Here is a 56973-nt window from a genome sequence, read left to right as displayed (position 1 = left end):
CGGCCGGCCGGCTCGATCAGCGACCCGAAGCAGCCGGCGGTGGCCTGTGAGAGCGGCGCCAAGTACCTCCTCGACATCGCCAAGGTGCAGGGCACCGACGTCGAGGACGCCGACCCGGCTCTCGACCAGACCGGCCAGTGGGTGGTCAGCCTCAACTTCTCTGGCGACGGCCAGGGGAAGTGGACCGCGCTGACCCGGGAGGCCTTCAACAACGAGGGCCAGGCCTGCGACGCCACCGCGCTCGGCCAGGACGGCAAGTGCCGGGTGGCCGTGGTGCTCGACAACAAGGTGATCTCCTCCCCGGAGATCCAGGGCGTGCTCACCGGTGACTCGCAGATCACCGGCAGCTTCAACAACCGCACCGCCAGCGACCTGGCCAGCCAGCTCCGCTACGGCGCCCTGCCGGTGACCTTCGAGCCGCAGGAGCAGCAGAACGTCTCCGCCACCCTGGGCGAGAGCCACCTGCGGGCCGGTCTGCTCGCCGCCGGCATCGGCATGCTGCTGGTCATCGTCTACGCGTTCTTCTACTACCGCCTGCTCGGCTCGGTGATCTTCCTGAGCCTGGTGCTGTCGGCGCTGCTGGTCTTCGGCGCGCTGGTCTTCCTCGGCCGGCAGATCGGCTTCACGCTGACCCTCGCCGGCATCGCCGGCATGATCGTCTCGCTCGGTGTGGCGGCGGACTCCTTCGTCATCTACTTCGAGCGGCTCAAGGACGAGATCCGCGAGGGGCGCAGCCCACGCAGCGCGGTGCCCCGCGCCTGGACCAGGGCCCGCCGGACGATCATCTCGGCGAACGCGATCACCATCCTGTCCGCCGTGGTGCTCTACATCGTCTCGGTCGGCGCGGTGAAGGGCTTCGCCTTCGCCCTGGGTCTGGCCACCGTCCTCGACCTGGTGGTGGTCTTCCTCTTCCGGCACCCGATCATGGCGATGTTCGCCCGCACCCGGGCCTTCCTGTCGCCCCGGGTGAGCGGCCTCGGCCGGGTGCTCCCGGCCAAGGGTGACGAGCAGCCGACCACCCGCAACCCGCGCGTCAAGGAGGCCTGAGATGGCTCGTAGTGGTCTGGCGACCCGGCTGTACCGGGGCGAGGCCGGTCTCGACGTCGTCGGTCGCCGCAAGCTCTGGTTCGGCGTGGCCGGGGCGCTCGTCCTGCTCGCGATCCTCAGCTTCCTGGTGAGCGGCTTCAAGCTCGGCATCGAGTTCAGCGGCGGCAACTCGTTCCAGGTGCCGGCGAGCGTCGGCACCCTGGAGCGGACCGAGACGGTCACCGAGGAGGCGCTCGCCAGCGCCGGCGGCGGCGCCGAGCTGGTCACCGCGCAGGAGGTCGGGGGCCCGAGCGGCAACTTCTACGAGATGCGCACCTCGGAGCTGGACGCCCAGGAGGCCGAGGCGGTCAAGGTCGCGTTGGCCGAGGAGTTCGGCCTCAACGCCGACCAGATCAGCGCCAACCGGGTCAGCTCGGCCTGGGGCAGCCAGGTCACCTCGCGGGCCGTCCTCGGTCTGGTCATCTTCGTCGCGCTGGTGACGGTCTACCTGGTCCTGCGCTTCGAGTGGCGGATGGCCGCCGCCGCGGTCGGCTCGCTCTTCCTCAACCTGGTGCTCACCTCCGGTATCTACTCGGCGATCGGCTTCGAGGTGACCCCCTCGACGGTGATCGGCTTCCTCACCATCCTCGGCTTCGCGCTGTACGACGTCGTGGTCGTCTTCGACAAGGTGCAGGAGAACGTCCGGGGGATCACCGCCAACAACAACCAGACGTACGGCGAGGCCGCCAACCTGGCGGTCAACCAGAGCCTGATGCGGTCGCTGAACACCTCGGTGGTCGCGCTGCTGCCCGTCGGCGGTCTGCTCTTCATCGGTGCCGGCCTGCTCGGCGCGGGCACCCTGAAGGACCTCGGCCTGGTGCTCTTCGTCGGTATGGCGGTGGCCTTCCTGACCTCGATCCTGGTGGCCACCCCGCTGCTGGTGGTGCTGAAGAACCAGGAGCCCCGCATCCAGGCGCACAACAAGCGGATCCTGGCCCGGCGCGGTGCGATCGCCCGGGGCGAGGTCACCCCGAAGGGGACCCCGAAGTCCACCGAGGGCGGCGACGAGCCGATCGACCCGGAGGCCGCGGCGCTGGCCGGCGCGGCGCCGAAGGTCGGCGCCCGTCCGACCGGCAAGCGGCCCACCGGCGCGCGGGGCGGCCGTCCCGCGGGCGGCGGGGGCAACCGACCCGGCGGCAAGCGCCGCTGATCCACCGGGTGGGGCGTGACGCGCCCCACCCGCCGACTGGCGACGTTACGGCGTCCTTCATGCTGTGCGGGCAGCATTGAAGGACGCCGTGTCGTTGAAGGGGGCAAACGTGACGCAGACCCACACCGGGGTACGCGGGGACAGCGGTCCCGCCGTCGCCGAACTGGTGGCCGGCCGGGTACTCGACGTACCGGACTTCCCGAAGCCCGGGATCGTGTTCAAGGACCTGATGCCGCTCTTCGCCGACGGTGCGGTGTTCCGGGAGGTCGTCGACGGGATCGTGGCCCACCACGGGCGGGACTCCTTCGACGTGGTGGCCGGCATCGAGGCACGCGGGTTCGTGGTCGCCGCCGCCATCGCGTACGCCACCGGCGTCGGGGTCGTGCCGGTACGCAAGGCCGGGAAGCTGCCCCGGGCCACCCATTCGGCCTCGTACGCGCTGGAGTACGGCGAGGCGACCCTGGAGGTGCACCAGGACGCGTTCACCGCCGGACACCGCGTCCTGGTGGTCGACGACGTCCTCGCCACCGGGGGCACCGCCGGGGCCACCCTCGACCTGGTGGAGCGGGCCGGTGGCACGGTGTCCGGGTTCACCGTCCTGATGGAACTGGCCTTCCTCGGCGGCCGGCAACGATTGGCGCCGCGTCCGGTCCATGCCCTGCTGACTGTTTGATCCGACGGCCGTCGGACGGACCCGGCGCGGGCCGTCCGGCGGAGCGGCACACCAGGTCCCCGGCGGGTAGCATTGCCCTTTGCTGACCGGAGGGTTACCCGCCGGGCGGCGTACTCGGGCGACCGGCTACGGTCGGCTCTTTCCGGCGAAGGGTGAGGAGGCCGGTGTCCTACGATGTCGTTCCTCCGGTGGAGGGCACGGTGCATCCGACAGGCGACGCGGACAGCTCGGCGACCGACCAGACCGGGATTGGCCTGACGCGGCTTCCCGACGGCAGTCCCCCGGCCGGCACCGGCGGGGCCGGGCTGCCGGTGCCGCTGGGCGGCGACGGAACGGCCCCCGTGGCCGGTTCGCTCGTGGCCGACGACCCGTCCGACCTCACGTCGGGCGGCGGGTTCGCCCTGGCCAACGCGCCCACCGGCCGGCGGGTCCGGGCCCGGCTGGCCCGGTTCAACGCGCCCTGGCAGACCTCCCAGGTCAGCGAGGTGCTGGAGCCGCTGATCTCCACCCACCGGGAGAACCACCCCAAGGCCGACGCCCGGCTGCTCCAGCGCGCCTTCGACATGGCCGCCCGCTGGCACTCCGGGCAGTACCGCAAGTCCGGCGACCCGTACATCACCCACCCGCTCGCGGTCGCCACCATCCTGGCCAACCTCGGCATGGACACCACCACCCTGGTGGCGGCGCTGCTGCATGACACCATCGAGGACACCGAGTACACCCTCGACCAGATGCGGGCCGACTTCGGCGGCGAGGTCGCGCTCCTGGTCGACGGGGTGACGAAGCTCGACAAGGTCAAGCTGGGCGACGCCGCCAAGGCGGAGACCATCCGCAAGATGGTGGTCGCCATGGCGAAGGACCCGCGGGTGCTGGTCATCAAGCTCGCCGACCGGCTGCACAACATGCGTACCCTCACCTTCCTGCCCCGCCCCAAGCAGGAGCAGAAGGCCAAGGAGACGCTGGAGATCCTGGCCCCGCTGGCCCACCGGCTGGGTATGAACACCATCAAGTGGGAGCTGGAGGACCTGGCCTTCGGCACGCTCTTCCCGAAGCGGTTCGAGGAGATCAACCGCCTGATCGGGGAGCACCAGCCGCAGCGCGAGGCGCTGCTGCGCCAGGTGACCCAGAAGGTGCAGACCGACCTGAAGGTCGCGAAGATCAAGGCCGAGGTCACCGGCCGGCCGAAGCACCTCTACTCGATCTACCAGAAGATGATCGTGCGGGGTCGGGACTTCAACGACATCTACGACCTGGTCGGGGTGCGGATCCTGGTCGACACGGTGCGGGACTGCTACGCCGCGCTGGGCGTGATCCACGCGAACTGGCAGCCGGTGCCGGGCCGGTTCAAGGACTACATCGCGATGCCCAAGTTCAACATGTACCAGTCGTTGCACACGACGGTCATCGGGCCGACCGGCAAGCCGGTCGAGATGCAGATCCGCACGTACGCCATGCACCGCACCGCCGAGTTCGGTATCGCGGCGCACTGGAAGTACAAGGAGCACAAGGGCACCCAGATCGTCGGCCCACCGGCGCACATCGACGAGATGACCTGGCTGCGGCAGCTGCTGGACTGGCAGCGGGAGGCGGCGGACCCGAGCGAGTTCCTGGACGCGCTGCGGTTCGACCTGTCCAGCCAGGAGGTGTACGTCTTCACCCCGAAGGGCGACGTCATCCCGCTGCCGACCGGCTCGACGCCGGTGGACTTCGCGTACGCGGTGCACACCGTGGTGGGGCACAAGTGCATCGGGGCACGGGTCAACGGCAAGCTGGTGCCGCTGGAGTCGACGCTCTCCAACGGCGACGTCATCGAGATCTTCACGTCGAAGTCCGACACGGCCGGCCCGACGCAGGACTGGCTCGGCTTCGTCAAGAGCCCCCGGGCGCGGACGAAGATCCGGCAGTACTTCAACAAGGAGCGGCGCGAGGAGGCGATCGAGGCCGGCAAGGACGCGATCGTCAAGGCGATGCGCAAGCAGGGCATGCCGTTGCAGCGGATGCTCACCTCGGACGCGCTGATGACCATCGCCCGGGACCTGCACCTGGCCGACGTGGCCTCGCTCTACGCCGCAGTGGGGGACAGCCAGGTCTCCGCGCAGTCCGTGGTGCAGAAGCTGATGGCCACGTACGGCGGCGAGGAGGGCGCGGTCGAGGACATCGCCGAGACGGCGGTGGCGACCCGTCCGCCCCGCAGCCGCGCGTCCAGCCACGACCCGGGTGTGGTGGTCCGGGGCGTCAGCGACGTCTGGATCAAGCTGGCCCGCTGCTGCACGCCGGTCCCGCCGGACGCGGTCTTCGGTTTCGTCACCCGCTCCGGCGGCGTGAGCGTCCACCGGGACGACTGCGCCAACGCCGAGGACCTCAAGGAGCAGGTGGAACGCGTGGTGGAGGTGAGCTGGAAGCTCACCTCGGCCTCCACGTTCCTGGTCGCCATCCAGGTGGAGGCCCTCGACCGGCACAAGCTCCTCGCCGACGTGACCCGGGTGCTCTCCGAGGAGCGGGTCAACATCCTCTCCGCCACCGTCACCACCACCCGCGACCGGGTGGCGGTGAGCCGGTTCAGCTTCGAGATGGCCGACCCGAAGCACCTCGGTCACCTGCTGGCCGCCGTCCGTAAGGTCGACGGCGTCTTCGACGCGTACCGGGTGACCTCGGGCGCCTGACCCACGTCCCTTCCTCCCTTCCCGGTCCCAGGGCACCGCGCCCGGAGGGTCCACGCGCTGACGCGGCGTCACCCTGCGCAATGGCTGAGGACGGGTCACGCAGGGTGACGTGCCGTGACGACCCCCGCGTCCCGTCTTGGCCCTTTGCTCTGCACCCCTTGACGCACCATCACGCTGAGCTGGCGCTATACCCGGCAAGCCGACACCCGTGGTTACGGAAGGTGGCTGGCGCGGTTTCGGATGCAGAACAAGGGGCGGGAGGACGGTGGGTGCCGGGTCAGGCGTGGATCACGGTGAGTGAAGGGCCGGTCCGACGGGTTCGGCTGTCGCCCCGTGCCGCGCGCACGGGCAGGTGCCCGGATGCGAAACGCCCGCCGGACGGGCCGGCGGGCGTTCGGTGGAGCGGGTGCGTCAGCTCTGGATCTCGCTCATGGTCAGCTTGTTGATGACGACCTCCTTCTTGGGGTGGCCGCCACCGGCCTGCTGGCCGAAGGCGTTGTCGTGCCCGGCCGCGCCGACCTGCTTGACGATGTCCATTCCCTGCGTGATCGTGCCGAGGACGGTGTAGTCCGGGCTGAGCTGCGAGTCGCCGTACACGATGAAGAACTGGCTGCCCGTGCTTCCCGGCTCGGCGGACTTGGCCATCGCGATGACGCCCTCCGGGTACGGCGGACGCTCGTCGGTGGGCAGGTTCTCCTCGGCGAACCGGTACTGCGGGCCGCCGGTGCCGTCGGTCTCCCGCCAGCCCTTGCCGGTGGCGCTCGGGTCACCGCACTGGAGCACCTTCAGCCCCTCGGTCACCAGCCGGTGGCACTTGCTGTTGTCGAAGAAGTTCTTGCTGGCCAGGTGGGTGAAGCTGGCCGCCGTGCAGGGCGTGTCGGCAAGGTTGACCTTGGCGGTGATCGGCCCCAGGTTGGTGTCGATCGTCATGGTCTGGGTGCCGACGTTCGGCTGCTGCGTGCCGGGCAGGCCGACGTCCTTGGTCTGCGGCGTGCGCTGGTCGGCCGGCGCCTCGTTCCAGACGCAGAGAGCGGTGCCGGCGGGCGTGGCCGTCGTGTCCGTCTCGTCGTCGCCCAGGCTCGCCACGAGCCACACCGTGCCGGCGACCACGAGCAGCAGGGCCGCCCCCGCCCCGACGATCGCCTGCATCTGCCGGCGCTTACGGGCCTTGGCCGCACGCTCGGCCATCTCCCGCTCGAGTCGGGCCCGCGCCGCCGCGCGCTGCCGCTCTCTGGTGGACGTCACGGTCACTCCTCGTCGTGTCTCGGCGGTCAGTTGCCGCGGATGTGGTGTGGGCTGGCGGTCAGCCGGCGCTCGGAGTCGCCGACGGCGCTGCCGCCGGGCTGCTCGGAGCGGGGGCCGGCGACGCCGCCGGCGTCGTTGCCGGCTCACCGACGGTCAGGCTCTGGATCACCACGTCGGTCTTCGGCTTGACCTTCGCCCCTGACCCATTGTCCACGGTCTCCAGGGCGCCGACCTTCTCCACCACGTCGAGTCCACCGGTGACCTTCCCGATCACCGAGTACGCCGGCTCCGCCGGGTTGAAGTCCTTGAAGAAGATCAGGAACTGGCTGCTGTTGGCGCCGGGCGGGCTGGCGAGCATCGCCACGGTGCCCTTCGGGTACGCCGGGGGCTGGTCGTCCGCGGCCGGGCTCGGCGACGGCGCGGCGGGGACGTTCTCGTCGTAGAACGAGTAGGTCGGCCCGCCGAGGCCGCTGCCGCTCGGGTCGCCGCAGCGCAGCGCCCCTTCGGTGGTGATCTCGTGGCACGTGGTGTTGTCGTAGAACGAGCGGCCCGCCAGGTGGGTGATGCTCGCGGCGGCGCACGGCGCGCCGGCCAGGTCCAGCTCGACGGTGATCGGGGCGCCCTGGTTGGTGGTGACCGTCATCGGGCGGGTGCCGGAGGTGGGCAGGCCCTTGGTGGGCGGGGTGCCGACGTCCTTGAGGTCGGCGTTGCCCTCGGCGTTCTGCGGCGTCCAGGCACAGACGTCCGGCTCGGCCAGGTTCTCCTCCGGATCCCGGTCGAAGCCGCCGAGCGCCCAGACCGAACCGACCACGACGAGGGCGAGCACCACCCCGGCGCCGACACCCGCCTGGATCTGGCGGCGGCGCTTGGCGCGGGCGGCCCGCCGGGCCATCTGCCGGTCGAGCTTCTCCCGTGCGAGCTTGCGCTGCCGGTCCCTGCTGGAAGCCACCCGCGCTCCCCTTCCTCTACCCTGGTCGTCATGGCGGACGGGCGCCGGGCGCCGCCGGGCGCAAGTGCGCCACGCCACACGCCCGCCAGAGTGTACGGGTAGCGGCTGGGAATGTGGTGTACCAGGTCGGCCAAGGGTTCTATCGTCAACTTTCACTGGCCGTACGGCCATGCCCACCCGGGGTGGCCGCGGCGACCCGCCCGGCTAGGCTGCTGACCGGGTAGGCATCGACGAGGAAGGGGAGCGGACGTGCTCGTGGCCGGCTTTCCCGCGGACGCCTTCGGCACCAACTGCTACGTGGTCGCCACCGCTCCGGGGGAGCAGTGCGTGGTGGTCGACCCGGGCATCGGCGTGCTCGACCGCCTCGACGCGCTGCTCGCCGAGCACCGCCTGCACCCGGCCGCCGTGCTGCTGACCCACGGCCACCTCGACCACACCTTCTCGGTCGCCCCGGTCTGCGGGGCCCGCGGCATCACCGCATACGTCCACCCTGACGACCGGGAACTGCTCGCCGACCCCGCCAAGGGCCTCTCGATGGACATGCGCCAGCTCTTCGGCGGTCGCCTGCCGTACACCGAGCCGGAGGACGTCGCCGAGCTGACCGACGGCGCGACCCTCGCCCTCGCCGGGTTGGAGATCACCGTCGACCATGCCCCGGGCCATACCGGCGGGTCGGTGCTGTTCCGGATGCCCGGCGCCGGCTCGCCCTGGGAGGCCGAACAGATCTGCCTCTCCGGTGACGTGCTCTTCGCCGGCTCGATCGGCCGCACCGACCTGCCGGGCGGCAGCATGCCCGCGATGGTGACCAGCCTCCGGGAGAAGATCCTCCCGTTGGCCGACGACACCGTCGTCCTGCCCGGCCACGGCCCCGCGACCACCATCGGTCGCGAGCGTGTGAGCAACCCGTACCTCGTCGAGGCCGGCGGCGCGAGCCCGGCCGCCCCCACCCGGGGCTGGTAGTCCCCGCACCCGCGCGGCGCGCGGGCGATCCACGTCATCCCGCCCGACGCGCGGGAGTTCAAGGAGCATCCATGAGCAAGCCCACGCCCATCTCCGGCTTCCCGGAGTGGACGCCGTCGCAGCGCATGATCGAGCAGTACGTCCTCGACCGGCTCCGCGACACCTTCGAGCTGTACGGCTTCGCCCCGCTGGAGACCCGCGCGGTCGAGCCGCTGGACCAATTGCTACGCAAGGGGGAGACCTCCAAGGAGGTCTACGTGATCCGGCGGCTGCACGAGGAGGAGGGCGCCGCCCCCACCGCCGAGGACACCCTCGGCCTGCACTTCGACCTGACCGTGCCGTTCGCCCGGTACGTGCTGGAGAACGCCGGCAAGCTCCAGTTTCCGTTCCGCCGTTACCAGATCCAGAAGGTGTGGCGGGGCGAACGTCCGCAGGAGGGGCGGTACCGGGAGTTCCTCCAGGCCGACATCGACATCGTCGACCGGGACGACCTCGCCGCGCACCACGAGGCGGAGATGCCGCTGGTCATCGGGGACGCGCTGCGCGGCCTGCCGATCCCGCCGGTGCGGATCCAGGTCAACAACCGCAAGGTCTGCGAGGGCTTCTACCTCGGCCTGGGCCTGACCGACCCGGAGGCGGCGCTGCGCGCGGTGGACAAGCTCGACAAGATCGGCCCGGACAAGGTGGCCGAGCTGCTGGTCGCCAGCGCCGGGGCGAACGAGGCACAGGCCAAGGCGTGTCTGGCCCTGGCGCAGATCTCCGCGCCGGACGCCGCGTTCGCCGCCGAGGTGCGCGCCCTCGGGGTGTCCCACCCGCTGCTCGACTCCGGGATCGAGGAGCTGACCCGGGTGGTGGAGACCGCGGCGGCCCACGCGCCCGGTCTCTGCGTGGCCGACCTGCGGATCGCCCGGGGGCTGGACTACTACACCGGCACCGTCTACGAGACCCAGTTGCAGGGGTTCGAGCGGTTCGGCTCGATCTGCTCCGGCGGGCGGTACGACAACCTGGCCGCCTCCGGCGCGAGCCGGTTCCCCGGGGTGGGCATCTCGATCGGGGTGAGCCGCCTGCTCGGCCTGCTCTTCGGCGCGGACCGGCTGACCGTCTCGCGGAGCGTGCCGACCTGCGTGCTGGTGGCGGTGCCGACCGAGGAGCGGCGGACGGAGACCGACCGGATCGCGCAGGCGCTGCGGGGTCGGGGCATCCCGTGCGAGGTGTCGCCGACCGCCGCGAAGTTCGGCAAGCAGATCCGGTACGCCGAGCGACGCGGTATCCCGTACGTCTGGTTCCCGGGGGTCGACGGGGCGCCGGACGAGGTCAAGGACATCCGCTCGGGCGAGCAGGTGACCGCCGCCGCGGGGGAGTGGAACCCGCCTCGGGCCGACCTGAAGCCGCTGGTCAGCTAGGACGTTACTGGCGCGTACGCGATAGAGTCCCTACGGTGGCGTAGGTTACGCCACCGTAGGGAGAACTTGTGACCGCTCGCACTGCTCTCAGCCAGACCGCCCTGCTCATGGAACTCGAGCCCGTCGTCGAGAAGAACCTCAACCGCCACCTGAGCGTGGCGAAGGAGTGGTTCCCGCACGAGTACGTGCCGTGGAGCGAGGGCCGCACCTTCGACGGACCGCTGGGCGGGGACGCCTGGTCAGAGTCGGACTCGAAGCTGCCCGAGGTGGCGCGGACCGCGCTGATCGTCAACCTGCTCACCGAGGACAACCTCCCCTCGTACCACCACCAGATCGCCACCCTGTTCGGCCCGGACGGGGCCTGGGGCACCTGGGTGGGGCGCTGGACGGCGGAGGAGGGCCGGCACGGCACCGCCATCCGGGACTACCTGACGGTGACCCGGGCGGTCGACCCGGTGGCGCTGGAGCGGGCCCGGATGACGCACATGACGGAGGGCTACTCCAACAACCACGACGACGAGGTGCTGCACACGCTGGCGTACGTGTCGTTCCAGGAGTTGGCGACCCGGATCTCGCACCGCAACACCGGCCGGGTGACCGGCGACCCGAGGTGCGAGGCGCTGCTGGCCAAGGTCGCCGCCGACGAGAACCTGCACATGGTCTTCTACCGCAACCTGCTCGGCGCGGCGTTCGAGCTGGCCCCGGGGCAGGCGATGCGCGCGGTGGCCGACGTGCTGGCCGACTTCCAGATGCCCGGCGCCGGCATCGAGGGCTTCGCCCGCAAGTCGGTGGCGATCGCCCTGGCCGGCATCTACGACCTGCGCCAGCACCGCGACGACGTGGTGGTCCCGGTGCTGCGACAGTGGGACGTGTTCAACCTCTCCGGGCTCGACGCCGACGGCGAGGCCGCCCGCGAGGAGGTCGCCGCCCAACTGGACACGCTGGAGCGGCAGGCGTCCCGGTTCGAGGAGCGCCGCGCGGCCCGCGCCGCCCGGATCGCCGCCACCTCCTGACCCGCCGTCTCCCGCCCCGCCGGGTGCCGCTGCTCGCCACCGCTCGTCCCGGCCCCCTCGGGTGGCCGGGAACGGGCGGCGGCACGGTGGTGGCCGGTCAGGCCGGCGACGGGACGGCCGGCGCGCCGGGCAGGTCGAACAGGAGGCAGGTGGAGGTGGCGTGGGCGACCAGGCGTCCCAGCGTGTCGGTCAGGCGGGCCTCGGCCAGGGCGGTGCGCCGGCCGCGTTGCAGCACGGTGCCCTCACAGCGCAGCAGGCCGGAGTCGACCGTGGCCGGGCGGAGGAACCTCGCGTTCAGGTCGAGTGAGGTGTAGCCGACCCCGGCCGGCAGGGTGGTGTGCACGGCGCACGCGGCGGCGGTGTCGAGGATGGTCGAGATGACCCCGCCGTGCACGGTGCCGAGCGGGTTGTAGTGGAACTCCTGGGGGACCAGCTCGACGGCCACCCACCCCTCCTCGGCCTCCATCCGGGCCATGTCCATCAGCTGCATCACCGGCGGCGGGGCCAGCTCACCGCCGATCATCGCCCGGATCAGCTCCAGCCCGCCGCGTCGTCCGAGGTGGTCGACGCCGACGGTCGGGTCCGACCAGGAGAAGGTGCGGCTGCGTGTCGATTCCTGGGTCTGTGTCACGGACCCAGCCTCGCAGCGCGTTGCTGCGTCTGTCAACGAGACCTAGCCTGGTCGGCATGAAACCCGAGGCACTGGACTGGTCGGTGGAGAACTGCACCATCGGTCGGGCGATGGCGATCCTGGGCGAACGGTGGACCGTGGTGGTCCTCCGCGAGGTGTTCAACGGCGTGCGCCGCTTCGACGACATGCGGGTGCGCACCGGCATTCCCCGGCAGGTGCTCACCAATCGGCTGGCGGCCCTGGTGGAGCAGGGGGTGCTGCGCCGTGAGCCGTACCGGGAGCCCGGCGCTCGGGTGCGGCACGAGTACCGCCTGACCCCGATGGGCTTCGACCTGTGGCCGGTGCTGGTGGCGGTGCTCGCCTGGGGGGACCGCTACCTGGCCGATCCGGAGGGCGCCCCGTTGAGCGTCCGGCACCGCGACTGCGAGGAGCCCGTGCGGGTGGCGCTGCGGTGCGCGGCCGGGCACGAGGTGACCGAGCCGCGCGACCTGGTGCCGAGGCCTGGTCCGGGAGCATGCCGCCGGGTCGACTGAGGGGCGGGTCGTGGGTGTGACCAGAGTGTATAGACGCTCTTCCCTGTGAACAACGTTGCCGTGCTATGACCCAGCTGATCGGTGGGCGGGCTCTTGCAGATGAACTTAGATATGTGAATACTTCACCTCATCCGATCGGCTCCCCCCAGGTCGGTCCGGTGCTCCCGGGCAACGCCGAACGGCGTGCCCCCGCCTCTCTTTGGAGGATGTTCATGCGACCCACGAGGTCAACGCTCCGCCGCGCCGCCACCGTCGCCGTGGCCGGCACCATGGTCGCCGGCTCGCTCCTCGGCGCGCCCGCCCAGGCCGCCCCCGTCTCGCCTGCCTCCCCCGAGGCCGCCACCAGCCTGGCCGAGCGCCTCGGTGACCGTTCCGCCGGTGCCTACCTCGACGCTGCCGGCAAGATGGTCGTCACCGTCACCGACGCCTCGGCCGCCCGCCAGGTCACCGCCGCCGGCGCCACCCCGAAGATCGTCAAGCGTGGCGCCGCCGAGCTGGCCCGCGCCACCGCCGAGCTGGACCGCTTCGCCAAGATCCCGGGCACCGCCTGGTGGACCGACCCGGTCAGCAACCAGGTCGTGGTGTCCGTCGACAGCACGATCACCGGTGCCAAGCTGGAGAAGGTGCAGACCGTCGCCGCCAAGTTCAACGGCACGGTCCGCATCGAGCGGGAGGCCGGCGTGCTGAGCACCCGGATCTCCGGCGGCCAGGCCATCTACGCCGGTGGTGGCGGTCGTTGCTCGCTGGGCTTCAACGTCCGCAGCGGCACCACCTACTCCTTCCTGACCGCCGGCCACTGCACCAACATCTCCGCGAGCTGGTACAGCAACTCGGCCCAGACCAACCTGCTGGGCAGCCGGACCGGCACCAGCTTCCCGGGCAACGACTACGGCATCGTCCAGCACAACAACTCGGCCAACGCGACGGGCAACGTCTCCCTCTACAACGGCACCTTCCGCGACATCACCGGCTCCGGCAACGCCGTCGTCGGCCAGTCGGCGCAGCGTTCCGGCAGCACCACCGGTCTGCGCAGCGGCTCGGTGACCGCGCTCAACGCCACGGTCAACTACGCCGAGGGTTCGGTGTCCGGCCTGATCCGCACCAACATCTGCGCCGAGCCGGGCGACAGTGGCGGCTCGCTGTTCAGCGGCGGCACCGCCCTGGGCCTGACCTCCGGCGGCAACGGCAACTGCCGTCTCGGTGGCACCACCTACTTCCAGCCGGTGACCGAGGCGCTCAGCCGCTACGGGGTCGCCGTCTTCTGATCCCGCCTGTGGGATGATCCGGTAACGGACTCCGAAAACGGGCCGTCGGCACGCCGACGGCCCGTTTCCGTGCGCACGACCCGGCGTACCCGGTCACACACGGGGTACCGTGCGCCCGGTGAGCGTCTCCGCACCGAGCACGTCGGCCTGGGCCCCGCTGCGGCTGGCCGCCTTCCGCAGCCTCTGGCTCGCCGTGCTGGCCAGCAACATCGGCACCTGGATGCAGACCGTCGGGGCGCAGTGGCTCCTGGTCGACCAGCCCGGGGCGGCCACCCTGGTGGCCCTGGTACAGACCGCGAGCATGCTGCCGGTGCTCCTGCTCGCCCTGCCGGCCGGCGCGCTGGCCGACACCTTCGACCGCCGCCGACTGCTCATCGCCGTCCAGTGCTTCCTCGCCGCGACGGGTATCCTGCTCGCCGGGCTGACCGCCGCCGGCCGGATGCCCCCGGCGCTGCTGCTCACCCTCACCTTCGCCATCGGCGTCGGACAGGCGCTGACCCTGCCGGCCTGGCAGGCGGTCATCCCCGAACTGGTGCCCCGGGAACAGCTCGTCTCGGCCTCCGCGCTCGGCTCGATCAGCATCAACCTGGCCCGTGCCGTCGGACCCGCGGTCGCCGGGGTGCTGGTCGCGCAGGCCGGCGTCGCGGTGGTCTTCGGGCTGAACGCCCTCTCCTTCGCGGTCTTCGCGGTGGCCCTGCTGCGGTGGCGACCGGAACACCCCGGGGGCGACCCGATGCCGGAGCGGTTCACCGCCGCGCTGCGCGCCGGTGGCCGTTACGTCCGGCACTCCCCGGTTGTCCGTCGGATCCTGCTGCGCGCCGCCCTCTTCGTGGTGCCGGGAAGCGCGCTGTGGGCGCTGCTGCCGCTGGTCGCCAGCCGCCGGCTCGCCCTGGGCTCCAGCGGGTACGGCGTCCTGCTCGCCGCCCTCGGCCTGGGCGCGGTGGCCGGCGCGGTCGTCCTGCCCCGGCTGCGACGCCTGCTCTCCGACAGCCAGCTCCTGCTCGCCGCCGGGCTGATCTTCGGTGGCACGCTGCTCGTGCTCGCCCTGGTGCCCCGGGCGCTGCCGGTCACCGTGGCGCTGGTCCCCGCCGGGCTGGCCTGGATGACCGTGATGTCCAGCGTCAACGCGGCGATGCAGCTCTTCCTGCCCGGGTGGGTGCGCGCCCGGGGGCTGTCCGTCTACCAGATGGTCTTCGCCGGTGGGCAGGCGCTCGGCGCGCTCGCCTGGGGCGCCCTCGGTGCGCTGGCCGGACTGGAGGCCGCCCTGGTGACGGCCGGCGTGGCGATGGCGGTGTGCGCGTCGAGTGTGCTGCTCTGGCCGTTGCGGGACACGCGGGGCGTGAACCGTGAACCGGCGGTCTACTGGCCGGAGCCGCACCTGACGCTGGCCGCGCACCCGCGCACCGGCCCGGTGGTGGTGACGGTCGCGTACACCGTGCCGCCGGAGCGGCAGGAGGCGTTCGTCGAGGCGATGCGGGCGGTGGGGCGGTCGCGGCGGCGTACCGGGGCGATCCGCTGGGGACTGTTCCGGGCCGGCGAGCGGGAGCACCGGTTCGTCGAGGTCTACCAGGTTCCGTCCTGGGAGGAGCACCTGCGCCAGCACGCCGGACGACTCACCGGGGCCGACCGGGCGGCCGAGGAACGCGCCCGGGCCCTCGTCGACGGTGACCCCGAGATCACCCACCTGCTCCCGGCCGCCCCGGACTGACCGGGGAGTCGCCGTACCGCAGGGTCAGCGCGACCAGCAGCGGAACGAGCGCCTCCGCGCCCGCGGCCACCCGCTCGGCCAGCCCGATCCGGGGGCCGCCGGTGACCAGCTCCACCACGAACCACCCGACGAGCACCAGGAGCACCCCGGCCGTGCCCGTTCCCCACCGGCCCGGGGCGGCCAGGGCCGGCCAGAGGGCCAGCGCGCCGAAGGCGACGGCGGCGGCGAGTCCGTGCGCGGTGGAGGAACCGTGCTCGGCCGGCAACGGGAAGGCGGCCACGGCGACCGTGGCGACGCCGCCGAGCGCGAGCATCAGGCGGCCGGCGGCGCGCAGCGGACGCAGCCCGGCCGCGGTCACGCAGTGGCAGGCCCCGAGCCCCAGCAGAGCGACGGTCATGATCCACCGGTCGGTGGCGTCGAGCGCCGCGAGGGCGCTGATCGTGCCGGCCACCTGGTCGAAACCGCCCGGCTGGCGGGCCGCGCCGAGGGTCCAGCCGCCGACCAGGAGAACCGGAGCGGCGGTGGCGGAGAGCAGGACCCAGCGGCGTACGACGCGCACCTGCCGGACCGTACCGGACCCGAGCGGCCGGCTACCTCCGCAGGGCCGATCCGTACCACCGCGCCTCCGTGCCCGGACGGCCCTGCTGCGGTGCGGTCAGCGGTGGACCTTCACTCCCCGGGCCTCCAGGCGGTCCAGGACGTCGGGGTCGTCGAGCTGCGCCAGGGAGACGTCCAGGTCGCGCAGCGCCGGCAGCGACTCCAACGCCTCCGCCCCGGTGCAGTCGCCGGTCAGGAACAGCTTCGACAGGTTCGGGTGACCGGTCAGCGGGGTCAGGTCCAACGGGGCCGGGTGGTAGCCGTGGCCGTCCAGGTCCAGGGACTCAAGGCCGGACAGCGCCTGGATGCCCTCCAGGGACGACACGTTGTAGTCGTCGGACTCACCGCCCGTGTCGATGTCCAGGGCCTGCTCGACCAGCATGTAGATGTCGTTGCCGCCGTCGAAGTCCAGCTCGGTGATGCCCGCGGCGGCGGCGGACGGCACCGGGACGGCGTGCAGGAGGTCCAGCGACGCCGCCAGGCGCGGGCCCGGGCCCGGGTAGCCGTCGTCCGGGCCGTCCGGGCCGGTCGACTCGATGATCGCGGTGAGGTCCTCCTCGGTGACGACGTCGTTGTCGAGGAGGGCGTTCAGGACGCCCAGGTGCAGGCCGCGGTCGGCGAAGACGATGGTCATGGGCTGGACAGTAGCCTGCCCCTCGGACAGTTCCCGAGGTGGAACGGGTCGTCGTCGGCGCCGGGCGGTCCCGCGGCAGCGGTCCACGGTCGACCGGGTCGCCCGTCCCGTTCCGGCCGGAAGCCGCCCGGTGCCGGTCCGCGCCGGGTGCCCCTGACACAATGCGAGGGGTAAAGCTGGACCGCAGATGAGGAGACGCAAGTCGTGATCCGTACCCATGACGCCGGCGGCCTGCGCGCGGCGGACGCCGGCACCACGGTGACGCTCGCCGGGTGGGTCGCCCGCCGGCGCGACCACGGCGGTGTCATCTTCGTCGACCTGCGCGACGGTTCCGGTGTGGTCCAGGTGGTCTTCCGCGAGGAGGACGCGCACGCGCTGCGCAACGAGTTCTGCGTGAAGGTCACCGGCGAGGTGACCCGCCGCCCCGAGGGCAACGAGAACCCGGAGCTGCCGACCGGCGAGATCGAGGTGACCGCCAGCGCGTTGGAGGTTCTCTCCGAGGCCGCGCCGCTGCCACTGCCGGTGGACGACCAGGTCGAGGCGGGCGACGACGTCCGGCTCCGCTACCGCTACCTGGACCTGCGGCGCAGCGGCCCGGCGAACGCGATGCGGCTGCGCTCCCGGGCCAACCAGCTCGCCCGGAAGGTGCTGCACGAGCGGGACTTCCTGGAGATCGAGACGCCGACGCTGACCCGGTCGACGCCCGAGGGCGCGCGGGACTTCCTGGTGCCGGTCCGGCTCCAGCCGGGCAGCTGGTACGCCCTGCCGCAGTCGCCGCAGCTGTTCAAGCAGCTGTTGATGGTCGGCGGCATGGAGCGGTACTACCAGATCGCCCGCTGCTACCGGGACGAGGACTTCCGCGCCGACCGGCAGCCGGAGTTCACCCAGCTCGACATCGAGATGTCCTTCGTCACCGAGGACGACGTGATCGACCTCGGCGAGGCGATCGTCGCGGAGCTGTGGCGGGACCTCGCCGGGCACGAGATCTCCCGGCCGATCCCCCGGATCACCTGGCACGACGCGATGGCCCGGTACGGCTCCGACAAGCCGGACCTGCGCTACGGCGTCGAGCTGACCGAGCTGACCGAGTACCTGCGCGGCACCGCGTTCCGGGTCTTCGCCGGCGCGATCGACGCGGGCGGGTACGTCGGCGCGGTGGTCATGCCGGGGGGCGCGGCGCAGAGCCGCAAGGAGCTGGACGGCTGGCAGGACTGGGCCAAGGCGCGCGGCGCGAAGGGCCTGGCGTACGTGGTGCTCGACGCCGAGACCGGCGAGCCGCGCGGCCCGGTGGCGAAGAACCTCTCCGCCGAGCACCTGGCCGGGCTGGCCGACGCGGTCGGCGCGAAGCCCGGTGACGCGATCTTCTTCGCCGCCAGCCCGAACACCCGGGAGGCGCAGGAACTGCTGGGTGCCGCCCGGGTGGAGATCGCCAAGCGGTCCAACCTGGTCGACGAGAGCGCCTGGGCGTTCTGCTGGGTGGTCGACGCGCCGATGTTCGAGCGCACGGACGAGGGCGGCTGGACGGCCGTGCACCACCCGTTCACCTCGCCGAACGCCGAGTGGATGGACCGGTTCGAGGAGGCCCCCGACCGGGCCCTGGCGTACGCGTACGACATCGTCTGCAACGGCAACGAGATCGGTGGCGGCTCGGTCCGTATCCACCGGGGCGACGTGCAGCGGCGGGTCTTCGACCTTCTCGGCATCACCCCCGAGGAGGCCCAGGACAAGTTCGGCTTCCTGCTGGAGGCGTTCAAGTACGGCCCGCCGCCGCACGGCGGCATCGCGTTCGGCTGGGACCGGGTCTGCATGCTGCTCGCCGGGGCGGACTCGATCCGTGAGGTGATCGCCTTCCCGAAGACCCGGGGCGGGTTCGACCCGCTGACCGGCGCGCCGACGCCGATCACCGGGCAGCAGCGCGCCGAGGCCGGCATCGACGCCAAGCCGAAGGCTGCGGCCGTCGCGCACACCGGCACCGCCGGCCCGGCCGCCCCGGTGGCCGACCCGACCTGATCCGTCGCCGAGGCGTCGACACGAGAAGAGCCGGGGTGGACCTCGTCCACCCCGGCTCTTCCGGGTCCGCCGACGGTCAGCCCTCGGCGGATCGCTTCTGGGCGGCGATGACCTTGTTCAGCCGTTCCATCCGGGTGGCCAGGCTCATCATCCCCTCCAGCCGGAACGCCGGCGGGCGACGACCGTCGACGTCGGAGAAGCCGTACCGCTCGGCGAGGTCGCCGCAGGCGAGGACCTGCCCGGATTCCTGGCGCACCGACGGGTCGGCCAGCAGGTGGGCGATCGCCCGGCCGACGTACTCGGCGGAGTGGACCACCGCCGCCGGGCCGCTGCCCAGCGCCGACCAGGCCGCCTCGACCCGCTCGGTCCGGACGAACCCGGGGTGCAGTCCGACCGACGTGATCTTCGTCTTGCGCAGGTCACCGGCCATCGCCCGGCTGAGCCGGTCGGAGGCGGCCTTGAACATGTCGTACGCCGCCTGCCCGAGGTAGGTGTCCCCGTCGGTGTAGCTGATGGTGACCAGCAGGCCGGCGTCCCGGGGGAGCATCAGCCCCACCGCGTGCCGGCTGGCGGTGAACTGCGCCCGCACCGAGGCGGCGTACGCGTCGTACCGCCACATCGGCTGCTGCCAGAACGGGGCGTCGAAGCGGGCCTCGTCGGAACGCTCGTAGCCGCTCCAGGCGTTGTTGACCAGCAGGTCGAGCCGGCCGTCCTGCTCGGTGGCGATCCGCTCGAACAGCGCGGCGACCTGCGCGTCGTCGTGGTGGTCGCAGCGCACCGCGATGCCCTGCCCGCCCCGCTTGGTCACCTCGTCGGCGGTGTCGTCGACCGTGCCGGGCAGCCCCTCGGTGCTCCCGGCGGTCCGGGTGCTGCGCCCGGTGACGTAGACCGTCGCCCCGGCGTCGCCGAGGGCCAGGGCGACGCCCCGGCCCACCCCCCGGCTGCCGCCGGTGACCACCGCGACGCTGCCGGCCAGGGCCGGCGGTTCCCACCGGCCGTCGCCGGTCGTCTGCTCGGTTGCTTCAGGCACCCTGCTCGCTCCAGTACTCGAGGCTTCGACGGTAGGCGTCCCGGTCGGAGACGTGCGGCAGGCCGTACCGGCTGCGCAGCTCGTCCAGGGAGGACGGAAGGGCCCCGCCCGCGCACGCGGTCACCTCGCTGACGTCGGCGAGGACCTCCACGTACCGGCGGGACATCGGCGGCAGGGCGTCCAGCTCCGCCGGGGTCAGCTCGTCGGGGTGCACCACCCGGGGCGGGGTGATGGTCCGGCCCCGGCGTGCGGCGTGCGCGACGCAGATCTCCACCGCCTCGTCGACGGTCATCGCCTCCTTGCCGTAGGTCACCCAGTACTCCCGGCCGTGGTCGCCCGCGTCCATCGCGGCGATCGTGGCCCGGGAGAGGGTGTCCTGCGGGACGATGTCCACCAGGTTGCCCGGGTGCGCCGGGAACACCTTCGCCCGGCCCCGGCAGATCCAGTCCGACATGAGCTGCACGATCTGCCCGCGCGAGGTCAGCCCGGTCGCCGCGTCGCCGATCAGGTTCGTCGGCCGGAAGATGACGTACGGCACGCCGGAGGTGCGCAGCAGCTCCTCGGCGGCGAGCTTCGAGCGGACGTACGCGGTGACCACGTTCGTCTCGCGCAGCGGCAACGGGGCGGAGTCGGCCAGCGCGTGCACGAACGAGGTGCTCTGGTGGTAGATCGGGGCGTCGGCCCGACGCGCCAGCTCGATCACCTCGCGGGTGCCGTCCACGTTGGTTCGCTGGTACCGCTCGGCCGGCTGCCCCCAGTCGGTCAGTCCGCCGGAGTGGATGATCGCGCCGGTGCGGGCGACCAGGTCGGCGTAGCCGTCGTCGTCGAGGCCGAGGCGCGGTCGGGACAGGTCGACCCGCAGCATCTCCACCCCGGGACCGGCCACGGTGCCGGAGTTGACCAGGCACAGGACCGGCCGACCGCCCAGCTCGCGGATGATGGATTGCCCGACCACACCGGACGCGCCGGTGAGGACGATCGTCTTGCGCCGGCTCATCCGCGCCGGTCCTTCCACTCGTAGACCCGGGAGAGCACCTGGTAACCGGCGAAGCTGATCGGCTCCGGCGGGAAGGTCGGCCGGGGCGCGTCGACCAGGGCCAGCGTCGAGTAGTCGGTCTTCTCGCCGAGGACCAGGTCGCGCAGGATCCGCCCACCGGTGTGGGTCGCGGCGATGCCGTTGCCGCAGTAGCCGTACCCGTAGTGCAGGCCGGGCCGGAGCGTGCCGAAGTGCGGCATCATGTCGCGGGTGATGTCGATGACCCCGCCGTAGGCGAACTCGAACCGCACGTCCCGCCAGGCCGGGAAGAACCGGGCGAACGACGCGGTCAGCTCCCGGTAGATCGCCGGGTTCTGCATGTGTGCCCGGTCGAACGGGCTGCACGGGTAGTAGTACGCCCGCCCGCCGGCCCACATGACCCGGTTGTCGGCGGTGAACCGGCCGCAGTGCAGGAAGGTCTTGGCCTCGACGAGGCCCTCCCGGCCGGGCCAGTGCACCCGGCCGAGCTGCTCCTCGGTGAGCGGTTCGCTGATCAGCACGTAGCTCCACATCGGCAGCACCCGCCGCTGGAACCCGGCGAAGGTGTACTGCGACGCGCTGGTCGCCAGCACCACCTGCGGCGCCCGGACCCGCCCGGCGGCGGTCACCACCGTGTGCGGCGCACCGGCGGTCGCCGCCGGCTCGACCCGCTGGACCGGCGTACGCTCGTGGATGGCCACGCCCGCCGCGCGCAGCGTCCGGGCCAGGCCCCGCGCCAGCTTGTACGGGTTGACCAGCGCCCCGCCGACCCGGACCGCCCCCTTGATCTCGGGGGAGTCGACGTAGGCGCGGGCCTCCGCCGCGTCCATGATCTTGGTGTCGCTGCCCAGCTTGAGGGCGAGCTGCCGGTCGTGCTCCAGGCGGGCGAGCTGCCCGTCGTTGAGCGCCACCATCAGGTAGTCGTTCGCCTCGTACTCGGCGTCGACCTTCTCCCGGCGGCAGAACCGACCGATCTCCAGGATGGACCGGCCGACGATCGCCGACGCCTTGCCGGCCGCCTCCGCCCCGTAGATCCGGATGAGCTGGTCCAGGTCCTTGCCGAGGGTGGGGGTGACGAAACCGTCGGCGGTGCCGGAGGCCGCGCCCCCGGCAAGTCCCGCGTCGAGCAGGTGCACGGAGAGCTCCGGGCGGGCCTTCTTCAGTGAGTACGCGGTCCACATGCCGGTGAACCCGGCACCGACGACGGCGACGTCGCAGTCGACGTCGCCGGTCAGGGCGTCCTGTGGTTCGGCGGCCTCGGTGGTCTGCCAGTAGACCTCATGTCGATAGTTCGGCACAGCACTCCAATCGCTGACCCGTCGCGCCGACGACGCCTCAGACCGCTTCGAGGACCAGTCGGGCCAGCCCGAGGTGACGACGTTCGAAGTGTCCGACGGTGGCGGAGAGGTACCGCTCGTACTCGGCGACCTGCTCCTCGCCCACCAGTTCCAGGGCCCGTTCCCGGTTGCGCTTCAGGCCGGCCAGCCACTGCGCGCAGGTCCGCGCGTAGTGGTCCGGGTCGTTGCGGACCGACACCACGTCGAAGATCCGTTCACTGGCCTGGAGGACCTCGGACAGCGCCGGGATCTCCGACTCGGTGAAGATCCGCTCGATGATGAAGAGCAGGTCGGCGACGGTCTGCCGGTCCATCCGGACGTTGTTGCCCTTGATGTTGGTCTGGATGGCGATCCGCCCACCCGGGCGCAGCCAGCCCCGGGCGCGGGTGAAGAACTCGCGGTACGCGGCGACGCGGGCCGTCCGGGTGAGTCCCTCCCGGGCGAAGTGCTCGAACGCGCCGATCGAGATGATCGCGTCGTACGGCTCGGTCGGGGTGTGGTCCAGCCAGTTCTGGACGTGCACCTCGATCCCGTCCGACGCGCGTGCCCGGACCCACTCGGCCTGCGAGTCACTGAGCGTCAGCCCGACGACCTGCTCCACCCGGTGTGCGCCCACCAGGCGCTCCATCAGACCGCCCCAGCCGCACCCGACGTCGAGCACCCGGCGCGCGCCGGTCGCCCGCGCCCCCTCGATGAGGTAGTCGAACTTGCGGAGCTGGGCTGCGTCGAGGTCGTCCTCCGGGCCCGACCACATGGCGCAGCTGTAGGCCATCGACTGACCGAGCCAGAGCGCGTAGAAGTCGTTCGAGAGGTCGTAGTGCTGCTGGATGGCGTCCATGGACGCGCCGTCGTAGCGGCCGGTGGCGGTGTCGGCCCCGGCCGCCGGGGCGTCGGCCAGCGGTGCGTGGACGGACACGGCTACGCCCGGAGCTGGGCCGTGGAGTTGGCCAGGTCGACCAGGTCACCGATGGTCTTCACGTCCGCCGCGCGGGACGGGTCGAACTCGATGTCGAGCTGGTCCTCGATGCCGTAGACGATGTCGGCCACCTGGAGGCTGGACAACCCCAGGTCGTCGAAGGCCGTCTGCGCGCCGAGCGTGGTCTCGTCGGCGTTCTTTCCACGCAGTTTCTTCTGCACCATTTCGCAGACCTGTTCAACAGTAATCACTGCGTAACTCCTCGTGCACGTGGTGTGATTGCGCTTTCGACAGCGAGGGGTGTCACTGACCGCCGCGTCGAGAATGCGTATCTCCGGCCCTCGGATGGTCGGGTCCGCTGGATCATGCCACAGTGGACGAGATCGGGCGACCCTCCATTGCTGCCTTGTGTGCCGACGATTGCCCGTGCATGATGGGCACCCTTGGGGGGACATAGGCTTCGAGGTACCGCGCGGGGGCCATACATTATGGACAGACCGTACCGGGTAGTCGATTATCTGATCAGATCGTTGCACCAAGTCGGGGTGCGTCACATATTCGGTGTCGGTGGCGCCAACATTGAGGATCTGTACGACGCGGCGCACCATTGCGACGGGGCGGTCCGCGCGGTGGTGGCGAAGCACGAGTTCTCGGCCGCCGCGATGGCCGACGGGTACGCCCGCACCACCGGCCGGCTCGCGGTGGCCGTCTCCACCTCCGGCGCGGGGGCGATGAACCTGGTCCCCGGGGTGGCCGAGGCGTACGCCTCCCGGGTGCCGCTGCTGGCCGTGGTGGGGCAGCCGCCCCGGTCACTGGAGGGTCGGGGGGCCTTCCAGGACACCAGTGGTCTGGCCGGCTCGTTCGACGCGTACCGGCTGTTCTCGACGATCAGCCGGTACTGCGCACGGGTCGACGACCCGGCGGACCTCGCCGCGGCGCTGGCCGACGCGCTCACCGCCACCCGGGCGCTGCCCGGCGGGCCGGCGGTGCTGCTGCTGCCGAAGGACGTGCAGCAGGCCGTCCTCGCCGACCCGCCCCCGATCGACGAACTGCTGACCGCCCGGCGCACGCCGGTGGCCGCCTCGGCGGCCCGCGAGCGCGCCGCCGACCGGCTGGCGGAGCTGGCCGGCGAGCCGGTGTTGGTGATCGCCGGAGACGAGGTGGCCCGCCGGGGCGCCCGCGCCGAGCTGGCCGAGTTCGTCGCCGCGCTGGACGCCCGGGTCGCCGTCGTGCCGGACGGCAAGGACGTCTTCGACAACCACGACCCCCGCTTCGTCGGGGTGGCCGGCGTGATCGGGCATCCGAGCGTCACCGACGCGCTGCGCCGGGCCCGGCTCTGCGTGCTGGTCGGCACCCGGCTGCCGGTGATGGCCCGGGGCGGGCTGGACGCCCTGCTCGCCGGCACCGAGCTGGTCTGCTTCGGGGCCGAGCCGGCCTTTTCCGACCCGGACACGCTGCACGTGGACGGCGACCTGCGCGCCGAGCTGCGGGCGGTCACCGCGCGGCTGCGCGCCGCCCGGCCGGCTCCACCGTCCCCCGCCCGCGCCGACCTGCGCTTCCTCACCGTGCCGCCGTTCGAGGGGGAGGGCATGCGGCTGCGCGACGCGGTCGAGGCGATCGGCGCGGCCGTGCCGGAGGGCGCGACCGTGATCGCCGACGCGGGCAACGCCGCCGCCGGCGTCATCCACTGGGTGGCCACCCCACGGGACGGGCGGTTCGTCGTCGCGCTGGGCATGGGCGGCATGGGGCACAGCCTCGGCGCGGGCATCGGGGCCGCCCTCGGCACCGGCGCGCGCAGTTACGTGGTGATCGGCGACGGCGGGTTCCTCATGCACGGCATGGAGATCCACACCGCGGTCGAACACGACCTGCCGGTGACGTTCGTGGTCGTCAACAACAACGCGCACGGCATGTGCGTCACCCGCGAGCAGCTCTACTACGACGACGCGTACACGTTCAACGAGTTCCGACCGACCGACCTGGCCGGCGGGATCCGGGGCATGTTCCCGACCCTGCCGGTCACCCACGCCCGTACGCCGGACGAGCTGCGGCAGGCCCTGGTCGCGCACGGGTCCACCCGGTCGCCGGCCGTGGTCTGCGTCGACGTGAGTCCGCGGGAGATCCCACCGTTCGTACCGTTCCTCAACCATCTCGACACCGTCAGTCCCCAAGGAGCACCCCATGACCAGCCCGTCGTCGCCGTTGGCTGACATCCCGAACCTGCTGCGCTGCGAGACCACCCCGCGGGAGGCGGCTCTGGCCAAGGCCGCGGAGATGACCCACGCGGTCTACCCGCACGACGCGGTGTACGGGCAGTTCTGCACCGTGCAGGACTACATCGACTGCCCGCCGGAGGACGTCTTCGACTACCTCTCGGACCTGCGCAACCTTGACGAGTGGACGTACAGCACCCGGCACTTCGAGCCGGTTCCCGGCGCCACCGACGGGCTGCACGTCGGCTGGGACACCCTGGCCGACGACACCCGCATCTACGCCAAGGTGGTCGCCAACCGGGAGTCGCTGACCGTCGACTACCACTGCGCCTGGGACCAGGGCGATGAACTGTGGATGATCTACATCAACCGGATCATCCCCGCCGAGCTGGTGCTGAAGAAGCCCGGCTCGGTGCTGGTCTGGACCAACTGCCGCCACCCGTACTACGACGACAACCCGAACAAGCACCTGGTCGCCGACCCGAACCGGGTCTGGGTGGGGGACATGTGGCCGCTGTTCTACGCCGGGCACCGCGCCGAGCTGGACAACCTCAAGGCGATCCTGGAGTACCGGCACAGCCGGGGCATCCCGGTGACCGGCCACGTGGTGCGTGAGGGAGTCTCGGCATGACCGTCCCGGTCAGCCTGGTCGAGGTCAACAGCGCCCTGCCGGAGAACCGGGTCGGCACCGACTTCTACCGCGGCGCGGACGCCGCGCTCGACGACAGCGTGATGTTCAAGTCGCCGAAGTACCGCCGGCACATGGGGCCGGACGAGACCGCGGCCGACCTGATCGTCAAGGCCGCCCGGCCGGTGCTGGACCGGGCGAAGGCGCGCGGTGACGGGCCGGTGGACCTGCTCATCACCAACGTGCTCCTGCCCGACCTGCCGTTCACCGGCGCCGGAGCGGAGGTGGCCCACCGGCTCGGCGAGCGCCCGGACTGGGTGCTCGACGTGCACAACGGCGGCTGCGTCTCCTTCGTCTACATGCTGAAGCTCGCCAAGCAGATCATGCAGTCCGGCGGGGCGAAGACCGCGCTGCTGTGCAACGTGCAGAACAGCGCCGGCCAGGTCTTCACCCAGCCGACCATCCGCACCAAGTCGCACGCGCCGGTGCCGGGCGACGGTTGCGGGGTCGGCTACCTGCGGATCGGGGACGAGTCCCCGATCATCGACGTGGAGATCCGCCAGTACGTCGAGTACGCCACCGACGTCGGCCTGGCCTTCGACGACGACCGGAAGTACTGGCAGCCCGGACAGAGCGAGATGGACGTCAGCTTCACCGAGTCCAAGGTCGCGAAGATCATCGGCCGGGGCAACCAGCTCGTCCCCGAGGTGGTCACCGCGCTCTGCGACCGGATCGGTGTCCGTACGCCGGACATCGACGTGCTGGTCACCAACCAGCCGAACCGGATGTTCCTGCGTAACTGGCGGGAGGCGTTGCAGCTCAAGCCGGAGCGGCACCTGGACACCTTCGACGAGTACGGCAACCTGTTCGGCGCCGCCGTGCCGATCACGCTGACCGAGGCCGTCCGGGACGGTCGGGTGGGCCCGGGCGACCTGCTGGTCCTCGCCGGCTTCGCGCACGCCGGGGACATGGCCGGCGCCGCCGCCATCCGCTGGCGGGCCGGCGGCTGACCGCCGGCCGGCTCCGACGACGAAGCCGGGGTGGGGAGACGATCCCCACCCCGGCTTCGTCGGTCTCCGGGCACCGGCCTCAGCGGACGGCGACCCGGGCCAGCGGACGCCACGCGTCGGACGCCAGCAGCGCCCGGCACCGGAACCGCTGGATCTTGCCGCTGGGCGTCTTCGGCAGGGTGCCCTTCTCCAGGAAGACGCACTCGGCCAGCGGCACCCCGGCCTTGGTCATCGCGATCGCCGCCGCCTCGTCGGCGAAGGCCCGGTAGTCGTTGCTGCGGCTCTTCAGCTCCACGAGCAGCACCAACTCGCTCCGGCCGTCCTCGGCGACGTCGACGATCACCGCGCAGCCCTTGCGGACCGTCTCCAGCCCGTCGATCGTGCTCTCGATCTCCCGCGCGTAGACGTTGCGCCCGCCGACCTGGAGCAGGTCGTCGGAGCGACCCACCACGTACAGCTCCCCGTCGTGCAGGAAGCCCAGGTCGCCGGTGCGCAGCCGGCCGTCGACGAACCGCGCCGCGGTGCGCTCCGGGTCGGCGAAGTAGCCACCGGCCAGGCTCGGCGAGGCGATGCGGATCTCGGAGAGGCGACCCGGTTCGGCGACGTCCACCTCGACCCCGTCACACGGCCGGCCGGTGGAGACCACGCGGGTCGCCGCCGGGTCGTCCGCCGCGCACACCACCACCTCGCCGTCGGCGAGCCGGTTGCCGTCGACGTCGAGGAAGCGCGGAGCCTCGTCGTGCGGGCAGGCCGTGACCGCCAGAGTCGCCTCGGCCAGCCCGTACGCCGGCATCAGCGCCTCCTCCCGGAGCCCGTGCGGACCGAACGCGGCCACCGTGCGCCGCAGCGCCTCCCACTCCACCCGCTCCGCCCCGACCACGCAGACCCGCAGCCGCAGCGGGGCGGCCAGCGCGCCGCTGCCCTGCCCCCGGGCGGCCAGGTGCAGCGCGGTGCTGGTGCCGGCGGTCATGGTCGCGCCGTACTCGGCCATGTCCCGGAACCAGGTCCGGGGCGACATCATGAACCGCTCCGGGGTGGACAGCACCAGCCCGAAGTCGTGCGCCCAGGCGTAGAGCAGGCAGCCGAACATGCCCATGTCGTGGGAGAGCGGCAGCCAGGAGGCGACCGTCTCCTCGCCGGGCACCCCGCCGGCCATGGCCAGGATCATCTCCAGCTGCCGGCCGATGGCCCGGGTGGTCAGCGCGCACCCCTTGGGGACGCTGGTGCTGCCCGAGGAGTACTGCACGAACGCCAGCCCGTCGGCCTCCGGCGGGGTCTCGTCGATCCGGCCGTCACCGGCCAGCGACTGCCAGGACCGCACCGCCAGTCGACGGTGCAACGACTCGGGCAGCAGCGGGGCCAGCTTCTCGTCGGCCAGCAGCACCGGCGCGTCGAGGTTGGCGACCAGGGTCTCCAGGTGCCCGGCGTACTCCTGCCGGTCCATGCCCCGAGTGGGCACCGGCAGCGACGCGACGGCCCCGCCGGCCAACCAGACCCCGAGCAGGCCACGGACCGCCTCCGGGGAATTGTCCAGGATGGCGGCCACCTGCCGGCCGGGCCGCACCCCGGCGCGGCGGAGGGTGGCCGCCGCGCCCCGGGCGTCGGCGACCACCTCCGGCCACGGTGTCGCGGTGAATCCGTTGCCGGCCCAGGCGTGCAACCGGCCCCGGCCCCCGGTTCCGGTCAGTCGCTCCCACAGCTGCACGGCGTCCCCCTCCGGGTCGGCTCGGCGGTCGGTGTCCTCATTCGACGTCGGTGACCGAGACCAGGTCGGCCGCGGACCGACGCTCGGACAGCGGCGGGGCCGCCGGTGCGGTCAGCAGCTCCTCGGCCGTGGTGGCCGGGGTCCGGTCCGCCTTGACGTTGGCGACCAGGCTCACCCCGCCCTCGCGCATGGCCAGTCGCTCCGGGTCGATCCGGATCACGTGGGTGGCCAGGCCGACCTTCTCCAGCGACCAGATGAAGACGGCGCTGATGTCCACCTCCCACCACTTCATGCCGTGCCGGGCCGAGCGGGGGAAGGCGTGGTGGTTGTTGTGCCACGCCTCGCCGAACGAGGGGATGGCCAGCCAGGCCACGTTGCGGGAGTGGTCCAGGGTGCCGAACCGGCGCCGGCCGAAGTAGTGCCCGACCGAGTTGACCGCGTAGGTCATGTGGTTGACCAGGAACAGCCGGACCAGACCACCCCAGAGCGCGCCGGTCAGCGCGCCGGTCAGCGTGCCGGTGAGGGCGAGCCCGATCAGGCCGGGCAGCACGATGCCGGCGGTTACGACCAGCACGAACTTCTCGCTGATCCAGCGCAGGGCCTTGTCGCGGACCAGGTCCGGGCAGTAGCGCATCGGCTCCGAGCGCAGGTCGACGTCGAACAGCCAGCCCAGGTGGGCGTGCCACAGCCCCCGGAGGATGCCCTTGACGCCGGGCTCGAAGCCCAGGTGCGGGCTGTGCGGGTCGCCCTCGCGGTCGGCGACCCGGTGGTGCCGCCGGTGGTGCGCGGCCCAGATGATCGGCGGGCCCTGTCCGGCCATCGCCCCGGCCGTGGCCAGGGCGAGGTAGATCGGCCGGGTGGTCCGGAACGCCCGGTGCGTCAGCAGCCGGTGGTAGCCGGTGGAGATGCCGAAGGCGCAGATCGTGTACATGACCACCAGGGCCACGAGATCCGACCAGCCGAACAGCCTGTTCCAGAGCAGGACCATCGCCACCATGACGCCGATCAGCGGCGCCACGGAGGCGGTCAGGATGAACCAGCGGTGCTCTCTGCCGTCCATGTACCTACCTCTTGGTCTATGGGTTCGAGCGGTGTGATCACGGCGCGTCCGGCGTTCCGCCGACTCGGCCGGATGGCGGGCGAGTGCCGGTGCCGGCCTCTCGCCGACGGCGCGGTGGAACGGACGGAACCGGGGCGGAAATGTGACCGCCGGGCGTGGCGGATCGCCACTCCGGACGACCATAAGTGTCGACCGGACTACGGAGTGTCATGCGCGCTGTCATCCGACGGCCCCCCGACACGGCTCGCGCGGCAAACAGGTACCGCACTTTATCGAAAGTGGATCGTATATACCATGGCTTGCGGAGTAATCGGTCCACTCTGGACCTGCCAATCCACGTCTGATCCGTCCGATTGAATATGTGCTGCCAGAAACGTAGACCTACGACGCAATCAGGCGGACCCGGTCCACTGGCGACACACGAGTCAGGGCAAAGGGGATTGTGACGCCGGCAAGGGTCAATAGCTGATACGGTCGGCATGCGTTCGGTGCCGTCGCAGCAAGGAGACGAACATGTCCAGTCAGCCAGCCGTCGGACTTCCCTCCGGTCACCTCACGATGCGGCTCGCGCACCGGGCGATGTTGCGTGACCTGGGTCGTATCTCGGCTACGGCCACGGGCCTGTCCCGCGCGCCCGATCCGGCGCGCGCGGCGGCCCTGACCGACTACGCCGACCGGATCCTCCAGATCATCGAGCACCACCACGAGGGCGAGGACGAGTTCTTCTGGCCGATGCTGCGGGAACGCGGGGCCGGCGAGGACGTGCTCACCCTGATGACCGAGGAACACGCCGAGCTGCTCGGCCACCTTAAGGACGTCCGGGGGCGGCTGGTCGCCCTCGACCGCGCCCCCACCTCCGCCTGGGCCGAGTTCGGCGCGGCGGTGCAGCGGCTGCGCGACTCGCTCGCCGCGCACTGCGCCGACGAGGAGCACGAGTTGACCGACCGGCTGGCCCCGGCCCTGGACGCCTCCGCGTGGAGCCGCTTCGAGCGCAACATGCTCAAGACCGCGCCGAAGTGGACGCTCGGCTTCATGCCGCCCTGGCTGGACTCGGTGGCCGAACCGGACGAGCGGGCGGGTGTGCCGGCCCGCCCGGTGGCCAAGCTCATGGCCGGCTCGCTGCGCCGCCGCCAGCAGCGCGCCTTCGGTGACTGACCCGCGCCGGAGAAGACCCCGCGAGCCGACCGGGCAGCTCCGAGCGACCGTCCGGTCGGCCACCGCCGGCCAATCCGACGGCCATCCGCGCCCCACCACCCCGGCTCCGGCCGGTGCCGTCCCGACCGCCCGGGCAACGGGCGGGACCCCCACCACCCACTGAGCACTGCTGAGGAGTCGTGATGGTGCAAGCCGCCGTGCCCGAACGGGACCAGACGTTGAGCCGGGGGCGGGTCGCGCTCCTGCTCGCCATCACCTGCGGCGCCCAACTGCTCGTCATCTTCGACGAGACGGTGGTCAACCTGGCCCTGCCGTCGATCCGGACCGACCTGGAGTTCAGCACCTCCTCGCTGGCCTGGGTGGTCGACGCGTACATGCTGCTCTTCGGTGGCTTCCTGCTGCTCGGCGGCCGGGGCGCGGACCTGTTCGGCCGGCAGCGGATGTTCCTCGTCGGGCTGGTCGTCTTCGTCGGCGCGTCGCTGGCCGGTGGGCTCGCCCAGTCCGACACCGCGCTGATCGTCGCCCGGGGCGTGCAGGGCTTCGGTGCGGCGCTGCTCAGTCCGGCGGCGCTGAGCATCCTGGTCAGCGCCTTCACCAACGCCGACCAGCGGGGCAAGGCGCTCGGCGTCTGGGGTGGCCTCTCCGGCATCGCCGGCACCACCGGCGTGCTCCTCGGCGGTCTGATCACCGACACCATCGGCTGGCGCTGGGTCTTCTTCATCAACGTCCCGGTCGGCGCGGTGCTGCTCGCGCTCGCCCTGACCGGCCTGCGGGGCGGTGTCGACCTGGACGCGGCGACCGGTCCGCGCCGGCTGGACGGCTTCGGCGCGGCCACCATCACCGGTGGTCTGCTGCTGCTCGTCTACACCATGCTCAACACCTCGCACCGGGCGTGGAGCGACCCGCTGACCATCGGTGGCCTGGCCGGCGCGGTGGTGCTGATCGCGATCTTCGTGTGGTGGGAGAAGCGCGCTCCGGAGCCGCTGCTGCGCCTCGGCATCCTGGCCAACCGGCAGATCGCGGTGGCCAACATCCTCACCGTGCTGGCCGCCTCGGCGCTCTACGGCACCTTCTTCTTCCTCAGCCTCTACATGCAGGTGATCAACGGCTGGTCGCCGATCCGGGCCGGCCTGTCCTGGGCCCCACTCGGCCTCACCATGGCGGTCTTCGCCGGGGCGGCCATGCAGCTCACCCCGAAGCTGGGCACCCGGAACCTGATCATGGTAGGTCTGGCGCTGGTCGGCGTCGGCCAGCTTCTGCTGCTGCGCAGCACCGTCGACGGCTCGTACGTCAGCGAACTCCTCCCCACCCTGATCCTCTCCGGCGCGGGCTTCGGCCTGGCCCTGGTGCCCCTGGTGGTCGCGGCGGTCAGCGGCGTCGCCCGGGAGGAGAGCGGCATCGCCTCCGGCCTGATGAACACCGCCCAGCAGGTGGGTGGCGCGGTCGGCCTCGCGGTCCTGGTCACCGTCGCCAACGAACGGCTCTCCGGCCGGATCGGGGAGGGCGCCCAGAACCCGTCCGTGCTGCTCGACGGCCTGCACGCGGCCTTCCTGGTGGCGGCGATCCTGACCGCGGTCGCCGTGCTGGCCACCTTCGTGCTGCCCAGCACCCGCGCCAAGGTCGACATGGCGGCGATCCACGGCGGCTGAACCACCACTCACGGACCCGACGCGGCGGGCCGGACCGGGAACCCCCGGTGCGGCCCGCCGCCGGTGTAGACAGGAGCACACGCAGATGGGCCACTACCGCAGCGACCTGCGGGACCTGGAGTTCGACCTCTTCGAGGTCTTCGGGATCGAGGAGTTCCTCGGTCCCGGCGGCTACCCCGACCTGGACGCCGACACCGTCCGGCAGATCCTCGCCGAGGTGGACCGCTCCGCCCGCGAGGAGCTGGCGGACGCGTTCACCGAGGGCGACCGGCATCCGCCGGTGTTCGACCCGGCCACGCACACCGCGCCGCTGCCCCCGGCGTTCGGCAAGGCGTACCGGGCGTTCCTCGACGCCGGGTTCTGGCGGCTCGGCGACCTGGCCCCGGAGTTGGGTGGCACGCCCGCGCCCCGGATGCTCTGGCGGGCGATCGGCGAGCTGGTGATGGGCGCCAACCCGGCGGTCTGGATCTACGCCTCCGGCCCGCCCCTGGCCAACGTGCTCTGGCACGAGGGGACGGCGGAGCAGAAGCGGTGGGCCCGGATCTTCGTGGACCGCCAGTGGGGTTCCACCATGGCGCTGACCGAGGCGGACGCCGGCTCGGACGTCGGCGCGGGCCGCACCCGGGCGGTGCCGCAGCCGGACGGCTCGTGGCACCTCGACGGCGTCAAGCGCTTCATCACCTCCGGCGAGCACGACCTCACCGAGAACATCGTGCATTACGTGCTGGCCCGGCCGGTGGGGGTCGAGGGCGTCGGCGGGCCGGGCACCAAGGGCCTCAGCCTCTTCGTGGTGCCGAAGTACCACTTCGACCCGGCCACCGGTGAGCTGGGCGCGCGCAACGGTGTCTTCGCCACCGGCGTCGAGCAGAAGATGGGCCTGAAGGTCTCCAACACCTGCGAGCTGACCTTCGGCCAGCACGGCGTGCCGGCGGTCGGCTGGCTGGTGGGGGAGCGGCACGACGGCATCCGGCAGATGTTCCGGATCATCGAGTACGCCCGGACGATGGTCGGCACGAAGGCCATTGCCACGCTCTCCACCGGCTACCGCAACGCGTTGGCGTACGCCCGGGAGCGGGTGCAGGGCGCGGACCTGACCCGGGCGGCCGACAAGACCGCCCCCCGGGTACGGATCGTCGCCCACCCCGACGTACGCCGGTCGCTGATGCTCCAGAAGGCGTACGCCGAGGGACTGCGCGCCCTGCTCGTCTACACCGGCCGCTGGCAGGACCGGATGGTCCACGGGCCGGACGCCGACCTGGCCGCCCGGGTCAACGACCTGCTCCTGCCCCTGGTCAAGGGGTTCGGCTCGGAGCGGGCGTACGAGATGCTCGGCCACGAGTCGTTGCAGACCCTCGGCGGCTCCGGCTACCTGACCGACTACCCGCTGGAGCAGTACGTCCGGGACGCCAAGATCGACACCCTGTACGAGGGAACCACCGCGATCCAGAGCCTCGACCTGGTGTTCCGCAAGATCGCCAAGGACCAGGGGGTGGCGCTGATGGCCCTGGCCGGCGAGATCGGCGCGTTCGTCGGCGCCGAGGCCGACGACTCGTTCGCCGCCGAGCGGATCGCGCTGGGCCGGGCGGTCACCGACGTGCAGGGCTGCCTCGGCACCATGCTGGAGTGGCTGGGCGCCGCCCAGGGCGGCGAACCCCGTCAGCTCTACCTGGTCGGGCTGCATAGCCGGCGGCTGCTGCTGGCCCTCGGTGACCTGCTCGTCGGCTGGCTGCTGCTCCGCCGGGCCGAGGTCGCCGCAGGGGCCCTGGACCGGGCCGACCTCTCCGCCGCCGACCGGGCCTTCTACACCGGCAAGGTGGCGGTGGCCCGGTTCTTCGCCCGGGAGGTGCTGCCCCGGCTCACCGCCGACCGGAAGATCATCCAGGCCGCGTGCCTCGACCTGATGGACGTCCCCGAGGAGGCGTTCTGATCCACCGCCGGACCACCCGGCCGGTGGTGGTGGCCACCGTCTGGTGGGCCGACCTGGGTCTGCTGCGCCGGTGGCACCACGGGGTGCTGGACGACACCGAGCGGCGACGGCTCGCCGCGATCGTCCACCCCCGCCACCGGCGGCAGTCCACCCTGGGCGCGGTGCTGCTGCGACTGGCGGTCGCCCACCACGTCGGCGTGCCGGCGGACCGGCTCCGGGTGGTGCGGGAGTGTCCGAGCTGCGCCGGGGCGCACGGCCGGCCCCGACTGCCCGGGCACCGGCTCTCGGTCTCGGTTTCCCACTCCGGGCGACGGGTGGTGGTGGCGGTCGCCGCTCGGGGGGAGATCGGCGTGGACGTGGAACGGCACGACGGTGCGGACGACCGTTCCCCGACCGACCTGGCGCAGTGGTGTCGACAGGAGTCGGTGGTCAAGGCGACCGGCGACGGGCTGCGGGTGCGGATCCGGGACGTCCGGATCGGTCCGCCCTCCGGCCCGCCCCGGCTGCTCGCCTACCCCGGGCGACCCGGCCTGCGGGCCCGGCTCTGGGACCTGCGCCCGGGGCCCGGGTATGTGGCGGCGGCGGCCCTGGTCACCCCGGCGACCCTGCCGGCCCGCGCGCGGATCGTCGAGCGGACGGCGTCCCGCCTGCTCACGAAGCGCCTGCGTACGCGAGTTCCTCGCTCCCGGACGGCCTGACCCCGGGACGACCTGACCCCGGACGGTCCTGTCGCCCGCGCGGCACGCTCCGGGCGCGGGCGGGTGTCGCCGCGCCGACAATGCACAACTATTGTGCATGGAACCTTTGCATAGTTATTGTGCAACCATGACGGAGGAACAGAGCGGGGAGGCCCGCTCGGTCAGGCTCGACCATCGGCAGATCCGCGTTCTCGCGCATCCGCTGCGGATACGTCTGCTGGGCGCGCTGCGTGCCGACGGCCCGGCGACGGCCACCTCGCTCGCTGTGGCCCTCGACACCAACACCGGAGCCACCAGCTACCACCTGCGGCAACTCGCCGAGGTCGGGCTGGTCGCCGAGGAAGCCGGTCGGGGCACCGCCCGGCAGCGCTGGTGGCGCGCGGTGCACGACACGAGCAGTTGGTACCCGAGCGACTACGACGACGACCCGGACGCCCGGGCGGCCCTGGAGTGGGTGCAGGTCGAGCACGTGAAGTGGATGACCGAGCAGGCCGACCGGTGGCTGACCGAGCGGGTGACGTACTCGCCGCAGTGGCGGGACGCGGCCGGATTGAGCGACGCGTTCCTGGTCATCGGTCCCGAACGGTTGACGGCGCTCAACCAGGAGATCTCGGAACTCGTCCGGCGCTACCGCGAGGCGTCGGCGCCCGACGAGGCCGATGCGAGACCGGTCCACCTCGTTCACGCCGCCTTCCCGGCCGAGGAGCGTGACCGGTGAACGCACTCACCGTCCGCCAGGTCCGACGCCGCTTCCTGCTCCTGCACGGGCTCCGGTGGCTCCCGGTCGGCCTGCTCATCCCGGTCTTCGTCCTGCTGATGCAGGAGCGCGGCCTCACCATCGCCCAGATCGGAGCGGCCACCGCCGCCCAGGGGCTCGTCGTGCTCCTGCTGGAACTCCCCACCGGCGGCCTCGCCGACGCCCTTGGGCGGCGGCCGGTGCTCCTCACGGCCGCCGCCGTCAATCTCGCCTCGTTGGCGCTCTTCGTCGTCGCCGACGCCTTCTCCGCCTTCGTCGTGGTCTGGCTGCTGCAAGGCGTGTACCGGGCGCTCGACAGCGGCCCGTTGGAGTCCTGGTACGTCGACGCCAGCCTGGCCGCCGACCCCGACGCGGCGTACGAGAAGGGGCTCGGTCAGGGCGGAACCGTCCTCGGCATCTCGATCAGCGCCGGCGCGCTGATCGGCGGCGGCCTGGTCACCCTGGGTCCGGTCGGCCCGGTGAGCGCGCTGACGACACCGCTGCTGTTGGCTGTCGTGCTGCAACTGGTCGTCCTGGTGGCGCTCGCGACGCTCCTGGTCGAGCCGGGCCCGGTCCGGGGCCGGGGCCGGGGCGCGTTGCGGTCGTCGCTCGCTGCCGCGCCGGGCATGGTCGGGCAGGCGTTCGGGCTGCTGCGCCGGTCCCGGGTGCTGCTCGCCCTGGTCGCGGTGGAACTCTTCTGGGGCTTCGGCATGACCACCTTCGAGACCCTGCTCCCGGTGCGCCTCGCCGAGGTGACCGGCGGCGCGGACCGCGCGGCGGTGCTGCTCGGCCCGGCCGGCTCGGTGGCCTGGCTCGCCTCGGCGGCCGGCGCCGCACTGACCCCGCTGCTGGCGCGCTGGTGGGGTGCGGCTCCCGCCGCCGCGCTGCTGCGGGTCGTGCAAGGGCTGACCGTCGCCGGCATGGGACTGCTCGCCGGGCCGGTCGGTGTGCTTCTCGCGTACCTGGCCTGCTACACCGTGCACGGCGCGTCGAACCCGCTGCACATGGGACTGCTGCACCGGCAGGTCGACGGTCCGTACCGGACCAGCGTGATCTCGCTGAACTCGATGGTGGCCATGCCCGCTGGCGCGCTCGGCGGTGTCGTCCTCACCGCCTTGGCGGACGCCACCAGCGTGAGCACCGCGATGCTGGTCGGCGCGGTGGTGCTGGCCGTCGCGGCCCCGCTCTACCTGCCCGCCTGGCGGGCCGGCCGCCGGACCCCGGTCACCGCGGCACCCGTCTCCGCCTCCAACGGCTGACGCCGTCCCGCGGGGCCCTCGTCACGTGGTTGCAGGGGACCCCTGCTCGGCAAAAAGCGGTAACAGGGGACCCCTGCTACCACCTCAGCCCCACCACCTCAGCCGGGTCAGGCGAGATGCAGGGAGGTACGTCCGAGGGTTCCGGTGAAGCCGAGCCGGCGGTACAACCGGATCGCGCCGACGTTATGGGTGTAGACGCCTAGCGCCACGTGGTCGTACCGGGCGAAGAGGGCACGGGTCATGCCGGCGGTCAGCGCCGCGCCGAGCCCTCGACCACGCTCGGCCGGCGCGACGGTCAGGCCGGCGAGAAAACCGATCTCGCCCCGGCTGCGGTCCGCCCCGGCGGCCACCAGCCGGTCGCCGCGGCGGATGCCGTACCAGTCGACCACCCTGGGGTCACCCGGGCGTGAGGTGGTGCTCGGGAAGGCCTCGTCGACCAGCGCGGTGAGCGCCGGCAGGTCGGCCTCGGTGAGGCGTACCACCTCTTCCTCACCGGCCTGCCGGGGCGGCGCGGCGGTGCTCCAGAGGAAGTCCCAGTCGTCGTGCCGGGCGACCGGCAGCGCTCCGGTCAGCTCGGCCGCGCCGAGTCGCGGCAGGTGCAGCCACTGTCCGGACCGGACGACCCCCTGCGCCAGCAGCGTCCCGAAGATGTCGACCGCCGGCCCGGGAGCGCCGAACGCCCCGCCGGCCGGGCCCCGCTCGGCCGGGAGCAGCCACGCCGTGGTGCCGTCGAGCAGCCACGCCCGCGGCTCGTCGTCCCGACCGAGAACGTGCCGGGCGTACGGGTGGTGACCGGTGGCCGCCAGGACCGCCGCCCGCCCGTGTACCGCCCGCGCTGACCCGATCATGCCGCCAGCCTAGCCAGGGCGCGGATGCCGTCCATCCTGGAGATTGGCGATCGGACCGATCGGGTACATCACGGCCGACGTACCCGACCCCTGACCGGAGGACCGACATGCTCGCCATCGCCGCGGCCATCGTTTTCGGTTTCGCCCTGCTCATCGACCTGCTCAACAACAACTTCGGCGCGCCCGACCTGTTCAACTGGAACACCCTGGTCCTGATCGGCCTGCTCCTGCTCTCGCTCTACCTGGCCGGCGTCGGCCGAGGTCCGCGCGGTGCGGGCGGCGGAGGCGGTGGCCGGTGGTACCGGGGCCGCCGACCGGGGCGCGGCTGACCGCTTCCGATCATCACCGGCCCGTCCCGCGCCGCGATTCCGGCGTCGCGGGACCGGGCCGGTACTGTCTTCGTGATGGAGTCCGACGCCCTGTTCACTCTCGGTGACCCCGCCGCCGCGCCGCGCGCGCCCGCCGGGTTCGGCGGCGCGTCCGCCGGGGTCGACGGCTTCGACACCGTCGGGGCCGACGCGCCCCTGCCGGTGCGGATGCGTCCGGCGAACCTCGACGAACTGGTCGGTCAGGAGCACCTGCTCGCCCCCGGCTCGCCGCTGCGGCAACTGGTCGGCGGCGCGACCCCGATGTCGGTGATCCTGTGGGGACCGCCCGGCTGCGGCAAGACCACCATCGCCCACCTGGTGGCCCGGGCCACCGACCGCCGGTTCGTCGCGATGTCCGCGCTCACCGCCGGGGTCAAGGACGTCCGCGCGGTCATCGAGACCGCCCGCCGGCAACGCCGCTCCGGCGGCCCGCCCACCGTGCTCTTCATCGACGAGGTGCACCGGTTCAGCAAGACCCAGCAGGACTCGCTGCTCGCCGCGGTCGAGGACCGGACGGTCACCCTGCTCGCGGCGACCACCGAGAACCCGTACTTCTCGGTCATCTCGCCGCTGCTGTCCCGCTGTGTGCTGCTGACCCTGCAACCACTCACCGAGGACGCGGTCCGGGGCCTGCTGCGTCGCGCGGTCACCGACGAGCGGGGCCTGGGCGGTGCGCCCACCCTCGCCCCCGAGGCCGAGGACCACCTGGTCCGCCTCGCCGGTGGTGACGTCCGCAAGGCGCTCACCGCCCTGGAGGCGGCCGCCGCCTCCGCCACGGCCCTCGGGGTCGACCGGATCGACCTGGCCACCGCCGAGCAGGCGGTCGACGTGGCGGCGGTCCGCTACGACCGGGCCGGTGACGCCCACTACGACGTCACCAGCGCCTTCATCAAGAGCATGCGCGGCTCCGACGTCGACGCGGCGCTGCACTGGCTGGCCCGGATGCTGGTCGCCGGGGAGGACGCCCGGTTCGTCGCGCGCCGGCTGGTCATCTTCGCCAGCGAGGACGTGGGCATGGCCGATCCGTCCGCGCTGAGCGTGGCCACCGCCGCCGCGCACGCCGTGGAGTACGTCGGACTTCCCGAGGCCCAGCTCAACCTCGCCCAGGCGGTCATCCACCTGGCCACCGCGCCGAAGTCCAACTCGACGACCACCGCGATCGGAGCGGCGATCGGGGACGTCCGGGCCGGCCGGGGCGGGCCGGTGCCCCGTGCCCTGCGCGACGCCCACTACTCCGGGGCCCGGGGGCTGGGGCACGGCACGGGCTACCGCTACCCGCACGACGACCAGCGGGGCGTGGTCACCCAGCAGTACGTTCCGGACGACCTGGTCGGCACCGACTACTACCGGCCCACCGAACACGGCGCGGAGCGTGCGGTGGCCGCCCGGCTGCCCCTGCTGCGCCGCATCGTGCGGGGCCGGGCCACCCCGGTCGCCGACCCGCCGGTGGGAGCCGGACGGGGCACGACGGACGCGACCGGCGTCCCGGCGGATGAGGGCGGCGCGGACGCCGCCAGGAAGGGTCACCAGTGAGACCTCGTGGTGCGGATCGGCCGGAGGACGGCCCCGACGAGCGGCGGGACCCCAAGGCCAGGGGACGCCGCTGGGGACGCAGCCGGTCCGACGCGGAGCCGGAGGAGCCGGTCGGCGGCGAGGAACTGGGCTGGATCGACGACCTGCGTACCGCCAAGCGGCAGCGCAGTGAACTCGGCCCGGAAACCGGGGGCCGGGAGGCAGCCGAGCCGGCGCCACCCACCGGTGCCCGGCCACCCGTCGCGCCGCCCCCGCCGGCAGGCTCGGTGCCCGGTCCGGCGGGGCCCCGCCCCGGTGACCTGACGGCGGCCCCCCCGCCCGGCGCTCCCACCCGGCGGCCCGGGCGTCCGGAGGGTCCCTGGCCGGGCGCCGCCGGCCCCGCGCCGCGTCCCGGCCCCGAGATGGCACCTCCGGTCCGTCCCGGCCATGAAGTCCCGCCGCCCGTCCGTCCCGGCCACGAGGTTCCGTCGCCGGTCCGTCCCGGTCCGGAGGCCCAGCCGCCGGTCCGCCCGGGACACGCGGTGCCTCCGACGGCCGACCGGACGAGCCGCCCGCCGGGTGCGCCCGAACCGGCTCCGCGGGCGGTGCCCGGCTTCCCGCCGCGTCCCGCCGGCCGGGTTCCCGTCGAGGGGGCGGCCGGCGTGGCGCGTCCTCCCGTCCCCGAGCGCCCGACGGCCCGGCGACGCGCGCCGGAGCAGGGGAGCGCGCCGGTTCCGGCGTCGGGTAACGCTCCGCCCGTTCCGTTGTCGGGTAACGCTCCGCCGGTTCCGGTGTCGGGTAACGCTCCGCCCGTTCCGTTGACGGGCAACGCCCCGCCTGTTCCGGCGTCGGGTAACGCTCCGCCCGTTCCGGCGTCGGCCGTGTCCGGGCCGGTGGCCCCGGGGCCCCTGGCCGCCGGGCCGGGCGAGCGGCGCGACCCGCCGCCCGCCGCCGGTCGGCGACGGGCCGCCGCCGACCACGACGACGATCGTGCGGCCGGTCGTCGTCCTGCCGGACCGGACGACGACCGCTCGGTGGGGCGACGTCGGGCCGCCGACCCGTCCGAGCCCGGCCGACCGGCAACCGGGTCGGCCCGTCCGCCGGTGCCCGGTCCGGCTGGACCGGCCCCGGATCCGCGTACCGCTCCGCCGGCCCGGGGTGCCGCCCGTCCCGGTCCGGTGGCGCAGCCGCCGCGTCCCGGACCGGAGCCGGCCGCCCCGGCGCGCGGCGCGGCGCGTCCCGGTCCCGTTCCCCCCGCTCCCGCCCCCGGCCCGGTCCGGCCGGCCGGACCGGGTGCCGTGCCGCATGGGCCGGGTGCCGTGCCGCCGGCCGCCTCGGGCGTCGCGCCGCCGCACGGACCCGGTGTCGCACCGCCGCACGGGCCTGTTGCCGTGCCGCCGCACGGGCCCGGCGCCTCCGTCCGTCCGGCACCGGGTGCCTCGGTAGCCGGACCACGGGTGATGCCCGGCGAGCCGCCCGCCGCCGGCCCGGTGCGCGGCGCGGCCCGCCCCCCGGCCCCGGTCGATCCGGACCCGCGGGACGTGACCCGTCCCGGGGCCGGTCCGGCTGGCCCCGCCGTCGGAGGACCGTCCGCCGACCCGTCCGGTGCGCCGGCCGTCGACCCGTCCGCCGGTCCGGGCCGTCCGCCGACCGGCCCGGGCCGTGCCCCGGTCGCGCCGCCGTCCGGCCCGCCGACCGTGGCCCGGGCCGCCGCACCGGTCGCCCGACCCGTGTCCGGTCGGGCCACCCCGCCTGGTGGAGAGCCCGAACGCCCCGGCGGCGTACCGCCCGTCCGTGATCCGGAGCGTCCCGGGACCACTGCCGTCCCGTCCGTACACGACCGGCCCGGCGAGCCGGGCGGCCGGACGGGCGGACACCCGACGGCCCGGGCCGCCGTGGCACCGCCGGAGAACTCACCGCCGTTGCGCAGTGCCGTCGGGGACGAACCGTCCGACGACGACGGTGCCCGGACCGGTGGGCCGCTCCGCGTCGCCCGTTCCGAACTGCGACGGCAGATGCGGGAGCGCCGACGGCTCCGCCTCGGCGTCCTGGTCGCGGTGAGCGTGCTCCTGCTCGGCGCGGTACCGACCTTCTTCGCCGTCCGGGCGCTGAGCCGTGACCCGGTCTTCGGCTCCCTCGACGAGCTGGAGGTGCCGGCCTGGGCCGCGATGGACACCGTCGACAACGTCAGTGGCAGCCGCTGGTGCCTCCAGGACTGCCGGCTGCGGGAACGCAGCGCGTCCTCGGACCGTTCGCCGGAGGAGACCGCACCGGAGTACGAACGGGCGTTGTCGGCCGCCGGCTGGCAGCCGTGGCAGGTGACCCGCTGCCCGGAGCAGCCCGCCCCGGGGCGGTACACCTGCTGGCGACGGGACGAGCTGACCCTCGACCTCTGGGTTCGTCCGCCGACGTGTGTGCCACCGCCGATCGACGGCCAACCGGCGGTTCCGCCGTCACCGCTGCCGTCGCCGACCGCAGCCGGTGACTGCACCGGATCGTTGGTGTCGTTGAAGGTCCGCAACGCCATCGACGACGACCGCACCCGGCCGCAGCCGAGTACGGACCCGTCGCTCACCGGTGAGGATCCGTTCCCCACCTTCACCGACGACCCGCTCGACGATCTGACACCCTCACCGTCCTGAGCCGCCGTCCATCACTGACGGTAGGGTCTGGGGCTGGCGGACCGCTGCCGGTCATGCTGCTGGTGGCCGTACTCGCCGCTGGTGCGCGACCAGGGCGGTGTCCGGCACACCGGTGCCGGGTACGACGGTCGCACGTTCCGCCGACGACGGGTCGGCGGAACACTGCTTAGGGAGGACACGCGTGGAGCTTGGAGAGGTCGCGGCGCTGGTGGCGGCGATCGCGTTCGCGATGCTGGTGCTGATCCTGACGCTGCCCATCCTGCGCCTGCGGCACACCGTGGACGCCACGACCCGCATGATCAACGACCTCAACGAGCAGACCAGGCCGTTGCTGGGCAACGTCAACACCACGGTGGAGAACGTCAACACGGCCCTGACCCAGGTGCAGACCTCGCTGGACGGGGTGAACCTCCAGCTCGCCAAGGTCGACACCATGACCAGCCACGCGCAGAACGTCACCGCCAACGTGGCGAACCTGGCCACCGTGGTCTCCGCCGCCGCCGCGAACCCGCTGGTCAAGGTCGCCGCCTTCGGGTACGGCGTGCGCAAGGCCGCCTCCGCCCGCCGGCACGCCGAGACCGAGCGCGAGGTGCGCGACACCATCAAGCAGCAGCGTCGCGCCGCCAAGCGTGGCGACCGCTGAGCCGGTAGCGGGGAGGAAGAGACATGAGGCGTCTGTTCTGGCTCGGCATCGGGCTCGCCGTCGGCGTGGTGGTGGTCCGCAAGGCCACCCGGACCGCGCACGCGTACACGCCGCAGGGCATCGCCGGTTCGCTGACCGAATCCGCTGGCGGACTGCTGGAGTCGATGCGTAGCTTCGTGGAGGACGTCCGGATCGGGATGGCCGAACGCGAGCAGGAGATCCACGAGGCGTTCGCCCGGGGCGAGGCGTTCGACGACCAGTTCGCCGAGCTGCGGGAGGATCCGCGCATCGGCGACCGAGAGATCTTTCCGGAGGAACCCCAGCGATGAAGACGGCGGAGATCAAGCGGCGGTATCTCGCCCACTTCGAGGCGAACGGCCATGCCGTGGTGCCGTCCGCTCCGCTGCCCGCCATCAGCGATCCGAACCTGCTGTTCGTCAACGCCGGCATGGTGCAGTTCGTCCCGTACTTCCTGGGTCAGCAGACCCCGCCGTACCCGCGCGCGGTCAGCGTCCAGAAGTGCATCCGGACGCCGGACATCGACGAGGTCGGCAAGACCAGCCGGCACGGCACGTTCTTCCAGATGAACGGCAACTTCTCCTTCGGTGACTACTTCAAGGCCGGGGCGATCCCGCTCGCCTGGGAGTTGTCCACCAAGCCGGTCGCCGAGGGCGGCTTCGGGCTCGACCCGGAGCGGGTCTGGCCCACCGTCTACCTGGACGACGACGAGGCGTACGACATCTGGCGGTCGGTCGGCGTGCCGGCGGAGCGGATCGTCCGGCGGGGCAAGAAGGACAACTACTGGTCGATGGGCATCCCCGGCCCGGCCGGCCCCTGCTCCGAGCTCTTCTACGACCGGGGCCCCGCCTACGGACGCGAGGGTGGTCCGGAGGTCGACGAGGACCGCTACCTGGAGTTCTGGAACCTCGTCTTCATGCAGTACGAGATCGCGGACGTGACCAGCAAGGAGCACTTCCGGATCGTCGGTGACCTGCCGAAGAAGAACATCGACACCGGCATGGGGCTGGAGCGGATCGCCTCCATCCTCCAGGGCGTCGACAACCTCTACGAGATCGACGAGGTCCGGCCGATCCTCGACCGGGCCAGCGAGCTGTCCGGCAAGCGGTACGGCACGAGTTCCGGCCAGGTGGCCGCCGAGTCGCACCCGGACGACGTCCGCCTGCGGGTGGTCGCCGACCACGTGCGGACCGCGCTGATGCTCATCGGCGACGGGGTGACCCCGAGCAACGAGGGGCGCGGCTACGTGCTGCGCCGGATCATGCGCCGGGCGATCCGGGCGATGCGGCTGCTGGGCTACCAGGACCGGGCGATGCCGGAGCTGCTGCCGGTGGCCCGGGACTGCATGTCCCCGTCGTACCCGGAACTGGCCACCGAGTTCGACCGGATCTCGCAGTACGCGTACGCGGAGGAGGACGCCTTCCTCTCCACCCTGCGCGCCGGCACCACGATCCTGGACACGGCGATCAGCGAGACGAAGCGGGCCGGGAAGCCGGCGCTCTCCGGGGACAAGGCGTTCCAGCTGCACGACACGTACGGCTTCCCGATCGACCTGACCCTGGAGATCGCCGCCGAGCAGGGGCTGACCGTCGACGCCGAGGGCTTCCGCCGGCTGATGGCCGACCAGCGGTCCCGGGCCAAGGCCGACGCGAAGGCGCGCAAGACCGGGCACACCGACCTGTCGGCGTACCGGTCGGTGCTGGACAGCGGCGGCCCGGTGACCTTCACCGGGTACACCGAGACGTCGCGTGAGGCGAGGGTCCGGGCGCTGCTCTCCGGCGGTGCCCCGGTCGCCGCGGCCGTCGAGGGGGACACCATCGAGCTGGTGCTCGACGCGACCCCGTTCTACGCCGAGGGCGGCGGGCAGCAGCCCGACCAGGGGCTGATCACCGTCGGCGGCGGCGAGGTCGAGATCTTCGACGTCCAGCAGCCGGTGCCCGGCCTGGTGGTGCACCGGGCGCGGGTGCGCCGGGGCGAGGTGCGGTCCGGCGAGACCGGCTTCGCCGAGATCGACGTGACCCGGCGGCGGGCGATTTCCCGCTCGCACACCGCCACCCACCTGGTGCACCAGACCATGCGCAACTTCCTCGGCGAGTCGGCGACGCAGGCCGGTTCGCTGAACGCCCCGGGGCGGCTGCGGTTCGACTTCAACACCCCGACCGGGGTCGCGCCGAGCGTGCTGCACGACGTGGAGCAGCAGGTCAACGAGGTGCTCCTGGCCGACCTGGAGGTGCACGCCTTCGTCACCTCGCTGGAGGAGGCCCGCCGGATCGGCGCGATGGCGCTCTTCGGCGAGAAGTACGGCGACGAGGTGCGGGTCGTCGAGGTCGGCGACTACGCCCGCGAGCTGTGCGGCGGCACGCACGTCGACCGGTCCGGGCAGCTCGGCCTGGTGAAGATCCTCTCCGAGGCGTCGATCGGGTCCGGGGTGCGCCGGGTCGAGGCGCTGGTCGGCATGGACGCGTTCCGCTTCCTGGCCAAGGAGCACCTGCTCGTCGCCCGGCTGGCGGAGCTGTACCGGGTGCCCAGCGACCAGGTGGCCGACCGGGTGGAGCAGACCGTCAGCCAGCTCCGCGACGCCGAGCGGGAGCTGGAGAAGCTCCGGGCCCAGTTGGTGCTCGGCGGGGCGGCGGCGCTCGCCGCGCAGGCGAAGGACGTGCGCGGCGTCGCGTACGTCGGCACCGAGGCGCCGGAGGGCGCGGCCGGCAACGACGTGCGGACCCTCGCCCAGGAGATCCGGGGCCGGATCGACGCGGCGCGGCCGGCGGTGGTCGCGGTGGCGGCGCGTGCCAACGGCAAGGCGTCCCTGGTGGTGGCGGTGAACGGCGCGGCGCGTAGCCGGGGCTTGGCCGCGAACGACCTGGTCAAGGCGGCCTTCTCCGGGCGGGGCGGGGGAAGTCCCGACCTGGCCCAGGGCGGCGGTCTGCCGGCGGCCGAGGCGCCGAACCTGCTGCTCACCGTGGAGAAGGCGATCAGCGAGGCGTAGATCCTCCGACGAGGTGCACCAGGGCGGGCCGCATGGTCCGCCCTGGTGCGTTCTGCCGCCGGGAGCCCGGGGTACGTTTTCCGGCGGTGTGCAGTCAGCCGGTGCGGGCAGTCGCAGGGAGTGAACCCGATTGAGTGAATTCGCGCGGGGCGTCCGCCTCGGGGTGGACGTCGGCCAGGTCCGGGTCGGCGTGTCGATCTGCGATCCGGACGGCATCCTGGCCACCCCGCTGGTCACCCTCGCCCGCGACCTGACCAGCGCGGACGACACCGTTCCCGGCGACGTGGCCGAGCTGCGCCGGCTGGTCGCCGAGCACGCGGTGGTCGAGGTGGTGGTGGGGCTTCCGGTGAACCTGGCCGGGAAGCACGGGCCGGCCGCCGTACACGCCAGGTCGTACGCGGACCGTTTGGCTGATGTAATAGCGCCTGTTCCGGTGACGCTCACCGACGAGAGGATGTCGACCGTGGTGGCTAGTCGTAGGCTGGCCGAGCGGGGCGTCCGAGGTAAACGGCAACGGGCGGTGGTCGACCAGGCCGCCGCGGTGGAGATTCTGCAGAGCTGGCTAGAGGCGCAGCGGAGGCGGACGTAATGATCGACGACCTGGATCTCGGTTTCGACGAACGGGACCGAGGCGAGAAGGGCAAGCACCGGCGCAGTGCCATGCGCAAGCGCAAGGGCAAGTCCGGTGGTGGGGGCCGTACGGTCCTCGCCCTCCTGCTGGCCTTCGTCCTGCTCGGCGCGATCGGTGGTGGCGCCTTCTACGGCTTCGACCGGGTGCAGAGCTACTTCGTTACTCCCGACTACGACGGCGCCGGCACGGGTGAGGTGACCATCGAGGTCAAGCAGGGCGCGCTGATCGCCGACATCGGCAACGTGCTCTACAGCGCGGGCGTGGTCAAGAGCGCCCAGGCGTTCATCGACGCCGCCGAGGAGAACGCGCGCAGCAAGAACATCCAGCCCGGCACCTACAAGGTGCGCAAGCAGATGAGCGGCGAGAGCGCCCTCGGCATGCTCCTCGACCTCAAGAACAAGATCGTCAACGGGATCACCATCCCCGAGGGGACGACCGCCAAGCGGACGTACAAGCTCCTGTCGGAGAAGACCCAGATCCCGGTGGAGGACTTCGAGGCGGCGGCGAAGGACCCGGAGGCGCTCGGTGTCCCGGACTGGTGGTTCAAGCGCAACGACGGCAAGGAGGTCGTCAAGTCGATCGAGGGCTTCCTCTACCCGGACACCTACGAGGTCCCGCCGAAGGCGACCGCCGAGGTCATCCTCAAGCAGATGGTGTCGAACTTCCTCACCGTCACCGGCAAGATGCAGTTCGCCGAGCGGGTGCAGAAGGAACGCGGCGGGATCAGCCCGTACGAGGCCCTGATCGTGGCCTCGCTCGCCCAGGCCGAGGCGGGCACCAAGGCGGACCTCGGCAAGGTCGCCCGGGTCGCCTACAACCGCGCCTACGGGGACTTTCCCTGCAACTGTCTGGAGATGGACGTCACGGTCAACTACCACCTCGAGTTGACCGGCCAGAAGACCAAGACATCCGCTGAGATGAGCCAGTCCGAACTCGTCGACACCAAGAGCCCATACAGCCGCAAGCTGCGCGGCCTGGTACCGACCCCGATCAACAACCCGGGCAAGGACGCGCTGGAAGGGGCGATGGACCCGCCGGAGGGGAAGTGGTTCTTCTTCGTGGCGGTCGACAAGGAGGGCAACTCCGAGTTCGCCGAGACGGTGGAACAGCACGAGCGCAACAAGGACAAGGCGCGAGAGGCCGGCATCATCTGATCCCACCCGGCTCGTCGTCCTACCCGTGGGGGTGAAGGAACTTCCTTCACCCCCACCAGTCTTCGGCTAGCCGATCACTACCGCCCCGGGCGGGATGTGGGCGGTGTTGACACAGCCCAACGCCACATACTTCAGCGTCAGGTTGTAGCCCACCTTCAGCCACTTGTTACTCGTTACGCCGTTACAGGTGTAGGAGTCGCCCGTGGCCACGCCAGTGCTGGTTTTGTTGCAGTCGGTGGTTGCCGGATACCAGCAGCCAACCCATTGCCCGGCGCCCACCTGGGCCACCGCGGTGTATCCCGTCCCCGGCCCCGTACGGATCTTCACGGCGGTACTGCCTGACTTGGGAGTCGCGCCAGCGTCCAAGGTGCCGGCGTTCGCTCCGGGAACAGCCAGCGTCAAGGTGGCCAGTGCGCCGATGGCAGCAGCAGTTGCTACCCTTCGTAGCATAGCGATCACTCCTAGCTAATCTCGGGAGAGATCATGTAACCATCGGTAGTGGGATATGTTCAAGGGGTTAGATAAGTGGGGAGGTTCATTGGCTTGATGCTCGTACTGACGGTTCCCGACTTGCTACCCTGCTGCCGATCCTGGGAGGGGTGGTGAGGCGGAGGTGACGCAGGCCCGCCGGGCGGCGGTGGTCGGTACGCCGATCGCGCACTCCCTCTCGCCGGCGATCCACAACGCCGGGTACGCGGCGGCCGGGCTGACCGGGTGGTCGTACACCCGGATCGAGTGCGACGCGGCCGGACTGCCCGGCCTGGTCGCCGGGCTCGCCCCCGAGTGGGCCGGCCTGTCGGTGACCATGCCGGGCAAGGAGGCCGCGCTCACCGTGGCCGCCGAGGTGTCGCCGGTCGCCGCCGCCGTCGGGGCCGCCAACACGCTGGTCCACCGCCCGGACGGCACCTGGTACGCGGACAACACCGACGTGGTGGGCATGGTCGAGGTGCTGACCGCCGCCGGGGTGTCCCCGGGAGCCACGGTCACCGTGCTCGGTGCCGGGGGCACCGCCCGGGCGGCGGTCGCGGCGGCGGCGCGGCTGGCCGCGAAGTCGGTGACCGTGCTGGCCCGCCGCCCGGAGGCGGTCGCGGAGCTGCGTCCGGTGGCCGGGGCGCTCGGCGTGCCGATGGCCGCCGCCCCGTGGGCCGAGGCCGCCGCGCACCTCGACGCCGACGTGGTGGTCTCCACCCTGCCGAAGGGGGCCGCCGACCCGTTCGCCGATCTGGCCGCCTGGCGGCCCGGGACGGTGTGCTTCGACGCGCTCTACGATCCGTGGCCGACCCCGCTCGCCGCGTCCGCGCAGGTGGCCGGCTGCCCGGTGGTCTCTGGGCTGGACCTGCTGCTCGCCCAGGCCGTCGGTCAGTTCGAGCACTTCACCGGTGTCTCCGCGCCGGTCGAGGCGATGCGCGCGGCCCTCGCCGCCGCCCGCTGACCCTCCCCGCCCCGGCACGATCGACTCCGGTTCGGTGATACGGGGCCATCCCCCGAGCGGGACAGCCCCGTATCGGCGAACTCGTGATCGCGGGATGAGCTGGGGGTCAGGCTCCTGCGGCCGACTTGAGGTCGGCGGCGCGGTCGGTGTTCTCCCAGGTCAGTTCGGGTAGGTCCCGGCCGAAGTGGCCGTACGCGGCGGTCTGCCGGTAGATCGGCCGGAGCAGGTCCAGGTCCCGGATGATCGCCGCGGGACGCAGGTCGAACACCTCGTTCACGGCCTTCTCGATCCGCTCGACCGGCACGTTCTCCGTGCCGAACGTCTCGATGAACAAACTCACCGGATGCGCCTTACCGATCGCGTAGGCGACCTGCGTCTCACAGCGCTCCGCCAACCCGGCGGCGACCACGTTCTTCGCCACCCACCGCATCGCATAAGCCGCCGACCGGTCGACCTTCGAGGGGTCCTTACCGGAGAACGCCCCACCACCGTGCCGGGCGTACCCACCGTAGGTGTCCACGATGATCTTCCGACCGGTCAGGCCGGCGTCACCCATCGGCCCACCGATCTCGAACCGACCCGTCGGGTTCACCAACAACCGGTACCCGTCAGTGTCCAACCCCAGGCCCTCGACCTCGGGGGCGATCACATGGTCCCGCACGTCCGGCGTCAACAACGACTCCAGACTGATGTCCGCCGCATGCTGCGAGGAGACGACCACCGTGTTCAGACGGACCGGCCGCAAACCCTCGTACTCGATGGTCACCTGCGTCTTACCGTCCGGACGCAGATACGGAATCGTCCCGTCCTTCCGCACCGCCGACAACCGCCGCGCCAACCGATGCGCGAGAGCGATCGGCAGGGGCATCAACTCCGGGGTCTCCGCACACGCGAACCCGAACATCATGCCCTGATCCCCGGCGCCCTGCGCATCCAACGCCGACTCCGACGAACCCGTCCGCAACTCGAACGCGTTGTCCACACCCTGCGCGATATCCGGCGACTGCGCCCCGATCGACACACTCACCCCACACGACGCCCCGTCGAACCCCTTCCGCGACGAGTCATAGCCGATCCCCAGGATCGTCTCCCGCACGATCGCCGGAATGTCCGCGTACGCCTTCGTGGTCACCTCACCCGCGACGTGCACCTGCCCCGTCGTGATCAACGTCTCCACCGCGACCCGCGAACGCGGATCCTGACTCAACAACGCATCCAGAATCCCATCACTGATCTGATCAGCGATCTTGTCCGGGTGGCCCTCCGTGACCGACTCGGACGTGAACAGACGACGTGCCACAGTGTTCCTCTCGGGTTCGGTTCAGACGATTGCCGGAACGGGGGCGGGACGACGGGTCGCGCCCCCGACGCTAGGGGAGCGGGTACGAGCGCCTCTCCAGGTTGACTCGAGCCGTGCTCCCGACGACGGGCCTGCGGCGGGACCGGTCCCGCCGGGACGAGTCCGTGTCGTCGACGGTCCGCAGGGCGGGACGCGGTGGCCGGTGCGCCGCACCGGATGCGGGGCGTGCCAGACTGATCCGGTGTTGCGCTGGTTGACTGCAGGTGAATCGCACGGTCCCGCCCTGGTCGCGCTCCTGGAGGGCGTTCCCGCCGGGGTCGAGGTCACCACCGGGGAGATCTCCGCCGAACTGGCCCGCCGTCGACTCGGCTACGGCCGGGGCGCGCGGATGTCGTTCGAGCAGGACGAGATCGAGGTCATCGGTGGGCTCCGGCACGGTGTGACCATCGGCAGCCCGGTGGCGATCCGGGTCGGCAACTCGGAGTGGCCCAAGTGGCGCACGGTGATGGCGGCCGACCCGGTGGACGCGGACGAGTTGGCCAAGCAGGCGCGTAACGCCCCGCTGACCCGCCCCCGTCCCGGCCACGCCGACCTGGCCGGCATGCAGAAGTACGGACACACCGACGCCCGGCCGATCCTGGAACGGGCCAGTGCACGGGAGACCGCCGCCCGGGTCGCCGTCGGGACCGTCGCCAAGGCGCTGGTGCGGCAGACCCTGGGCATCGAGATCGTCTCGCACGTGGTGGAGCTGGGTCCGATCGCGGTCGACCCGGGGCTGCGGGCCCGTCCGGAGGACGCCGCGCGGATCGACGCCGACCCGCTGCGCTGCCTCGACCCCGAGGCGAGCGCCCGGATGGTCGCCGAGGTCGACGCCGCGAAGAAGGCCGCCGACACCCTCGGTGGCGTGGTCGAGGTGCTCGCGTACGGGGTGCCGCCGGGCCTCGGCAGCCACGTGCAGTGGGACCGCAAGCTCGACGCCCGGCTGGCCACCGCGCTGATGTCGATCCAGGCGATCAAGGGGGTCGAGATCGGCGACGGTTGGCAGCAGGCGCGGTCCCGGGGTTCCGAGGCGCACGACGAGATGGTGCCGACCCCGACCGGGGTGCGCCGGGTGACCGACCGGGCCGGTGGCCTGGAGGGCGGCATCACCACCGGTGAGCCGCTGCGGGTGCGGGCCGCGATGAAGCCGATCTCGTCGCTGAACCGGGCGCTCGCCACGGTCGACGTGACCACCGGCGAGCCGGCCACCGCGATCAACCAGCGGTCGGACGTCTGCGCCGTGCCGGCCGCGGCGGTGGTCGCCGAGGCGATGGTCGCCCTGGTGCTCGCCGAGGCCACCACGGAGAAGTTCGGCGGTGACTCGGTGGCCGAGATCCGCCGTAACCTGGCCGGCTACCTCGACGCCCTGGTGATCCGGTGAGCGTGGACGCGGGTCGGCCGGTCTGTGTGCTGGTGGGAGCGCCGGGGGCGGGCAAGACCACCGTCGGCCGGGCGCTCGCCACCGCGCTGGGCGTCCAGTTCCGGGACACCGACGAGGACATCGAGCGGATGGCCGGCAAGCCGATCCCGGAGATCTTCGTCGACGAGGGGGAGGCGCACTTCCGTGCCCTCGAACGGGCGGCGGTGGCGGCGGCGCTGGCCTCCTGCCCGGGCGTGCTCGCCCTCGGCGGTGGCGCGGTCCTCGCCGAGGAGAACCGCGCCGCCCTGGTCGGGCACACCGTGGTGTATCTCAGCGTGGAGCTGACCGACGCGCTCAAGCGGGTCGACCTGGGTGCCGGCCGACCACTGCTGGCGATCAACCCGAGGGCGACGTTACGGTACCTGCTGGACCAGCGCCGCCCGTTCTACCAGGAGGTGGCGACCGCCACGGTGGTCACCGACGCGCGTGACCCCGGGGACATCGTCACCGAGGTGCGGACGCTGCTCGACCGCTGACCACCGCCCGGCGGGGCTGGCGCGCGGGCCGGGCCTCCGGTCGCCAGGTGACCAGCAACGCCAGCGCGAGCAGGATCTCGGCCAGGTCCCCGCCGTAGTACATGATCGTCGCTCCGGCGCGCAGCTCCCCGACGGTGGCCGGCACGTCGACCAGCAGCCCGGCGTACAGGAGCTGGGCGAGGGCGGCGTGCCCGGCGACCGCGACGCCGACCACGACCAGCCGCACCGGCACCCGGGGCCGGTGCGGTCCCGGGTCCGGTCCGGCGATCGACCAGGTGAAGAGGTACCCGCTGAGCAGGAAGTGCACCTGGAACAGGTGGTGCACGGCCGGCTGGTCGAGGCTGGCCCGGTAGAGCGGGGTCAGGTAGAGCACCCAGAGCCCGCCGACGGTGAGCAGCAGCCCGGTGACCGGGTGGGCGACCACCCGGGCCACCGGGTGACCCAGCCAGCGGATCACGGCCCGCCCGGCGGACCGGTCGAGGGTGCGCAGGGCCAGCGTCCCGGGGGCGCCGAGCACCAGGCCCAGCGGCGCGAGCATGCCGAGCAGGAGGTGCTGCCACATGTGTCCGACGAGGTCGTACGCGGGCACGGCCAGGCCGACGCCGAGCAGCAGCGCCCCGATGCCGAACGCGGCGCTCCGCCAGGGACTCCAGGGTCGGTCGGCGCGGCGCTGTCGGATCACCCCGGCCAGGTAGACCCCGGCGAGCAGCAGCGGTACGACCAGCGCCGGGTCCACGCCGGGCGGCGCGGCGTGTCCGCCGCCGTGGGCCAGGACGTTCACCGTCGTCCGCCGGGCGAGGCGGCGCCCCCGGTCAGCCCCTCCGTGACGTGCGGCTCGTCACCGGTGGGTGGTCCGCCCCGGCCGTCGCTGCGTTGCAGCAGCCACCCACCCGCGACCAGGACCGCGCCGAGCGCGAGGAAGCCGAGGTCCCACCAGAGCCGGTTCGCGCCCTCCCGGACGTGGTGGATACCGAGCAGGTGGTGGTCGACGACCCCCTCGACCAGGTTGAACAGGCCCCAGCCGACCAGCGCCCAGCCCCAGAGGGTGCGGGAGCGCCACAACCGGTTCCGGGAGCGGGTCACCCGGGCGTGCAGCAGCGCCAGCCCGGCCAGCACCGACACCCAGGTCACCACGTGGAAGATGCCGTCCCAGAGGGTGTTCACCCGCAGGCCGGGGACGGTGTCCACCGGGTACTCCCGGATGCCGACGTTGTCGCTGCCGGTCGCGCTGAGCATGTGGTGCCACTGGAGCACCTGGTGCAGCAGGATGCCGTCGAAGAAACCGCCCAGGCCGACGCCGAGCAGGATGGCGGGAAGCCGGATGTCGGCCTCCTCGATCGTGCGGGTTGCCATGCGGTACCTCCGACGTCGTCGATGCGTATCGATCCGGGACCTGCCCGGTCCCTGTCGGGTTAAACGCCGTTGTCCGGTCTGCGGTCACCAGGTGGACGGTCGGGCCGTTTCGGGCCGCCGCTCGGCTAGGCTCCGCAGCGATGGACGAGATGACCCGGATCCCGGTCGGTGGCGAGCGCCCGTACGACGTACTCGTGGGACGTGGCCTCTGGGACGCGCTGCCCGGCCTGCTGCCCGGCGCGACCCGCGCGGCGGTGCTGTACGCCCCGCCGCTGAGGTGGCTGGCCGACCTGCTCGGCGGCCGACTGCGCGCGGCCGGCGTCGAACCGTTGCCGATCGAGGTGCCGGACGCCGAGGCCGGCAAGCAGATCGAGGTGGCCGCCCACTGCTGGGACCGGCTCGGTGCGGCGAACGTCACCCGGAACGACGCGGTGGTCGGGGTGGGCGGCGGCGCGGTCACCGATCTGGCCGGTTTCGTCGCCGCGAGCTGGCTGCGCGGGGTGCGCTGGGTGCCGGTGGCGACCTCGCTGCTCGGCATGGTCGACGCCGCGGTCGGGGGCAAGACCGGGATCAACACCGCGGCCGGCAAGAACCTGGTCGGCGCGTTCCACCCGCCGGCGGGCGTCCTCTGCGACCTGTCCGTGCTGGACAGCCTTCCCGCCGTCGACCTGACTGCCGGCCTGGCCGAGGTGGTCAAGTGCGGCTTCATCGCCGACCCGGTGATCCTCGACCTGGTCACCCGGGATCCGGCTGCCGCGACCGACCCGGCCGGACCGGTGACCCGTGAGCTGATCGAGCGGGCGATCCGGGTCAAGGCCGACGTGGTCTCCGGTGACCTGCGCGAGTCGGGCGTCCGGGAGGTGCTCAACTACGGCCACACCCTGGCCCATGCCATCGAGAAGGTGGAGGGCTACCGCTGGCGGCACGGGCACGCCGTCTCGGTGGGACTGGTCTATGCCGGCACGCTCTCCCGCCTGGCCGGACGGCTGGACGCGGCGACCGCCGAGCGGCACCGCACGGTCGTGACGGCCCTGGGCCTGCCGACGAGCTATCCGGCGGCGGCCTGGCCGGACCTGCTCGCCACGATGCGGGTGGACAAGAAGGCGCGCGGGGCCCGGCTGCGGTTCGTGGTGCTCGACGGGCTGGCCCGCCCGACGATTCTGGAGGATCCGGACGACGAGCTGCTGCACGCCGCCTTCCGCGAGGGGGTGGCGGCGTGAGGGTGTACGTGCTGAACGGGGTGAACCTGGGCCGGCTGGGCACCCGGCAGGTCGACGTCTACGGCGTGACCAGTTACGCCGACCTGGTGGCGCTCTGCGAACGCACCGGCCGGGAACTCGGGCTGGACGTGACGGTCCGGCAGACCGACGCCGAACACGAGCTGGTCGGGTGGCTGCACGACGCCGCCGACAAGGGCGCGGCGGTGGTGCTCAACCCGGCGGCCTGGTCGCACTACTCGTACGCGGTGCGGGACGCCTGCGCCATGCTCCGTGGGCCGCTGGTCGAGGTGCACATCTCCAACATCCACGCCCGGGAGGAGTTCCGGCACCACTCGGTGGTCTCCGCCGTGGCGACCGGGGTGATCTGCGGTCTGGGCCCGGACGGCTACCGCCTGGCCCTGCACCACCTGGCCACCCTCGCCCGCTGACCGGCCACCCACGGTGGTCGGCCACCCATGGAATGATGACGCAGGGTAGTCACATCCCTGTTGTCACGCTCGGTTGCCTCCGCGGTCGCTGTGATCCCGCTCGTGTCGCCCTCTGCTCTGCACCCGCCGAAGCGACACCGCGCTGAGCTGGGCTTCGGGGCCCGCCGGGTGGGGAGACGATGGTCACCTTCACCACACTGCGTGTCCGGCGCGTTCGCGGGTGCAGAGCAAAGCGTCGGTGAGGCGGTTGTGGTGCGGGTGCCGGCCGTGTCGGAAAGTGAGCGTCCGGCTGGGTGGATCGTGGCGGGGGTGGCGGCCCGGGCCGGACGGCGGCAGCCGCCCGGCGGCGCAGCTAGTAGACTTCCCAGGTCTGTCCGCCAATTGATGATCAAGGCAGGAAATGGCCACCACCAACGACCTCAAGAACGGCCTCGTACTCAACCTTGACGGGGGCCTCTGGGCTGTCGTGGAGTTCCAGCACGTCAAGCCCGGCAAGGGTGGTGCCTTCGTCCGCACCACGCTGAAGAACGTGCTCTCCGGCAAGGTCGTCGACAAGACCTTCAACGCGGGTACCAAGGTCGAGACCGCGACCGTCGACAAGCGCACCATGCAGTACCTCTACGCCGACGGCGAGGACTTCGTCTTCATGGACCTGGAGACGTTCGACCAGATCACCGTCCCCGGCGCGACCGTGGGTGACGCGGCGAACTACCTCCTCCCCGAGGCGGAGGCGATCGTGGCCACCCACGAGGGTGTGCCGCTCTACGTCGAGCTGGCGACCAGCGTCGTGCTGGAGGTCACCTACACCGAGCCGGGCCTCCAGGGCGACCGCTCCACCGGTGGCAACAAGCCGGCCACCGTCGAGACCGGCGCGACCGTGCAGGTGCCGCTCTTCATCACCACCGGCGAGAAGATCAAGGTCGACACCCGCGACGGTCGTTACCTCGGCCGCGCCTGATGGCCGAGGCTCCGAAGCAGCAGATGCCGGCGCGCCGCAAGGCGCGCAAGCGGGCGCTGGACGTGCTCTACGAGGCCGACCTGCGTAGCCGACCGCCGGTGGAGGTGCTCGCCGGCTACATCGAGCGGATCGAGAAACCCCGTCCGGAGCACCTCGACTACGCCGTGAGCCTGGTCGAGGGGGTCGCCGCGCACCTCGACCGGATCGACGAGCTGATCGCCAGCTACGCCGAGGGGTGGACGCTCGACCGGATGCCGGTGATCGACCGCAACCTCGCCCGGATCGCCGTCTACGAGCTGCTCTACCACGACGACATCGACGACGCGGTGGCCATCAGCGAGGCGGTCGAGCTGGCCCGGCAGATGTCGACCGACGACTCGCCGCGCTTCCTCAACGGCATCCTCGGCCGGATCGCCGACTACGCCGCCCGCTGAGCGGGTTCCACGCCACCGGCGGCCCGACCCGACCCGTCGGGTCGCGTCGCCACCGGCAGCACCGCGACACACCGTACGTACCCGAGGGGCCCGCGCCGACCGGCGCGGGCCCCTCGGGTTACGGCGACGGGTGTCAGGACGCGAAGAACGCCCGGGGGTCGGCGACCAGCACACCGTGCTCGTTGAGCCGCTCGATCAGCCCGGAGGGCGAGGCGTCGTACACGATGGCCAGGGCCCGCAGGTCGTCGGCGCG

The 56973-nt window shown here is 72.3% G+C and carries 53 protein-coding genes (2 of these 53 only partly in view); 35 read left to right on the top strand and 18 right to left on the bottom strand.

What is annotated here, in order from left to right:
• The 4 genes from secD to GA0070618_RS32140 form a co-directional block, all read left to right on the top strand.
• Window positions 1-1047, top strand: partial view of a protein translocase subunit SecD gene (secD, locus tag GA0070618_RS32155; protein WP_172900353.1) — the 3' portion only. It extends 858 nt beyond the left edge of the window; 1047 of the gene's 1905 nt are visible here — the last part of the coding sequence; its start codon lies beyond the left edge, outside the window; its stop codon occupies window positions 1045-1047.
• Window position 1048: 1 nt separating this feature from the next.
• Window positions 1049-2236, top strand: a complete 1188-nt coding sequence (gene secF, locus GA0070618_RS32150) for a protein translocase subunit SecF (RefSeq protein WP_088984996.1) — start codon at window positions 1049-1051, stop codon at window positions 2234-2236.
• A 109-nt stretch (window positions 2237-2345) separates the two neighbouring features.
• Window positions 2346-2909, top strand: coding sequence for an adenine phosphoribosyltransferase (locus GA0070618_RS32145; RefSeq protein ID WP_088984995.1), 564 nt, complete (start codon window positions 2346-2348; stop codon window positions 2907-2909).
• Between the two features lie 248 nt (window positions 2910-3157).
• Window positions 3158-5572: a RelA/SpoT family protein gene (locus GA0070618_RS32140; protein WP_414467621.1), complete on the top strand. Its 2415-nt coding sequence runs from the start codon at window positions 3158-3160 to the stop codon at window positions 5570-5572.
• Window positions 5573-5983: 411 nt separating this feature from the next.
• Here the strand turns inward: GA0070618_RS32140 and GA0070618_RS32135 are convergent, their stop codons facing one another.
• Both GA0070618_RS32135 and GA0070618_RS32130 read right to left on the bottom strand, forming a co-directional pair.
• On the bottom strand, window positions 5984-6817 hold the full coding sequence (locus GA0070618_RS32135; protein ID WP_088985993.1) for a peptidylprolyl isomerase: 834 nt from the start codon (window positions 6815-6817) through the stop codon (window positions 5984-5986).
• A gap of 58 nt (window positions 6818-6875) precedes the next feature.
• Window positions 6876-7766: a peptidylprolyl isomerase gene (locus GA0070618_RS32130; protein WP_088984993.1), complete on the bottom strand. Its 891-nt coding sequence runs from the start codon at window positions 7764-7766 to the stop codon at window positions 6876-6878.
• A gap of 249 nt (window positions 7767-8015) precedes the next feature.
• On the opposite strand from GA0070618_RS32130, the gene GA0070618_RS32125 reads away from it, so the two are divergent.
• From GA0070618_RS32125 to GA0070618_RS32115, 3 genes are all read left to right on the top strand, one after another.
• Window positions 8016-8726 (top strand): MBL fold metallo-hydrolase, encoded by a 711-nt coding sequence (locus GA0070618_RS32125; protein WP_088984992.1) that lies wholly within the window; start codon window positions 8016-8018, stop codon window positions 8724-8726.
• Between the two features lie 71 nt (window positions 8727-8797).
• Window positions 8798-10129, top strand: a complete 1332-nt coding sequence (gene hisS / locus GA0070618_RS32120) for a histidine--tRNA ligase (protein WP_088984991.1) — start codon at window positions 8798-8800, stop codon at window positions 10127-10129.
• A gap of 107 nt (window positions 10130-10236) precedes the next feature.
• Window positions 10237-11142: an acyl-ACP desaturase gene (locus GA0070618_RS32115; protein WP_088985992.1), complete on the top strand. Its 906-nt coding sequence runs from the start codon at window positions 10237-10239 to the stop codon at window positions 11140-11142.
• 97 nt (window positions 11143-11239) lie between these two features.
• Here GA0070618_RS32115 and GA0070618_RS32110 read toward each other — a convergent pair whose 3' ends face one another.
• Window positions 11240-11773, bottom strand: coding sequence for a PaaI family thioesterase (locus GA0070618_RS32110; RefSeq protein ID WP_088984990.1), 534 nt, complete (start codon window positions 11771-11773; stop codon window positions 11240-11242).
• A gap of 56 nt (window positions 11774-11829) precedes the next feature.
• On the opposite strand from GA0070618_RS32110, the gene GA0070618_RS32105 reads away from it, so the two are divergent.
• The 3 genes from GA0070618_RS32105 to GA0070618_RS32095 all read left to right on the top strand — a co-directional run bounded on the left by GA0070618_RS32105 (window position 11830) and on the right by GA0070618_RS32095 (window position 15279).
• Window positions 11830-12306 carry a winged helix-turn-helix transcriptional regulator gene (locus GA0070618_RS32105; RefSeq protein ID WP_088984989.1) on the top strand — a complete coding sequence of 159 codons (477 nt, stop codon included), beginning with the start codon at window positions 11830-11832 and terminating at the stop codon, window positions 12304-12306.
• A 212-nt stretch (window positions 12307-12518) separates the two neighbouring features.
• The gene (locus tag GA0070618_RS32100; RefSeq protein WP_088985991.1) at window positions 12519-13571 is read left to right on the top strand and encodes a S1 family peptidase; all 1053 of its coding nucleotides are present in this window, start codon (window positions 12519-12521) and stop codon (window positions 13569-13571) included.
• A gap of 118 nt (window positions 13572-13689) precedes the next feature.
• The gene (locus GA0070618_RS32095; RefSeq protein WP_088985990.1) at window positions 13690-15279 is read left to right on the top strand and encodes an MFS transporter; all 1590 of its coding nucleotides are present in this window, start codon (window positions 13690-13692) and stop codon (window positions 15277-15279) included.
• Here GA0070618_RS32095 and GA0070618_RS32090 read toward each other — a convergent pair.
• Complete coding sequence (locus tag GA0070618_RS32090) at window positions 15248-15838, bottom strand: DUF998 domain-containing protein (protein WP_088984988.1); 591 nt, start codon at window positions 15836-15838, stop codon at window positions 15248-15250. The genes GA0070618_RS32095 and GA0070618_RS32090 overlap by 32 nt on opposite strands.
• Before the next feature lie 96 nt (window positions 15839-15934).
• Window positions 15935-16510 carry a DUF6892 domain-containing protein gene (locus tag GA0070618_RS32085; protein WP_088984987.1) on the bottom strand — a complete coding sequence of 192 codons (576 nt, stop codon included), beginning with the start codon at window positions 16508-16510 and terminating at the stop codon, window positions 15935-15937.
• Between the two features lie 204 nt (window positions 16511-16714).
• Between GA0070618_RS32085 and aspS the strand changes: the two genes are divergently transcribed.
• Complete coding sequence (gene aspS, locus GA0070618_RS32080) at window positions 16715-18520, top strand: aspartate--tRNA ligase (protein ID WP_088984986.1); 1806 nt, start codon at window positions 16715-16717, stop codon at window positions 18518-18520.
• A gap of 76 nt (window positions 18521-18596) precedes the next feature.
• Here the strand turns inward: aspS and GA0070618_RS35275 are convergent, their stop codons facing one another.
• The 5 genes from GA0070618_RS35275 to GA0070618_RS32055 are packed head-to-tail and all read right to left on the bottom strand — an operon-like array spanning window position 18597 to window position 23042.
• Entirely contained in the window at window positions 18597-19550 is a 954-nt protein-coding gene (locus GA0070618_RS35275; protein WP_088984985.1) for an SDR family NAD(P)-dependent oxidoreductase, read from the bottom strand.
• A complete protein-coding gene (locus GA0070618_RS32070; protein ID WP_088984984.1) occupies window positions 19543-20547 on the bottom strand; it encodes an SDR family oxidoreductase in 1005 nt (334 codons plus the stop codon). The genes GA0070618_RS35275 and GA0070618_RS32070 overlap by 8 nt, the downstream gene beginning before the upstream one ends.
• A complete protein-coding gene (locus GA0070618_RS32065) occupies window positions 20544-21863 on the bottom strand; it encodes an NAD(P)/FAD-dependent oxidoreductase (RefSeq protein WP_088984983.1) in 1320 nt (439 codons plus the stop codon). The genes GA0070618_RS32070 and GA0070618_RS32065 overlap by 4 nt, the downstream gene beginning before the upstream one ends.
• A gap of 37 nt (window positions 21864-21900) precedes the next feature.
• A complete protein-coding gene (locus GA0070618_RS32060) occupies window positions 21901-22818 on the bottom strand; it encodes an SAM-dependent methyltransferase (RefSeq protein WP_231931532.1) in 918 nt (305 codons plus the stop codon).
• Window positions 22819-22820: 2 nt separating this feature from the next.
• Window positions 22821-23042 carry an acyl carrier protein gene (locus GA0070618_RS32055; protein WP_197701695.1) on the bottom strand — a complete coding sequence of 74 codons (222 nt, stop codon included), beginning with the start codon at window positions 23040-23042 and terminating at the stop codon, window positions 22821-22823.
• Between the two features lie 264 nt (window positions 23043-23306).
• Here GA0070618_RS32055 and GA0070618_RS32050 point away from each other — a divergent pair, with 264 nt between their 5' ends.
• Genes GA0070618_RS32050 through GA0070618_RS32040 form a run of 3 tightly spaced genes read left to right on the top strand, consistent with a single transcriptional unit; the run spans window position 23307 to window position 26669 of the window.
• Window positions 23307-25028 (top strand): thiamine pyrophosphate-binding protein, encoded by a 1722-nt coding sequence (locus GA0070618_RS32050; RefSeq protein WP_088984981.1) that lies wholly within the window; start codon window positions 23307-23309, stop codon window positions 25026-25028.
• A complete protein-coding gene (locus tag GA0070618_RS32045) occupies window positions 25000-25662 on the top strand; it encodes an SRPBCC family protein (protein WP_088984980.1) in 663 nt (220 codons plus the stop codon). The genes GA0070618_RS32050 and GA0070618_RS32045 overlap by 29 nt, the downstream gene beginning before the upstream one ends.
• Complete coding sequence (locus GA0070618_RS32040; RefSeq protein ID WP_088984979.1) at window positions 25659-26669, top strand: 3-oxoacyl-ACP synthase III family protein; 1011 nt, start codon at window positions 25659-25661, stop codon at window positions 26667-26669. The genes GA0070618_RS32045 and GA0070618_RS32040 overlap by 4 nt, the downstream gene beginning before the upstream one ends.
• Before the next feature lie 79 nt (window positions 26670-26748).
• Here the strand turns inward: GA0070618_RS32040 and GA0070618_RS32035 are convergent, their stop codons facing one another.
• Together GA0070618_RS32035 and GA0070618_RS32030 are read right to left on the bottom strand one after the other, a co-directional pair.
• A complete protein-coding gene (locus GA0070618_RS32035) occupies window positions 26749-28374 on the bottom strand; it encodes an AMP-binding protein (protein ID WP_088984978.1) in 1626 nt (541 codons plus the stop codon).
• 37 nt (window positions 28375-28411) lie between these two features.
• Entirely contained in the window at window positions 28412-29434 is a 1023-nt protein-coding gene (locus GA0070618_RS32030) for an acyl-CoA desaturase (RefSeq protein WP_088984977.1), read from the bottom strand.
• A 513-nt stretch (window positions 29435-29947) separates the two neighbouring features.
• Between GA0070618_RS32030 and GA0070618_RS32025 the strand changes: the two genes are divergently transcribed.
• From GA0070618_RS32025 to GA0070618_RS32000, 6 genes are all read left to right on the top strand, one after another.
• Entirely contained in the window at window positions 29948-30589 is a 642-nt protein-coding gene (locus GA0070618_RS32025) for a hemerythrin domain-containing protein (protein WP_231931531.1), read from the top strand.
• A 182-nt stretch (window positions 30590-30771) separates the two neighbouring features.
• Window positions 30772-32238, top strand: a complete 1467-nt coding sequence (locus GA0070618_RS32020; RefSeq protein WP_088984975.1) for an MFS transporter — start codon at window positions 30772-30774, stop codon at window positions 32236-32238.
• An 85-nt stretch (window positions 32239-32323) separates the two neighbouring features.
• Window positions 32324-34165 (top strand): acyl-CoA dehydrogenase, encoded by a 1842-nt coding sequence (locus GA0070618_RS32015; RefSeq protein ID WP_088984974.1) that lies wholly within the window; start codon window positions 32324-32326, stop codon window positions 34163-34165.
• A gap of 23 nt (window positions 34166-34188) precedes the next feature.
• Window positions 34189-34863 carry a 4'-phosphopantetheinyl transferase family protein gene (locus GA0070618_RS32010; RefSeq protein ID WP_088984973.1) on the top strand — a complete coding sequence of 225 codons (675 nt, stop codon included), beginning with the start codon at window positions 34189-34191 and terminating at the stop codon, window positions 34861-34863.
• A gap of 127 nt (window positions 34864-34990) precedes the next feature.
• Entirely contained in the window at window positions 34991-35581 is a 591-nt protein-coding gene (locus GA0070618_RS32005; protein ID WP_088984972.1) for a winged helix-turn-helix domain-containing protein, read from the top strand.
• Window positions 35578-36858: an MFS transporter gene (locus GA0070618_RS32000; protein ID WP_088984971.1), complete on the top strand. Its 1281-nt coding sequence runs from the start codon at window positions 35578-35580 to the stop codon at window positions 36856-36858. The genes GA0070618_RS32005 and GA0070618_RS32000 overlap by 4 nt, the downstream gene beginning before the upstream one ends.
• A gap of 107 nt (window positions 36859-36965) precedes the next feature.
• Here GA0070618_RS32000 and GA0070618_RS31995 read toward each other — a convergent pair whose 3' ends face one another.
• Complete coding sequence (locus tag GA0070618_RS31995) at window positions 36966-37706, bottom strand: GNAT family N-acetyltransferase (RefSeq protein ID WP_088984970.1); 741 nt, start codon at window positions 37704-37706, stop codon at window positions 36966-36968.
• Window positions 37707-37813: 107 nt separating this feature from the next.
• Here GA0070618_RS31995 and GA0070618_RS31990 point away from each other — a divergent pair, with 107 nt between their 5' ends.
• From GA0070618_RS31990 to mltG, 8 genes are all read left to right on the top strand, one after another.
• Window positions 37814-38035 (top strand): hypothetical protein, encoded by a 222-nt coding sequence (locus GA0070618_RS31990; RefSeq protein ID WP_088984969.1) that lies wholly within the window; start codon window positions 37814-37816, stop codon window positions 38033-38035.
• Between the two features lie 75 nt (window positions 38036-38110).
• Window positions 38111-39607: a replication-associated recombination protein A gene (locus GA0070618_RS31985; protein ID WP_088984968.1), complete on the top strand. Its 1497-nt coding sequence runs from the start codon at window positions 38111-38113 to the stop codon at window positions 39605-39607.
• Between the two features lie 1994 nt (window positions 39608-41601).
• Window positions 41602-42228, top strand: a complete 627-nt coding sequence (locus GA0070618_RS35420; protein WP_088985988.1) for a hypothetical protein — start codon at window positions 41602-41604, stop codon at window positions 42226-42228.
• Between the two features lie 181 nt (window positions 42229-42409).
• Entirely contained in the window at window positions 42410-42871 is a 462-nt protein-coding gene (locus tag GA0070618_RS31965) for a DUF948 domain-containing protein (protein ID WP_088984965.1), read from the top strand.
• Window positions 42872-42894: 23 nt separating this feature from the next.
• A complete protein-coding gene (locus GA0070618_RS31960) occupies window positions 42895-43200 on the top strand; it encodes a hypothetical protein (RefSeq protein WP_088984964.1) in 306 nt (101 codons plus the stop codon).
• On the top strand, window positions 43197-45875 hold the full coding sequence (gene alaS / locus GA0070618_RS31955; RefSeq protein ID WP_088984963.1) for an alanine--tRNA ligase: 2679 nt from the start codon (window positions 43197-43199) through the stop codon (window positions 45873-45875). Before GA0070618_RS31960 ends, alaS begins: the two co-directional genes overlap by 4 nt.
• A gap of 130 nt (window positions 45876-46005) precedes the next feature.
• Window positions 46006-46464, top strand: coding sequence for a Holliday junction resolvase RuvX (gene ruvX / locus GA0070618_RS31950; RefSeq protein ID WP_088984962.1), 459 nt, complete (start codon window positions 46006-46008; stop codon window positions 46462-46464).
• Window positions 46464-47660, top strand: coding sequence for an endolytic transglycosylase MltG (mltG, locus tag GA0070618_RS31945; RefSeq protein WP_088984961.1), 1197 nt, complete (start codon window positions 46464-46466; stop codon window positions 47658-47660). The genes ruvX and mltG overlap by 1 nt, the downstream gene beginning before the upstream one ends.
• Before the next feature lie 66 nt (window positions 47661-47726).
• Here the strand turns inward: mltG and GA0070618_RS33800 are convergent, their stop codons facing one another.
• Window positions 47727-47987, bottom strand: coding sequence for a hypothetical protein (locus tag GA0070618_RS33800; RefSeq protein ID WP_143740350.1), 261 nt, complete (start codon window positions 47985-47987; stop codon window positions 47727-47729).
• Window positions 47988-48273: 286 nt separating this feature from the next.
• On the opposite strand from GA0070618_RS33800, the gene GA0070618_RS31940 reads away from it, so the two are divergent.
• The gene (locus GA0070618_RS31940; protein ID WP_088984960.1) at window positions 48274-49092 is read left to right on the top strand and encodes a shikimate dehydrogenase; all 819 of its coding nucleotides are present in this window, start codon (window positions 48274-48276) and stop codon (window positions 49090-49092) included.
• A 106-nt stretch (window positions 49093-49198) separates the two neighbouring features.
• Here GA0070618_RS31940 and metK read toward each other — a convergent pair whose 3' ends face one another.
• Entirely contained in the window at window positions 49199-50392 is a 1194-nt protein-coding gene (gene metK, locus GA0070618_RS31935; protein ID WP_088984959.1) for a methionine adenosyltransferase, read from the bottom strand.
• Between the two features lie 241 nt (window positions 50393-50633).
• On the opposite strand from metK, the gene aroC reads away from it, so the two are divergent.
• Complete coding sequence (aroC, locus tag GA0070618_RS31930) at window positions 50634-51812, top strand: chorismate synthase (protein WP_088984958.1); 1179 nt, start codon at window positions 50634-50636, stop codon at window positions 51810-51812.
• 2 nt (window positions 51813-51814) lie between these two features.
• Window positions 51815-52327: a shikimate kinase gene (locus GA0070618_RS31925; RefSeq protein WP_088984957.1), complete on the top strand. Its 513-nt coding sequence runs from the start codon at window positions 51815-51817 to the stop codon at window positions 52325-52327.
• Here GA0070618_RS31925 and GA0070618_RS31920 read toward each other — a convergent pair.
• Both GA0070618_RS31920 and GA0070618_RS31915 read right to left on the bottom strand, forming a co-directional pair.
• Window positions 52296-53108 (bottom strand): cytochrome c oxidase assembly protein, encoded by an 813-nt coding sequence (locus GA0070618_RS31920; protein ID WP_231931529.1) that lies wholly within the window; start codon window positions 53106-53108, stop codon window positions 52296-52298. The genes GA0070618_RS31925 and GA0070618_RS31920 overlap by 32 nt on opposite strands.
• Window positions 53105-53680, bottom strand: a complete 576-nt coding sequence (locus tag GA0070618_RS31915) for a DUF2243 domain-containing protein (RefSeq protein ID WP_088984956.1) — start codon at window positions 53678-53680, stop codon at window positions 53105-53107. The genes GA0070618_RS31920 and GA0070618_RS31915 overlap by 4 nt, the downstream gene beginning before the upstream one ends.
• Window positions 53681-53820: 140 nt before the next feature.
• Here GA0070618_RS31915 and aroB point away from each other — a divergent pair, with 140 nt between their 5' ends.
• From aroB to nusB, 4 genes are all read left to right on the top strand, one after another.
• Window positions 53821-54900: a 3-dehydroquinate synthase gene (gene aroB / locus GA0070618_RS31910; protein ID WP_088984955.1), complete on the top strand. Its 1080-nt coding sequence runs from the start codon at window positions 53821-53823 to the stop codon at window positions 54898-54900.
• Window positions 54897-55328 (top strand): type II 3-dehydroquinate dehydratase, encoded by a 432-nt coding sequence (gene aroQ / locus GA0070618_RS31905; RefSeq protein WP_088984954.1) that lies wholly within the window; start codon window positions 54897-54899, stop codon window positions 55326-55328. The genes aroB and aroQ overlap by 4 nt, the downstream gene beginning before the upstream one ends.
• 400 nt (window positions 55329-55728) lie before the next feature.
• Complete coding sequence (efp, locus tag GA0070618_RS31900; RefSeq protein WP_088984953.1) at window positions 55729-56286, top strand: elongation factor P; 558 nt, start codon at window positions 55729-55731, stop codon at window positions 56284-56286.
• Between the two features lie 23 nt (window positions 56287-56309).
• Complete coding sequence (nusB, locus tag GA0070618_RS31895) at window positions 56310-56720, top strand: transcription antitermination factor NusB (protein WP_172900422.1); 411 nt, start codon at window positions 56310-56312, stop codon at window positions 56718-56720.
• Between the two features lie 133 nt (window positions 56721-56853).
• Here nusB and bldD read toward each other — a convergent pair whose 3' ends face one another.
• Window positions 56854-56973, bottom strand: partial view of a transcriptional regulator BldD gene (gene bldD, locus GA0070618_RS31890; protein ID WP_018253136.1) — the final stretch only. It continues 369 nt past the right edge of the window; only the last 120 of its 489 coding nucleotides appear in the window; its start codon lies beyond the right edge, outside the window; the stop codon is at window positions 56854-56856.

Source organism: Micromonospora echinospora (genome assembly GCF_900091495.1).
In the GTDB taxonomy this organism is placed as follows: domain Bacteria; phylum Actinomycetota; class Actinomycetes; order Mycobacteriales; family Micromonosporaceae; genus Micromonospora; species Micromonospora echinospora.
Note: the sequence above shows the minus strand (reverse complement) of the source record. Positions and strands in the feature narration are given on the sequence as shown.

Coding starts and splice junctions, on each gene's coding strand:
- GA0070618_RS31915 (WP_088984956.1), bottom strand. CDS start 53,680: ATGGCAACCCGCACGATCGAGGAGGCCGACATCCGGCTTCCCGCCATC.
- GA0070618_RS32085 (WP_088984987.1), bottom strand. CDS start 16,510: ATGACCATCGTCTTCGCCGACCGCGGCCTGCACCTGGGCGTCCTGAAC.
- GA0070618_RS31995 (WP_088984970.1), bottom strand. CDS start 37,706: ATGATCGGGTCAGCGCGGGCGGTACACGGGCGGGCGGCGGTCCTGGCG.
- GA0070618_RS32105 (WP_088984989.1), top strand. CDS start 11,830: ATGAAACCCGAGGCACTGGACTGGTCGGTGGAGAACTGCACCATCGGT.
- alaS (WP_088984963.1), top strand. CDS start 43,197: ATGAAGACGGCGGAGATCAAGCGGCGGTATCTCGCCCACTTCGAGGCG.
- GA0070618_RS32100 (WP_088985991.1), top strand. CDS start 12,519: ATGCGACCCACGAGGTCAACGCTCCGCCGCGCCGCCACCGTCGCCGTG.
- GA0070618_RS35420 (WP_088985988.1), top strand. CDS start 41,602: ATGCGGGAGCGCCGACGGCTCCGCCTCGGCGTCCTGGTCGCGGTGAGC.
- GA0070618_RS31960 (WP_088984964.1), top strand. CDS start 42,895: ATGAGGCGTCTGTTCTGGCTCGGCATCGGGCTCGCCGTCGGCGTGGTG.
- GA0070618_RS32045 (WP_088984980.1), top strand. CDS start 25,000: ATGACCAGCCCGTCGTCGCCGTTGGCTGACATCCCGAACCTGCTGCGC.
- GA0070618_RS32005 (WP_088984972.1), top strand. CDS start 34,991: ATGACGGAGGAACAGAGCGGGGAGGCCCGCTCGGTCAGGCTCGACCAT.
- mltG (WP_088984961.1), top strand. CDS start 46,464: ATGATCGACGACCTGGATCTCGGTTTCGACGAACGGGACCGAGGCGAG.
- GA0070618_RS31985 (WP_088984968.1), top strand. CDS start 38,111: ATGGAGTCCGACGCCCTGTTCACTCTCGGTGACCCCGCCGCCGCGCCG.
- secF (WP_088984996.1), top strand. CDS start 1,049: ATGGCTCGTAGTGGTCTGGCGACCCGGCTGTACCGGGGCGAGGCCGGT.
- nusB (WP_172900422.1), top strand. CDS start 56,310: ATGCCGGCGCGCCGCAAGGCGCGCAAGCGGGCGCTGGACGTGCTCTAC.
- GA0070618_RS32070 (WP_088984984.1), bottom strand. CDS start 20,547: ATGAGCCGGCGCAAGACGATCGTCCTCACCGGCGCGTCCGGTGTGGTC.
- GA0070618_RS31990 (WP_088984969.1), top strand. CDS start 37,814: ATGCTCGCCATCGCCGCGGCCATCGTTTTCGGTTTCGCCCTGCTCATC.
- GA0070618_RS32050 (WP_088984981.1), top strand. CDS start 23,307: ATGGACAGACCGTACCGGGTAGTCGATTATCTGATCAGATCGTTGCAC.
- GA0070618_RS32055 (WP_197701695.1), bottom strand. CDS start 23,042: ATGGTGCAGAAGAAACTGCGTGGAAAGAACGCCGACGAGACCACGCTC.
- GA0070618_RS32115 (WP_088985992.1), top strand. CDS start 10,237: ATGGAACTCGAGCCCGTCGTCGAGAAGAACCTCAACCGCCACCTGAGC.
- GA0070618_RS32015 (WP_088984974.1), top strand. CDS start 32,324: ATGGGCCACTACCGCAGCGACCTGCGGGACCTGGAGTTCGACCTCTTC.
- GA0070618_RS32040 (WP_088984979.1), top strand. CDS start 25,659: ATGACCGTCCCGGTCAGCCTGGTCGAGGTCAACAGCGCCCTGCCGGAG.
- efp (WP_088984953.1), top strand. CDS start 55,729: ATGGCCACCACCAACGACCTCAAGAACGGCCTCGTACTCAACCTTGAC.
- hisS (WP_088984991.1), top strand. CDS start 8,798: ATGAGCAAGCCCACGCCCATCTCCGGCTTCCCGGAGTGGACGCCGTCG.
- GA0070618_RS32020 (WP_088984975.1), top strand. CDS start 30,772: ATGGTGCAAGCCGCCGTGCCCGAACGGGACCAGACGTTGAGCCGGGGG.
- aroB (WP_088984955.1), top strand. CDS start 53,821: ATGGACGAGATGACCCGGATCCCGGTCGGTGGCGAGCGCCCGTACGAC.
- GA0070618_RS32030 (WP_088984977.1), bottom strand. CDS start 29,434: ATGGACGGCAGAGAGCACCGCTGGTTCATCCTGACCGCCTCCGTGGCG.
- GA0070618_RS32025 (WP_231931531.1), top strand. CDS start 29,948: ATGTCCAGTCAGCCAGCCGTCGGACTTCCCTCCGGTCACCTCACGATG.